The 40987-nt window shown below is 50.6% G+C and carries 31 protein-coding genes; 9 read left to right on the forward strand and 22 right to left on the reverse strand.

Annotation, left to right across the window (positions count from 1 at the left end):
- Positions 1–241: 241 nt before the first annotated feature.
- The 8 genes from RIC19_RS22535 to RIC19_RS22570 all read right to left on the reverse strand — a co-directional run bounded on the left by RIC19_RS22535 (position 242) and on the right by RIC19_RS22570 (position 10844).
- Entirely contained in the window at positions 242–1279 is a 1038-nt protein-coding gene (locus RIC19_RS22535; RefSeq protein ID WP_350180636.1) for a hypothetical protein, read from the reverse strand.
- 64 nt (positions 1280–1343) lie between these two features.
- Positions 1344–3236, reverse strand: a complete 1893-nt coding sequence (locus RIC19_RS22540; protein ID WP_350180637.1) for an ATP-dependent helicase — start codon at positions 3234–3236, stop codon at positions 1344–1346.
- Between the two features lies 1 nt (position 3237).
- Entirely contained in the window at positions 3238–5154 is a 1917-nt protein-coding gene (locus RIC19_RS22545; protein WP_350180638.1) for an ATP-dependent nuclease, read from the reverse strand.
- 422 nt (positions 5155–5576) lie between these two features.
- Positions 5577–6479, reverse strand: coding sequence for an AAA family ATPase (locus RIC19_RS22550; RefSeq protein WP_350180669.1), 903 nt, complete (start codon positions 6477–6479; stop codon positions 5577–5579).
- Between the two features lie 98 nt (positions 6480–6577).
- Positions 6578–7432 carry an FAD binding domain-containing protein gene (locus tag RIC19_RS22555; RefSeq protein ID WP_350180639.1) on the reverse strand — a complete coding sequence of 285 codons (855 nt, stop codon included), beginning with the start codon at positions 7430–7432 and terminating at the stop codon, positions 6578–6580.
- Positions 7433–7465: 33 nt separating this feature from the next.
- Positions 7466–9835 carry a xanthine dehydrogenase family protein molybdopterin-binding subunit gene (locus tag RIC19_RS22560; RefSeq protein ID WP_350180640.1) on the reverse strand — a complete coding sequence of 790 codons (2370 nt, stop codon included), beginning with the start codon at positions 9833–9835 and terminating at the stop codon, positions 7466–7468.
- Positions 9832–10323, reverse strand: a complete 492-nt coding sequence (locus tag RIC19_RS22565) for a (2Fe-2S)-binding protein (RefSeq protein WP_350180641.1) — start codon at positions 10321–10323, stop codon at positions 9832–9834. The genes RIC19_RS22560 and RIC19_RS22565 overlap by 4 nt, the downstream gene beginning before the upstream one ends.
- A gap of 62 nt (positions 10324–10385) precedes the next feature.
- A complete protein-coding gene (locus tag RIC19_RS22570) occupies positions 10386–10844 on the reverse strand; it encodes an SRPBCC family protein (protein ID WP_350180642.1) in 459 nt (152 codons plus the stop codon).
- A gap of 200 nt (positions 10845–11044) precedes the next feature.
- Here RIC19_RS22570 and RIC19_RS22575 point away from each other — a divergent pair, with 200 nt between their 5' ends.
- A complete protein-coding gene (locus RIC19_RS22575) occupies positions 11045–12154 on the forward strand; it encodes an XdhC family protein (RefSeq protein WP_350180643.1) in 1110 nt (369 codons plus the stop codon).
- A gap of 46 nt (positions 12155–12200) precedes the next feature.
- Here RIC19_RS22575 and RIC19_RS22580 read toward each other — a convergent pair whose 3' ends face one another.
- The 3 genes from RIC19_RS22580 to RIC19_RS22590 form a co-directional block, all read right to left on the reverse strand.
- On the reverse strand, positions 12201–14762 hold the full coding sequence (locus tag RIC19_RS22580) for a TonB-dependent receptor domain-containing protein (RefSeq protein WP_350180644.1): 2562 nt from the start codon (positions 14760–14762) through the stop codon (positions 12201–12203).
- 34 nt (positions 14763–14796) lie between these two features.
- A complete protein-coding gene (locus RIC19_RS22585; RefSeq protein WP_350180645.1) occupies positions 14797–15180 on the reverse strand; it encodes a hypothetical protein in 384 nt (127 codons plus the stop codon).
- 97 nt (positions 15181–15277) lie between these two features.
- A complete protein-coding gene (locus RIC19_RS22590) occupies positions 15278–17827 on the reverse strand; it encodes a T9SS type A sorting domain-containing protein (protein WP_350180646.1) in 2550 nt (849 codons plus the stop codon).
- Positions 17828–18223: 396 nt separating this feature from the next.
- On the opposite strand from RIC19_RS22590, the gene RIC19_RS22595 reads away from it, so the two are divergent.
- On the forward strand, positions 18224–18505 hold the full coding sequence (locus RIC19_RS22595) for a Uma2 family endonuclease (RefSeq protein WP_350180647.1): 282 nt from the start codon (positions 18224–18226) through the stop codon (positions 18503–18505).
- Between the two features lie 13 nt (positions 18506–18518).
- Here the strand turns inward: RIC19_RS22595 and RIC19_RS22600 are convergent, their stop codons facing one another.
- The gene (locus RIC19_RS22600) at positions 18519–19196 is read right to left on the reverse strand and encodes a Uma2 family endonuclease (RefSeq protein ID WP_350180649.1); all 678 of its coding nucleotides are present in this window, start codon (positions 19194–19196) and stop codon (positions 18519–18521) included.
- 44 nt (positions 19197–19240) lie between these two features.
- Here RIC19_RS22600 and RIC19_RS22605 point away from each other — a divergent pair, with 44 nt between their 5' ends.
- Positions 19241–20059, forward strand: coding sequence for a hypothetical protein (locus RIC19_RS22605; protein ID WP_350180650.1), 819 nt, complete (start codon positions 19241–19243; stop codon positions 20057–20059).
- A gap of 47 nt (positions 20060–20106) precedes the next feature.
- The gene (locus RIC19_RS22610; protein WP_350180651.1) at positions 20107–20727 is read left to right on the forward strand and encodes an SRPBCC family protein; all 621 of its coding nucleotides are present in this window, start codon (positions 20107–20109) and stop codon (positions 20725–20727) included.
- Positions 20728–20740: 13 nt separating this feature from the next.
- Here RIC19_RS22610 and RIC19_RS22615 read toward each other — a convergent pair whose 3' ends face one another.
- The 5 genes from RIC19_RS22615 to RIC19_RS22635 form a co-directional block, all read right to left on the reverse strand.
- Positions 20741–21601 (reverse strand): DUF695 domain-containing protein, encoded by an 861-nt coding sequence (locus RIC19_RS22615; protein WP_350180652.1) that lies wholly within the window; start codon positions 21599–21601, stop codon positions 20741–20743.
- 180 nt (positions 21602–21781) lie between these two features.
- Positions 21782–22453: an MBL fold metallo-hydrolase gene (locus RIC19_RS22620; RefSeq protein WP_350180653.1), complete on the reverse strand. Its 672-nt coding sequence runs from the start codon at positions 22451–22453 to the stop codon at positions 21782–21784.
- Between the two features lie 200 nt (positions 22454–22653).
- A complete protein-coding gene (modA, locus tag RIC19_RS22625) occupies positions 22654–23475 on the reverse strand; it encodes a molybdate ABC transporter substrate-binding protein (protein ID WP_350180654.1) in 822 nt (273 codons plus the stop codon).
- Between the two features lie 309 nt (positions 23476–23784).
- Positions 23785–25332 (reverse strand): hydroxymethylglutaryl-CoA synthase family protein, encoded by a 1548-nt coding sequence (locus RIC19_RS22630; RefSeq protein ID WP_350180655.1) that lies wholly within the window; start codon positions 25330–25332, stop codon positions 23785–23787.
- A gap of 224 nt (positions 25333–25556) precedes the next feature.
- Complete coding sequence (locus tag RIC19_RS22635) at positions 25557–25799, reverse strand: 4a-hydroxytetrahydrobiopterin dehydratase (RefSeq protein ID WP_350180656.1); 243 nt, start codon at positions 25797–25799, stop codon at positions 25557–25559.
- Between the two features lie 332 nt (positions 25800–26131).
- Between RIC19_RS22635 and RIC19_RS22640 the strand changes: the two genes are divergently transcribed.
- Entirely contained in the window at positions 26132–26758 is a 627-nt protein-coding gene (locus RIC19_RS22640) for a hypothetical protein (protein WP_350180657.1), read from the forward strand.
- A gap of 64 nt (positions 26759–26822) precedes the next feature.
- On the opposite strand, the gene RIC19_RS22645 is transcribed toward RIC19_RS22640, so the two are convergent.
- On the reverse strand, positions 26823–28064 hold the full coding sequence (locus RIC19_RS22645; RefSeq protein ID WP_350180658.1) for a DEAD/DEAH box helicase: 1242 nt from the start codon (positions 28062–28064) through the stop codon (positions 26823–26825).
- A 412-nt stretch (positions 28065–28476) separates the two neighbouring features.
- Here RIC19_RS22645 and RIC19_RS22650 point away from each other — a divergent pair, with 412 nt between their 5' ends.
- Together RIC19_RS22650 and RIC19_RS22655 are read left to right on the forward strand one after the other, a co-directional pair.
- Positions 28477–28965, forward strand: coding sequence for a hypothetical protein (locus tag RIC19_RS22650; RefSeq protein ID WP_350180659.1), 489 nt, complete (start codon positions 28477–28479; stop codon positions 28963–28965).
- A 2-nt stretch (positions 28966–28967) separates the two neighbouring features.
- The gene (locus RIC19_RS22655) at positions 28968–30101 is read left to right on the forward strand and encodes a glycosyltransferase (RefSeq protein WP_350180660.1); all 1134 of its coding nucleotides are present in this window, start codon (positions 28968–28970) and stop codon (positions 30099–30101) included.
- Between the two features lie 86 nt (positions 30102–30187).
- Here the strand turns inward: RIC19_RS22655 and RIC19_RS22660 are convergent, their stop codons facing one another.
- Complete coding sequence (locus tag RIC19_RS22660; RefSeq protein WP_350180662.1) at positions 30188–34222, reverse strand: tetratricopeptide repeat protein; 4035 nt, start codon at positions 34220–34222, stop codon at positions 30188–30190.
- A gap of 293 nt (positions 34223–34515) precedes the next feature.
- On the opposite strand from RIC19_RS22660, the gene RIC19_RS22665 reads away from it, so the two are divergent.
- Positions 34516–35331, forward strand: a complete 816-nt coding sequence (locus tag RIC19_RS22665) for a universal stress protein (protein WP_350180664.1) — start codon at positions 34516–34518, stop codon at positions 35329–35331.
- Position 35332: 1 nt separating this feature from the next.
- Here the strand turns inward: RIC19_RS22665 and RIC19_RS22670 are convergent, their stop codons facing one another.
- Together RIC19_RS22670 and RIC19_RS22675 are read right to left on the reverse strand one after the other, a co-directional pair.
- Positions 35333–36472, reverse strand: a complete 1140-nt coding sequence (locus RIC19_RS22670) for a ComEA family DNA-binding protein (RefSeq protein WP_350180665.1) — start codon at positions 36470–36472, stop codon at positions 35333–35335.
- Positions 36469–38583, reverse strand: coding sequence for a ComEC/Rec2 family competence protein (locus tag RIC19_RS22675; RefSeq protein ID WP_350180666.1), 2115 nt, complete (start codon positions 38581–38583; stop codon positions 36469–36471). The genes RIC19_RS22670 and RIC19_RS22675 overlap by 4 nt, the downstream gene beginning before the upstream one ends.
- A 536-nt stretch (positions 38584–39119) precedes the next feature.
- Between RIC19_RS22675 and RIC19_RS22680 the strand changes: the two genes are divergently transcribed.
- Positions 39120–39881 carry an NUDIX hydrolase gene (locus RIC19_RS22680; protein ID WP_350180667.1) on the forward strand — a complete coding sequence of 254 codons (762 nt, stop codon included), beginning with the start codon at positions 39120–39122 and terminating at the stop codon, positions 39879–39881.
- A 12-nt stretch (positions 39882–39893) separates the two neighbouring features.
- On the opposite strand, the gene RIC19_RS22685 is transcribed toward RIC19_RS22680, so the two are convergent.
- On the reverse strand, positions 39894–40682 hold the full coding sequence (locus tag RIC19_RS22685; RefSeq protein ID WP_350180668.1) for a hypothetical protein: 789 nt from the start codon (positions 40680–40682) through the stop codon (positions 39894–39896).
- Between the last annotated feature and the right edge of the window lie 305 nt (positions 40683–40987).

Raw genomic sequence — 40987 nt, forward strand, 5'->3', positions numbered from 1 at the left:
CCGCGCTGTAGTTGCGCAGCTCCATCCAGTCTTGTAGTTGCTGCAAATACTCCCGGTGCGTACTCATCTTCTTTGTTTTTGGTGTTTTCAATGACCCAAAACTAAAGAAAAAACAGACTTAATATATTGAAATACAGTAGATTATGAGTGAAAAATGGGCTGGTTTTGTTCAACGGGAACGTGCAGCCGCAGTACGCAGCGCAGCGGAGTATTGTCGGCTGCACTGTGTTGTCTGTAGTTCTTAATCAAATGGGAATAATATCCTTGAAGACTTTGCCCTCGTAAATGTTTTATCATCATATTTATCAGCTATCAATTTCACCTTTTTGTAAAGAGCTTTATCCTTAAAATGGCTATAAACCATTAAAATGAACACAAAAAGTGTTAGCGATGCTAATAATCCACCACCAATTAATCCCCAATACGAAAGGTCTTTTTTAACCGTCTTCAACTTTCCTGTAAGCCCAATTTCATTTGATGCATCTATTCTTCTTATTACTTCACTTTCCTCATCATCCAATAGTTTAATTTCATTTTTATTCTGAGCTTCTATTGATGAATAAATTTCTGTTGTATCCATTTTAACTTCATATGCAACATTGTAGTTTGGATAAATAAATTGACCAGCAGACAAATAAAGCCCTAAACATACAAATCCCAATAAGTAAATAACTAAAAAGGCAAATTCAAATCTGCTTGCAGGCTTTGTAGGTAAATCTTCCTTTTCTACCGATTTCAAATTGGTTATCCTGTGACTAAATTTAATTCTTCTTGTTAAGTGTCTTGTAATATCAAGAATAACAGTATCTTTACTTTTGTCCGTATTTGGTTGAGGCTTGTATTCTATTACAGAGTCAAATGTGAAGTATTCATTTTCTTTGAGTATATCCCAATTAAATGTCGCCTCACTTTCGTTATAGTCAAGGATAATATTTACATCTTTAGATTGGTCAATGATTATGACTTTTTTCCACTCAAAATTTTCGGGTAATGTAACTTTTAATGGTTGGTGAATAATTGATTTATCAATGTCTGTATTACCTGAATTAAAAAAAGTTCCTTTGTATATCAGTAAATTCTCATCTATCTTTTTTCCCTTATATTTTATTTCAACTTCTGCCAAATCCTTAACAACTGTTTTAAATAAAGAGATGCATCCGTTTTCAAAAAACAGAAGGTTAGTAATTGCTTTATGATTTGCCGTATACTTGATACCCCAATAACCAACTAAAACTGTGGCTATTACTCCAAGTATCATATATATTAAATTTATATCCATATTTTTTTAATTACAGACAACGGCCCGGCTAGCCGCAGTACGCAGCGCAGCGGAGTATTGTCGGCTAGCCATTGTTCTGCGAATAATTTTTTATAAACCTTGAAGGAGTTTGTTTTTTAACATCTCCCCAGGGCATTAGTCGTTCAATAGGATATGTCATATGAATACACTTCTTTGCTCGTGTAACTGCTACATAAGCAGTATTCCTTTCTTCTTCAATTTCCCTATTTGTCTTTGCTCTATAACTGGGTAAAACTCCTTCGTTAAGCCCCATCAATATTACTACTTCAAACTCTAGTCCCTTTGAAGCATGAATTGTTGACAATGTCACACCATTTCCATTATCATTACTACTGTTTAATGCCAAGTAATGTCTGAAATTAGATACATTATGCTGTTTAGGGTTAGTAGCTTTCTGGAAATTTGTCCATTTAGTAGCTATTTGGTCTAAATCATAATCAATTTTAAGTTGTTCAGGTCCTGACAATTCAGAACTTAAAAAACTCTTTTTCATATCGGTTATGACGACATGCAGTCTATTAGGATGTTCAATTATAGTTTTCCAACTTAGTACAAGTTGATTAAGTGCAAATTCTTTATAGGCGTTATTTTTACAAAACTGGTTTATATTTAATAGTAAATCACGCCTATCTAGATCAACATCAAACTTAGTATAAATATCCTTGCAAATCTGTCTAAGGTGAACAACATCAGAAGGGTTTACAATTAATCTTAACCCTAAATCAAAAAGGTTAATGTACTTGGACTCGTACTTGAAATTTGAATTTCCTTGACGTAAATGGTAATTAGCCGCTAACTCATCGTCGCTATCTAACACATTTTGTAAGTGCTTAAAAATATATCTATTTCTAGCAATTACAGCTATATCTGAATAGGATATTGGAATTGTGACTTCTTTCTCTGAGTAAATCCCCCTAGAAATGTACTCTTTAATAATTGAAACGATAGATTTAGCTTCTTCACTTTCGTTATTAGCAATAACGATTTCAACCTTTCCCTTGAAAAAATTATTCCCAATTTCTACATTATTTTTAATATGCTTAGCTAAAGACAAAACCGAATCCGAAGATCTGTAATTTTTTTGTATTTCTAATTTAACTGCTGCGAAATCCTTTATAAAATACTCTTGCATATATTTTATCGAAGAACCATTAAATGAATATATTGCTTGATTTGGATCTCCTACCATAACTATGTTGTTGTGAGAATTACCACACAATGCTTTCAAAATTTGATATTGAGAATAGTTTAGGTCTTGTGCTTCGTCAACTAATATATATTTGTATCTTCTTCTATACAAGGATGATATCCTCGGCCGTTCAGTTAGGATTCTATAAGCGTACAAAAGAATATCGTCATAATCCATCGCTGACTGGTTAAACATACGATCATTATATTCACGATAAAGTCTTTTCCTTTTGTCAGACCAATTCAGAGTTCCTAAATCAGATTCTGTAATAAGGTTTCTTTTAGCCTCTGATATAACTTTTAAAAACCCGTCAATTCTTCTCTGTTGTTCTTTCGGTTCAAGACCAACATAATCTTCAGTAAAAATGTCGTTAGTTAAAAAAATATTTTCGAGTACTTTCCTTTTATCGTTATCATCGAATATATGTGGGATTTCTGTAAATCCTAATTCTATCTTTTGCTTTATTAAAATTTGACCTAGACAAAATTCATGGAAAGTTCCTATAAATGCTCTTTCTCTAATTTTAGGAACATTGTGCAGCCTTTCTTTCATTTCTTCAGCGGCCTTATTTGTAAATGTTAAGCAAAGAACTGAAAAGAACTTGTCATCTATATCTGTCAATAATCTTCGAACTCGTTCTGTCAAAATCCGAGTCTTCCCACTTCCTGCTGCTGCTTGCACAAGTAAAGCACCCTCAAAATTATTGTATGAAACTATGTTTGACTGCTCCTTAGAAAGATTTTCCATATTATTCAATTACGATTTTAGCCCTAACCTCTGCGAAGAGTTCAACGACTTTAGTAGGTAATCTACACTTATTATTATCATCTCTACTCGTCAAAATCTCAGTTGCAATATATGGAGCAAATTCAGTCTTACTACTATGAAGGCAATCTAATAAAGCTTGATCTATTGAAGAAGCATCAATCGTACCGTCATCTTTTAGGTAAACTTTGACTTCACCTCCTTTTCTTTTCTGACCGTGCTGCTCATTACAATAAGCATCAGGAAAATAATTTGAACCTCTACACTTGTTTATTCCTGATATAAGAACTTCTTGAAAAGAATCTTTAATGAGATATTCTTCAAAATCATATGTATCCAAAACGAAAATACGGTTTTCATACTCGTCGTACTCATTTGAAACTTGAGCTACAACTTCTTGCTCCGTGTTTTCATCACCATCACTAAGAATGAAAAAAGGAATATCAAGATACTTCGCCAACTTCAAAAAAGATCCATAATTAGACTTCCCACCGACACCAACTAAAGAAATTCCAAAATCAAATGCATCTTGACCATCAAAATATTCCTTAAATAACAAAGGAATTGCTTGTTCTTCAGTCTCACCTTCAAACAGTATGAGCATCTTTGCGAATAATATTTCCCCACGAGAATTTATAATTTCTCTTTCAATTTTTCGTTTGTCTTCTTTGGTTAGTTTACCTCTCTTAGAGTTTTTTAATCGTTCGATAATTGGTCTATTCTTCCTGTTTATTTCAGTCCCACCAATATCTTCGATTTCTTTCAATAATTCTCCAATGCGCAATTCTTCTGGCTCTGTAAACTCAAACTTACTAACTCTGCAACAATCTTCAGGTTTATGTAAATGTCTCAGTTGCTCTAATTTTGCCTGTGCAACTACGTAAGGTGAATGAGTGCTCACAATTTTTTGACCACCTACTTCACTCAACTGCTTGTAAAGGGTTCTTTGAGCATTAGGATGTAGATGAGCTTCGGGCTCTTCAAGTGCTAAAATTGGAAAATATGCTTCACCTTGTGATCTTTTGCTTCCTATCTCCCAAGAAGTGAACGCTTTAAAAGATAATAGAGATGCCCAACTTCTCGTACCCATACCATGGTACTCTAGACTAAATTTATCAGATTTCCCATCTTGATAATTTACTTTCATACCCTTATGCAAATCTCTAACATTAGTTGAGAAAGGGCTTATAGACACTCCTCCATCTTCATTTCCAGAAGTGCTATTCAATTTAGCTAAGCGCGTTTGAAGATGTTTTAAAACCTCCGATTTGTCGATTGCCGTTTCGTTTAATTTTTTAATCTCTTCGATTATCTTATTAGCACTGGCTTCGTCAAAGCTATCATTTACTTGCGATGCCAATTTTCCAAAATAACTGTGTCTCAATTTAACATCGTGGCTTAAGTCCCTTTGTGCATCTATATAATAAAGGCTTATAGCTTCACCTATTGTGACACCTAATATATCATCTTCGTTTTCAGTGACATTATTCCAATCAGAAATAGTATACATTGAACTCTTATACCTATCACCTCTACCTGAAAATCTGACTTTATACCGAACAGCAAAAAAATCACCTTCTTCGTCAACCTTTATCTCATTTCCAAAAACGCTCAGCCATTCTGCATCGAATTCTGCTTTACGGATATCTTTTTCATTAACGGGGATAACTCTGACATCTATATTAAAATAATTTTCTGGTTGATTACCTTCTGAATCTATAAACAAGTCATCTCGAGTAGGTTGAAATTTATTAGCGCCAAAAACCAAGTTTATACTTCTTAGAAAAGTTGTTTTTCCAGAATTATTCATCCCGACCAAAACTGTCAATCTTTCTAAATCAATTTCAAAATTTTTCAAAGATCTGAAATTTTGAACTCGAACTTTATCAATTAGAATCATTATTAATATTTGATTTCGCAGAACTAGGATATATACGAACATCCCCCCCATTTCATACATCTACCCACACACCCCCCTCCACAAATTAATAACCTGATAATCAACCTATTACAGCCTATCATCCGTTTACAAACGATTATAACCGTTTGTAAACGGGTAATAACTACTCAGAGCGTCAAAGTCAGGCACCTCTCGGGCTATAAAATCAGAACCACGCCGTACTATTCCGGATTAGCCGACTGATGTACGGAGCCCAATTGGTTTTCAAACTCCCGTAAGATAAAACATTGTCGTTTTAAAAACAAATCAAGATTTCGACCTCCTGCCCAGGCCATAGCTGCCTTTGAAAATCACGGAGTGGCAACGCAAAGATTGCTCCAACCGTCCGCTGAACACCATCCCAACAAGCTCTACCCCCCTCCTCACAAATCCTCCAACTTCGAAATCGCCCCTACCTTCTCAAACAGCTCCGAAAGCGAATCCTGAGCATGCCGGATATCCTGCCAGTCCTTCAGGACAATGCCCAGGGTAGACTCCACGATGCGCTTATCGAGGTGGTCGATATGTAGGGCGGAAAGCGCCATCGCCCAATCGAGCGTTTCAGCGATGCCGGGTATTTTCTCCAGGCGCATTTGGCGGACCTCCTGCATGAAGGCGCAGATTTGGCGGCTCAGGTCGCTATCTATGCCCGGCACTTTGTTGCGAACAATCTGTAGTTCTTTTTCAAATTCGGGGTAGGAAATGTAAAGGTAGAGGCAACGGCGGCGCAGGGCCTCAGACAGCTCCCGCACCCGGTTGCTTGTGACAATTACCTGCGGGATGTGGCTGGCTTTGATCGTACCGATTTCCGGTATGCTGATCTGCCAGTCGGAGAGGACTTCGAGCAGGAAGCTCTCGAACTCTTCATCGGCCCGGTCAATTTCATCGATCAGCAAAACCGGGGCTTTGTGGTGGGTGATGGCTTGCAGCAGGGGGCGCTTGAGCAGAAAGCGTTCGCTGAAGATATCGCGTTCTTTTTCCTCCAGGGTTTTGCCGCTTTGCTCGTCCATTTTTAAGTGGAGGAGCTGCTGCTGATAGTTCCATTCGTAGATGGCGTGGGTGGCATCAAGCCCTTCGTAGCACTGCAGGCGGATGAGGTCGGTGTCGAGCGCGCGGCTCATCACTTTGGCAATCTCCGTTTTGCCTACTCCGGCCGGCCCTTCGATGAGCAGGGGTTTGCGGAGTTCCTTGGCCAGGAATACGGACATGACGATGGACGGTTCCGTAATGTAACCCTGCTCGTAAAGCATTTGCTGAATGCGCTGTAAGCCCTCGTTTTTGATCATAACGGCGTGGAAAGGTTCGGTTAAACAGTACTGCCGGGCGGCATCACCACCCGGCAGTCTCCAATCATTCAAGTTTCATACACTACTTTGAAAAGTGGCTATTGCGTAGCGGCCATCAATGCCCGTTTGGCATAGACTTTCGCCAAATGTAAACGGTACGCTTCAGAAGCGAAGTGGTCGGCCATGACCATCGCATCCGCTCCGGTGCCTTCTACAGCTGCATCGATATTCGCCTCTGTGGGCGCTTTACCCAAAAGGGCTTTTTCAATATTGCCGGCAGCAAAAGCGGCATCGGCCAGGCCATTGATGCCCACCTTCACGCGCTCTATTTTTCCGCCTTTGACCGTTACGGAAGCGGCAGCACCGACAATCGCAAAGCGGGAAGCTGGCTGCATAAATTTCTGATAGGCACTGCGCGTGCCCTCGGGTGGAAGAGGGATACTGATCGCTGTCAGCAGCTCATTTTCCCGTAAATCAGTCATATAAAATCCGGTAAAGAAGTCTTCAGCGGGCACGCTGCGTGCTCCATCCGGCCCTTTGAGGTGGATGGAAGCCCCGACTGCAATCATGACCCCGGGCCAGTCGGCTGCAGGGTCGGCATGAGCGAGGCTGCCACCGATTGTGCCCATATTACGTACCTGTTGATCGCCGATAAGGTCAGCGGCTTCCGGCAGCATGCTGTAGGTTTGGTGGGCTAGCTCGGACGTAGCCACATCGTGGTGGGTCGCACCAGCACCGATGACCAGGTTGTTGCCATCTTTTTTGATGTAGCGCAACTCCTGAATTTTGCGGATATCGATGAGTACGCCGGGCGCATTGAGCCGCAGCTTCATGGCAGGGATGAGGCTGTGCCCCCCTGCCAGCAATTTGGCGTCCATGCCGTGCTGCACCATCAGAGTGATGGCGTCGTCGACGGACTCGGCGCGGATGTAATCAAATTTATTGGTTACCATGGTTGTTATTGAGTTTGAAATTCTGACAATAGGTTAGCTCTGCATATGCCGCCATACGCGCTCGGGCGTTAGGGGCATCTCCAGGTCTTTTTTGATCCCGAAAGGTTTCAGAGCGTCCATTACAGCGTTTACGACGGCCGGTGTGGAACCGATGCAGCCCGCTTCCCCTGCGCCTTTCACACCCAGTGGATTATGGGGGCAGGGCGTCACGGTACGGTCGATTTCGAAGCTCGGCAGGTCATCGGCCCGCGGCATGGTGTAGTCCATATAGGAACCGTTGATGAGCTGTGCGTCTTCATCGTACATCGCGCCTTCGAAGAGGGCTTGACCGATACCCTGTGCCAGTCCTCCGTGGATTTGACCATCCACAATCATGGGGTTGATGACGTTGCCCACGTCATCTACCGCAATGAAGCGCTTGAGCTTGGTCTGCCCGGTATCTTTGTCGACTTCCACAATCGCCACGTGGGCGCCATAGGGATAGGTAAAGTTGGCGGGGTCGTAAAAGCTCGAGAAGTCCAAACCAGGCTCTACCCCTTCCGGATAATCGTGGGGGACGTAGGCCGTCAGGGCCACATCTCCAAAGCCAACGCTTTTATCGGTACCCTTCACCGTCCACTTTCCTTCTGCAAACTCCAGGTCTTCCTCGGAGGCTTCCAGTTTATGGGCGGCAATTTTAGCGCCTTTCTCGATGATCTTATCCAGGCTCTTCACGATAGCACTGCCACCTACTGCCAGGCTACGCGACCCGTAAGTGCCCATACCGAAGGCTACAGAGTCAGAATCGCCGTGTATGATCTCTACATCGTCGAGTGGAATACCCAGGCGGTCGGCTACCACTTGTGCAAAGGTCGTTTCGTGCCCCTGCCCGTGGGAGTGTGCCCCGGTGAATACGCTGACTTTACCGGTCGGTTGGACGCGTACCTGTCCGACTTCGTACAAGCCGGCACGAGCGCCCAGCGCGCCCACTACCGCAGATGGTGCAATACCGCAGGCTTCGATATAGGTAGAGAACCCGATGCCCAATAGCTTGCCCTCCTTGCGGGCTTCGGCCTGCTCCTTGCGGAACTTCTCATAGCCTACCATCTCCAGGGCACGTTTGAGCACAGCATGGTAATCACCGCTGTCGTACTGCAGGGCCACCTGGGTCTGATACCCCGGCTGCTCCACCCCATCAAAGGGCGGGATGAAATTTTTGAAACGCAGTTCGGCCGGGTCCATATCCATTTCCAGGGCCGCGGTGTCCATCAGTCGTTCTAAGAGATAAGTCGCTTCCGGTCGGCCCGCACCACGGTAAGCATCCACCATGACGGTATTCGTGAAGACGCCCGTGACATCCACATTGATCTTAGGCGTAACGTACAGGCCTTGCATCAGCGTACCGTGCAGCCATGTGGGCACACAGGGGGCGAAAGTGGACAGGTAAGCACCAAGGTTGGCGTGGGTCTTGACCCGTAGTGCCAGCACATTACCTTCTTTATCGAAACCCATTTCGGCTTTGGAAATATGGTCACGGCCGTGCGCATCCGTCATGAAGGCTTCACTGCGGTCGGAAGTCCACTTTACCGGGCGCTTCAGGCGTTCGGAGCACCAGATCATGAGTGCCTCCTCAGCATAATGGAAGATTTTGCTGCCAAAGCCACCGCCTACATCCGGGGCAACCACGCGTACGCGGTGCTCAGGGATGCCCAGCACGAAAGCGCAGAGCAGGAGCCGTGTCAGGTGTGGATTTTGGGAAGTCGTGTACAGGGTATATTTTCCGGTCGCTTCTTCGTACTGCCCGATAGCAGAACGGGTCTCCATCGCATTCGGGATCACCCGCTGATTGGTAAACTCCAGGGTCGTTACGTGATGCGCCTGCCCCATGGCTTTGTCGACCTCCTCTTTGGGGTTGCCCAGTTCCCAGTCGAAGCAGATATTATCCGGGGCTTCATCGTGGACAAGCGGGGCGCCCGCTTCGGTTGCCTTTTTGGCATTTGCCACAGCGGGCAATTCTTCCCAGTCGACGTCAATTTCATCGGCAGCGTCCCGGGCTTCCTCTTTGCTTTCGGCAATCACCACGGCCACGCCGTCGCCCATGTAACGGGCTTTGTCGGCCACGAGCAGCGGGTGGGGCGGTTCCTTCATGGTGTCGCCGTTTTTGAAGTTCACCTGCCAGCCGGTAGGGATGCCATTTATACCGGATTCGGCGATATCCTTTCCGGTATAAATCTTGACGACACCGTCCATTTTTTCGGCCCGGCTCGTGTCTAGGTTGTTGATTTTGGCGTGCGCGTAGGGGCTGCGTACGATGTAAGCGTACAACATGCCCGGCAGCACGATATCATCAGTGTAGCGGCCCTTGCCCGTGAGGAAACGTTTGTCCTCAACGCGCTTGACGGCCTTGCCTATATAATTGGTCATGATGCGACAGCTTTTTTCGGTTCGTTAATTTTTTTGGCAGCGTACTGAATGGAGCGTACGATGTTATGGTAGCCGGTGCAGCGGCAGAAGTTGCCCTCCAGCCCTTCGCGGATTTCCTGCTCGGAAGGGTTGGGGTTGCGCTCCAGCAAGTCTACGGCAGACATGATCATGCCAGGCGTACAAAAGCCGCATTGCAGGCCATGCTCTTCGCGGAAGCCTTCCTGTAGGGGGTGCATTTCTCCATTTTGCGAAAGCCCTTCGATAGTGGTGACTTCGGAGCCATCGGCCTGAACGGCAAGCATAGTGCAGGATTTGACGGCGTTACCGTCTACGAGAATAGTACAGGCTCCACAGTTGCTGGTATCGCAACCTACGTGGGTGCCGGTCAGTTGCAGCGTATCACGTAGGAATTGCACCAGCAGTGTGCGTGCATCTACTTCCTTAGTGACAGACTGCCCGTTGACCGTCATGGTGATTTTAGTCGGCATAGGGTATTCAGAATTTTTGATCAATTGGAAATATATCCGGTAGTTCAGAGCTTTTCGCGTCATCAGGCGGGCTGATGCGCCGGGTTCTCCAGCTCTTCCTCCAGTGCTTTAAAAAACTGTTTGCTTAAGGTATTGGCTACGCCGGAGAGGACGCGCTGCCCGGTGCGGGCGAGCAAGCCGGAAAGGCGGGCCTTGCCATCAAAAGAAAGCGTAGTCGTATCCGCACCGGTCTCCTCCAGGTCAATTTTCACGTCTGCGGCTACGTTACCGATTTTGCTGTTTTGCTGAATCTTAAGAACGAAGCTTTCCGGCTCCTGTTTTTCGGCGACTTCCAGGTTGCCGGAGAAAGAACCACTAACCGGGCCCATTTTGACATTGGCGATCGCCTTGTAAGTATCCTGCCCGGTTTCTTCGAGCTCAGAGACCCCCGGTGTGATCCGCGCAAGCGTGTCCGCGTCCATTAGCATTTGGAAAATTTGGTGAGCTGGCGCATTGAAGTGGTGTGATCCTTTAAGATGCATGGGTGTGTTTGTCGTTTATCGTTTATCGGTTTATCCTTTTACAAGCGATCTAAAGTTATGAATTTAAGTGCTATTTTGGTAAATAATTAAGAATAAAAATTGGTTTTTTGTGGGCTCAATCAAATATTGACAAGAAAAACCAAAGCATACTAGTTATTTGTTAGTATTTGTGAATCAAAAAAAGCTGTCGAAACCCTGCTATGAAAGAAATCAAGTCAATTATCAAAACCTATGACGAACTGGGCCGCAACCAAAAACTGGCTCTCGCTACTGTAGTGCGGGTGGAAGGCTCTTCCTACCGCCGGGCCGGAGCCCGAATGTTGGTGATGGAAGATGGCAACTGGATTGGAGGCATCAGCGGAGGCTGCCTGGAAGGGGATGCTTTACGCAAAGCCCAACTGGCCATGTTTCAGGACAAACCCTCCCTGGTCACCTATGATACCACCGATGATGACGCGCAGTCGATTGGTGTGGGCCTGGGCTGCAATGGGATCATTGATGTGCTCATCGCCCCGCTCAAAGACGAGCCCGATAATGCCCTGGAGGTGCTGCGGCAGTGCACAGATGAGCGGCAGCCAAATATTCTTATTACCATCTCACATAATGAAGAGGGGCCGGAGGAATTACACCCCGGGCGGATGTTCCGGTACAAAAGCGCAGAGCAGTTCAAAGCCATTTTGCCGCAAGGCGCACCCCTAATTACCCTGCAAACGGATGTGGAGGCGGCGCTGGAAAAGCAAAAGTCCATCACCGGGCACTATGAGCTGAATGGCGGCGGCTCGTTCAGCGCCTTCATCGAATTTCTGACGCCCACTATACGCCTGCTGCTCTTCGGTGGCAACTACGATGTCTTCCCAATGGCGCAACTGGCGAAAGACCTGGGCCGCCACGTGACGGTCTATGCCAATCCGCACAAGCTAAGCCGCTCCATCTTCCAGCAGGCAGATGAGGTCAAAGCCAAAGACGATCCGGTGGAAGTAGACGCATACACGGCCTGCATCCTCATGGCGCACGATTATAAAACCGACCTGAACAACCTTCGGCGCCTCCTGCAAACCGAGGTGCCCTACATCGGTATGCTCGGCCCCCGCAAGCGCACCGACAAAATGCTGGATGAACTGGCAGAGGAGGGCATCACGCTTTCCGAACGCGATCAGGAACGCCTCCACAGCCCGGTGGGTTTGGATATCGGTGCACTGTCGCCGGAAGAGATTGCGCTGTCCGTTCTGGCAGAGATCAGGGCGTACTTTAGCGGCCGGCAGGGTGGCTTTCTCAAGCATCGGCCAGGGACCATACATGAGCGAATGTGAGGAAACCCCGGGTACTTCAAAAAGCAGTACCCAGGGTATCTTTTCGTTACGGAATCTTATACCGCATGCCGGCATACAGGTTGCGCCCAAAGATGGGGCCCCATACCATAGAGGCGTCGAAGTAAGTGCCGAAGGGGTCATCGCTGCCCAGTATAGGGTTATCCTGCCGGAAATTGAGGAGGTTCTCACCGCCCAGGTAGAGCTCGAACAACCCGTCTTTCCAAGACTTTGTGACCTGCCCGCTCAGCAGGAAAAAGTCGGGGGATGCGGCCTCCAGCCGGTATTCTTCCGGATTAGCCGTAGTGCTGGGCAGGCGTTTTTGCCCCTGCCAGTTGAGGGTGGCATCGAATGCCCAGCCGCTCTCCGTTTCGTAGGCGGTGTTGAGAAAGGCGCGGTGCCGGGCGATTAGTGGTTTTTGTAACTGCTCACTGCGGTAGTCTACCCGCACATCATTGAAACGGTAGGCCAGGCGGACGTCAAATCGGGTGAATATCTCATAGTCCAGCTGTGCCTGCAGGCTGTTGGAGAAGGAGTTCCCATCCAGATTGTAAAAGAATAACGCCTGTGGATCGGCATCAAAGTCGGCCACAATCTGCTGTTGAAAGCGGGTGTGGTAAACATCAAGGCTCAGCAAGGCCTGCCGCCCGCCCCAGATGAACTCCTGAGCGTAGTTGAGCCCGAAGTTCCAGGCGATTTCCTGGTCCAGCCCGTAGGGCCGGTCTGAGCCATCGCCTTCGATAATGAAGGCGCGGTTGGAAGCCATGCCGCCAATCTGCTCAATCAGGATGTTGGCGGTACGCTGCCCACGGCCGGCAGTAGCCCGCAGGACTGCCGTTTCGCTGAAGTTGTACTTGAGGTGAAGGCGGGGCGTCACGAAAGCGCCAAAAAGATTGTGGTAGTCCGCCCGTAAGCCGGCGACCAGCGTAAAATCCTCCCGTCCGGTCCAGGTGTACTCCCCGAATACGCCGGGCACCGATTCGATACGATCAAACATCTGCCCTTCAAAGACCTCATCGTAGTGGTCCCACTGCCAGCTTGCCCCCGTTTTGATTTGGTGGCGGGTATCGGTGATGATGGTTTTGTAAATCCAGTTGGCGTAGAAGCTTTCCTGATCGCCATCGTAGGACCGGTTGCCGAAGGTGGATTCCTGATGGTGGATATTGCCGGAAAGCTGCAGCCCCATACTCGCGTAGGGGCGGTTGGGGAATACCTTTCCCACCTTTACCCAGGCTTCAGCACGGCGGGCATCGTGGGTGGAGCCCCAAAGGTCGGTATCCTCGGACGGTCCCCGCTCGAAGTCGAACTGCCCACCGGTTGATTCCAGGAGGGTCCCTTTGATGCCGAACTGCCCCATCCAGCCGTTTTTGCCCATGAAGCGCCAGCGGTGTACGCCGATCAGGGCTTCCGAGAGCGGATTGTCCAGAAAGCCATCCCCGTTTTGGTCGAAGCGCCCCTTTTGGTGCTTACCGTGGAGCAGCAGCCCGGTGTGTGCATTTTCGCTCAGCGAGTGGCGCAGGCTGAGGTTACCCTCAAAACGCTGCATGGCGTTGGCAAACAGGTTGAGGTAGAGGCGTTCGCCCTCCTCCGGCTTATGGAGCTCTACGTTGATCTGCCCGGCAATGGCTTCGTACCCGTTCACAACAGAACCGGTACCCATATTCAGCATGATGCCATCAATCCAGGCACCGGGGGTATACTCCATACCGTGCATGGAGGCTAGCCCGCGCACATCCGGCATATTCTCCCGGGTGATTTGCACATAAGGGCTGGCCAGACCGAGCATTTGAATTTGCCGGGTGCCCGTGACGGCATCCGTAAAGCCTACGTCCACCGAAGGGGTGGTCTCAAAGCTCTCGCTGAGGTTACAGCAGGCGGCTTTCGCCAATTCGTCTTCACCAATGCGCTGCACTTTGACCGGCTCGATAAAGGACACCTCGGTAGAGCGGCGGCGGCGGGTAACTTCTACCGTATTCAAATTCACAGCATCGGCAAGTACCAGTTGAACCGTGCCTTCCTGATTAATGGTAACGGTATCCGTAGCAAAGCCCACGTAGCTGACGACCACCTGTTCGTATTCCTCCGCGCCTTCGAGCTCAAAGAATCCATCGGCATTGGTAACTGCTCCTTCCGGGCTGCCCAGCCAGCGCACATTAGCGCCAACAAGGGGGATGCGTTTTTGGCCTTTGCCCCGCTCGTAAACGTACCCGTGGAGATGGTCGTGATGTTCTTCTTCTTTTAATTTTCCGCCTTCATGCTGTGCCACGATGGCCGCATCCCGGTATTTGCAGCAGCCGTGGAGGGCCTCGTAGGCATCATCCGTCGCTTTGATGCGGCGGGTGTCATGGCCTACACTGGCGATTTGCTGATGCAATTGATTTTCATCCAGCGGCTCAGGGCTTTTGGTGATGGTAAGGGTGCGGGAGTCGATCTCCCATTCGGCGAAAGCCACACCGGGTACCTGGTAGACCGCATCTTCAATACGGTCTTTGCACATGCCGCAGATGCCGTCTACCCAAAGCTGAAGGGTGTCACCGGCCTGTGCATGCAGATGGATAGAAGTGAGGACGAACAGGGCGGTGCCCAGCAGTCCTGCAGAAAGCTTATTCATAAGTATTTTCAGTCTTGACAGTTAGTTAATTCAGTTATCCCATGTCAAGACCAAAGGGCGGCGGTTGCCAGATGAGTTGAGGGAATTCGCGCCCGGATTCGGGCAGGTAGGCAAGCTCGGCGCGTGCAATGGGGGACCATTCGACGGCGCGGTGCTCAGGGAGGATTTGTAAAAAGACCGTACCACAGCACTGACAGGAACAGAAGGCGCTGCACCCGTCTGCACCGTGCTCATCACCGCATCCATCGGAGTCTTCCTTAGGCGGGGCTTCCGCTGCACAGCAGTGATGAGTGTTACTATTCGCCACTACCATCGGACAAGCTTCCCGGGTTTCTTCCGGCACGTGCCCGTCCTGACAAGGCTGCAGGGCAGACCAGGTCACGAATATGGCGAGTAGTATGGCGAATGTGCTTTTCACAGGCGCAAAGGTATGGATAATTGGGGTGGGAGGCAAGTGCCGACCTGCACAGCGACAACAGTATGGGATGCAGGATCCTGGCCTGAGCTGCCCTTGCTTACCATTTCACCAGCTTTTGCACGCCTGCTTTACCTCCTGCAATTAATTGAATCAGGTAAATCCCTGCCGGAAGCCCGTCAAGATTAAGCGTTGCTTCGCGGGGGGCACTTCCATCGGGAACCCTATACTGCCGGAGCAGTCTGCCTTGAAGGTCCAGCATATTGACCATAGCCTGTTCAGTGCCTCCGCCTTTGAAGGCCAGTGTCACCTTCCCGTTAAGCGCCGGGTTGGGGAATAGGAGAAAGTCAATTGCTGTATCTGTTTTTTCAGAGGTCCCTGTGGGAGAGCTGTTATTTATATAGAGTTTGGAGATGGGCTTACCGGACTTATTCAGGCCGGCAACCATGACATCAAGGTCTCCATCGCCATCAATGTCTGCTGCTTTGGCAACGCCGTAATTTACATCTTCAAAAGGTGGGTACGGATATTCTTCAAAATTCCCCATTCCATCATTGAGGTACAAATCTGTCGTTGGGTTGGGCGGTAGTCCATAGGTGCCGGTAAGCAACAGGTCTTCATCGCCATCATTATCTACATCAGCAAAAACCACTGACCCGGATTTAACCCCTTTGAAAGGGGTGTCCTGGACTTCTGTGAAGTGGCCTGTGCCGTCGTTCCTGTATAATTTGGATATGCCAAATGGATAGTCAGCATTCGTCCCTGCTATGAGTAGGTCCTGATCCCCATCGTTATCGATATCTGAGAAATCCATAGCACTTTGGTATACGGGCTCAAATGGAGTGTTGTCTGGAAGGGTGAAATGACCTGCTCCGTCGTTTTTATACAATTTTGATATTCGGCCATCAATAGCTAAGGAAGTCCGCCCTGAAATCAAGAGGTCCTGATCTCCGTCATTGTCAATATCGAAAAATTGTGCGTCACCTCTATCCACCCCTTCGAAAGGGATATCTGTTAGTTCAGTGTAGCTCCCACCGCCATCGTTCCTATAGAATATTGTAACGGGTAAGTACAAGCTATTTTCCCCGGTGATAAGCATATCCTCATCCCCGTCTCCATCTACGTCCGAGCTGGTTACTGTAGACCAGTTCAAGCCGGGAAAATGGGTGCCTGACAGCTCCTCAAAGTTCCCGGATCCATCGTTGAGGTACATTTTTGCCACTGAGAGCTGACCACTGCTATTACCAATCAGGAAGACATCCTGATCGCCATCCATATCGAAATCGGATACCTTCAAATCACCATTGCAGATGCCAGGTAAAGGCATATCCGCCTGCAGTGAAAAATGGCCGGTGCCATCGTTTAAGTAGATTCCTGCCACGGAGGCTCCCTCACACCCTGTCAGTATCAAATCTTTATCTCCATCGCCGTCAAAATCTGCAAACTCCATAGCATTAGAGCCTGCCTGCTCAAATAAGGAGGACGGGATTTTGGTCAATTGGCCTGTACCATCATTCGTGAATAGATCCGAAAAGGGTTCCAGGTCTCCAGTTTCACTACCGTTGCCACCTATGAATACATCAATGGTGCTGTCTCCCGTGATATCTGCAGTGGCTAGTATATCAGCTCCCTTGCCTATGGCAGGCATCTCGGTGAAGCCTTCGTTTTCTTCGTAAAGGAATAATGTGGTGACGGATTCTGATGCCCCGTTGATCCCTCCAATCAAGAGGTCGAGGTCTCCATCGCCATCTGCGTCAAAGAAAGTCGCTGCATAAGCACGCCAGTCTTCAAAGGGTGAGTTCTGAAGTACTTCAAACTGCCCGCTCCCGGTATTGGTGTACAATCTGGATTCTTTATCTCCTGCGGAATTAGTACCGGAGATCAAAAAATCCACATCTCCATCGTTGTCCAGATCTGAAAAAGCCAACCGGCTGTACAAAATGCCTGGAAAAAGGACCATCGAATCCTCATTAAACTGACCGGTACCATCATTGGTAAACAAGGCACTTCCCTGGCTATTGCTGATCAGCACGTCGAGATTGTCATCGTTGTCAATGTCGCATAGCGCCACAGCCCAGCTTTCCATACTTTCAAAGGAGGTGCTTAGCGGGCTGAAAACACCGTTCCCGTCGTTTTGATAAACCTGATTAGAATAGTTGTTCAAGGTGTCTTTTCCGGAAACCAGGAGGTCCTGATCCCCATCCTGATCTATATCCCCGAAAAATACAGAACTGCCGGAAACCCCTTTGAATGTATTTTCTGCCGACTTGGAAAAGCCGCCCATTCCATCATTGATATACAGCTCGGAAACCCTTGAAGCGCCTCCGGCCTGTCCGGATATAAAAATATCCTGATCATCATCCCCATCCACGTCGGCATGCGCAATGCTGCCCCAAATTACATCCGTGAAGGGGATCTCCGTATCCTCAGTCAATTGGCCTGTACCATCATTGATATAGAGTTGGGTTTCCGTTAATAAGCCATTGAAGAGTAAATCCATATGCCCATCATTATCCACATCGAGAAACAGGGCCTGCCCTTCAGTGACGCCGTCAATCGTTTTGGGAGGCAAAACTTCTGTGAAAGGTTGAGCAAAAGCAAGATGAGGAACAAGAAAGGAACAGAGCAGGGATAGGTATAGATGACGCATAGTTGATGGTTTTCTGTGGCTTTGCGTAGCTGCACAAAACCTTTGGTGACGTAGGTTTTGATACTCAAAATAGCAATAATGCAAGCTTTTGGCAATTATTGCTCCCGTTATGTCAGCCAAATGCGCAAATGATGTATTACAAAAGAGCGATTGAGGGCAGGGCGGCTTCCAGTACCGCGTTGTAGACACATCTGCACCGTTCTCACAACCTGAGGCAGCGATTACCTGGGAAGCCTTCCAGCGGGAGTACCTCAGCCGGGAAGATGGGTATACCCACGAATGGCTGAATGGTACGGTAGAACGAACCCCCAGTGCTGCGCAGCTCTACATCCTCAACAACCTGCTTAATTTTTTTATGCGCCTCAAGTTCCAAGGGCAGATGTCCAAATCAATGCTTTGGCAGAAGGGGAATATGAGGTCCCCGCCTTTGTGATTGAGGTCATCTCGAACCACGATGAGATGAACACAGTAGTCGGAAAAATGCAGGATTACCGGGCGGCTGGCGTTCAAATCGTTTGGCATATTCTGCCCAATCACGGGGAAGTGCATGTCTACAAAGGGCAGGCACTGGAGGTGATGAAAGTTTGTAAGGGAAATGATATCTGCAGTGCAGCGCCGGCACTCCCTGATTTTGAGCTACCGGCTACTGAAATCTTCCAGCGGGAGAGCGCCGGGTAACCTCCTGAACCATCTACTTAGGTGTTGCAGTTAGTAAGCGCTCCACTTCCGTCTGGGCCTTCCGCTCATCAAAAAAGGCAGGAATGGGTAGGCTTAGACCTGGCAGGGCTTGCACTTCTACGTCCCCGTTATTCGATTTTTTGTGAAGCTGGTAGGTCGTATCGCCTTGGGGCAACAGGTACTGCTCTAAAGTCCGTTCCCGGGGATCGACGATCCAGTACTCAGGTATAGCATGATAAGCATAGTCTTGAAACTTGACACCCCGGTCACGCCCCTCTGTTTTTGGGGAGAGCACTTCCACCACCAGCCGTGGAGCCGGGAACAAGCTGGTCTCTTCGTTGAATTCAGCGACTTGTGCGGTATCAAAGTAGCAAATATCTGGTTCGTAGTCATTGCGGGTGAGGCGGATCATGGCTTTCTCGAAAAATACTTCCCCTAATCCGTTTTTTATCACAAAAGTCTTAATCATCGAATAAATGTTACCACTGATGAGACCATGATGCCTTTTTACAGGAGATTGTACCACGATCTCTCCATTAATGAACTCCACTTTGCTTTCTTCTGCTGAAAGAGAATCATAAAAAGCCTGCCGCTTTTCTTGTTCCTTGCGTAAACGTTGCTGAAGTTCGGAAGCAATGATTGGGGCTTCCGGGCTTTGCATGAGTTCATCCACAATATTCAATTCGACCATATGGTTAATAGTTTACCTTATCAAGATAAGCAAATATTTTAACGTTGAATGTTTTCAAAACGTTCCTGCGCCGGGCCGCCCTTTTTCTCATCCTTACCGTACTCACCCAGGTCGGAGGGGTACTCTATCTGCTTTATCAGCTCATCCGGTGGCAGATTAGCCAGCGGGTGCCTGATAAGTGGCATGCTCTTGGGTACCGATTACTCGCCTTCGCGGCGGTCTACACTGCTGGCAGCCTGCTGCTTGTGCCACCCCTTGCCCGATTGAACGGGCGCGTGCCTTTGCCGGTCTTTTCCGAAGCGGCCCTCAAGCCAGCCAACTACTTTTTTGTGATAGCTAACCGGCATTATGTCAAATCCGCACTGCTCGAAGCCACATTGGATGTCGCCAATCAAATGAATACTTCCGTCACCCTATTTTATTTGGATGCCAACTTCCCGTTTTTCGATGGTTTCCCGCTACTGCCCCACCGCAGCCACGATAACGGCGGTAAATTGGACCTGGCATTTATTTATGAAAACCCGGCAACGGGCAAACTCCTGCGGGGCAGCCCTTCCTGGCTCGGCTACGGCTACCTGGAAGCACCAAAAGCAGGGGAGTATGATCAGCCAGCGAATTGTGAGGGTCGGGGTTATTGGCAGTACAGTTTATTATCCCGATTTGCGCAGCAAGACAAGAGTCTTGATTTTTCCGCTTCACTAAACCGGCAGCTGCTCCTTCGCCTGGCCCAGCATCCTGCAATAGGCAAAATCTTCCTCGAGCCTCATTTGAAAACCAGGCTGAGGCTGCAAGGGCAAGGAAAAATCCGTTTCCACGGCTGCGCTGCGGTCCGCCACGATGACCACATCCACATTCAATTGTGAATTAGGCCGTAAAAAGCGTACCTTAATTTTTTAATCCAATCTATTCTATGCCTTTCCTACTCCTCTTTTTCAGCTGTAGCCTTGCCTGGGCCACGCCTGCCGTTGTCCCAGCTTCCTCCTTCGAGCTCGTTGATGAAGAAAGCGGCATCCAACTCTATGAACGCTGGCACAAAACCGCCGAAGGTAATGCCTACCGGGAGCTCAAAACCGTACTGAAAGTAAAAGCAGGCGCCTCTGCCCTCCTGCGTACCCTGCGCGAAGAGCAACAAGCCGGAAAATGGATGCGTCGGGTGGATGAAGTCCGGTCCTTTCCCGGTCAGCATGAGCGCCACTGGTACGCTTACGTGCACTACGGTCTGCCCTGGCCGGCCCGCGACCATGACTGTACCATCGCTTACCGGCAGGTAGCGGGCACGGTTGGGCTAACCACCATCCGCTTCGAGTCGGTGGTCCTGAAAAACTACCCGGTAAAAGACGGCATTGAGCGCATCACGGGCCTGTCTGGCCGGTGGGAATTCCAGGAGCTGGGCAATGGCCAAACGGAAGTCCATTACTTTATACAAACCACCAAAGCCTCCTCTATCCCGCGCTTCATCACAGACCCCATCGTAAGGTCGAATATGATGCGGACGATGGAAGGTTTCCGGGAAGTGGCGGAGCAACTTTGATCCCAACAAGTTCTTATTTTTGGGGCTTCACCACAATGGTTTCCCACCCATCGTAGGCACCGCCCAGTTCTTCTGCCAGCTCGGTGAGCCCCCAGGTCAGATCATGGATGTATGGGGAATGAATGCTATCCTGCCGCATAAAATGGATACCATAGGGCATACCCGCCTGATCCAGAGTATCATAACCGATAGGCTCGAAGCGATAGCGCTCCAGTGAGTCCCGGAAAACACTCCGGGCTTTGGTGGACTTGAAGTACGCCCAGTGCTCAATTGGGCGGGGCTGCGACAGGGGGTCTCCCGCTTCCTGCAGGCGGATCAGCACGCCATCGTTATTGATTTCTGCCTGCTCCTGCTCCCTGGGGAAGAGTTGCGTACTGTAGGTTGCCCAGGTTTCGTCAGGGGCAATCTTCGCCTCTACCTCTCGTTTGGTGTAGGCGGTTACAACTTCCTGCGCCAATGCATCTGCCTCGGGCTCGGCGCGGAGGTAGAAATACAGCCGTTTTTCTCCGGGCACGACCATACTCCCTGCAAAGACCCCAAAATTACCCCGCTCCAGCTTTTGCAAGAGCTGACCCTGCAACTCATTAGCCATCTTTGTTTCGGCTTCGGTTGGGAATCCGGTGGGCAGCGTCTCCTCCGCTTTGACAATCACCTCCAGCAGCCGTGGGTGGGTCTCCAGCGGGGCTTGCTCCGACCAGCCCTGATCGACCGTGATCACCTGCGGGCCGTTTGCCTGCTGCCGCAAAAATACAGACCAGCGTTCTTCGTGCGCGGGCAGAGGAGGCGCCTCGCTCTTTTGTTGTTGCGGGCCCACATCGCCACAACTCCATACGAGCAGCACCAGTCCCAGCAGTAACCTATTCAAATATCTCATATCTTTATTTTATAGCGTGTTGAAACTTTAGTAATCGGTCTGCTTATACTTCGTCCCGAAAATCCTTCCCGCAAACTGCGGGACAGGCTATCCAACTCAGGCTATACTCCGGTTTTCGTACCTCGTCTAACCCAAAAAACTGCTAGCTTTCAACTAGAAGACCAAAGTCCCAGCACGCTCTTAGTCTACCGTAAAGGTAAGCCCATCGTAGCCAAGTGCTACATTTTCGGGCAGTTTTTGGGAAACCTCCTGATGCAGGCCCATCCGGTGGCTCATGTGGATCAGGTACGCCTGCCGGGGCGATAGCTGTTCGATCAGGGCGAGGGCCTGTTTCAGATTGAGGTGGGAATGATGCTCGCTGTGGTGGAGTGCACTCAAAACCAGGGTGTCGAGGTTTTTGACCTTTGCAAACTCCTCCGGCGCAATGGTCCTGACATCCGTCAGGTAAGCGAAGCCACCCAACCGGAAGCCCAGCACCGGCATACGCCCATGCATTAGCTCTACCGGCCTGACCACCTGCCCTTCCACTTCAAACGGGCTCGCCTTGGAAATCCGCCGCAGCTGTACCTGTGGTGCGCCCGGGTAGCGGTTTTGTGTTTCAAAAATGTAGGCGAAGCGCTGCTTCAGCTCCGCTTCAACAGCGACAGTGCAGAATACGGGCATATCCATATCATTGCGGAAATTGAAGGGCCGCACGTCGTCTAATCCAATGATGTGGTCATTGTGCTGATGGGTGATCAGAATAGCGTCCAGCCGGCTGATACCCGCCCGAAGCATCTGCGCCCGGAAGTCCGGACCGCAGTCGACGGCAATATGCTTATCGCCAACCTGTATGAGAGCAGCCGTCCGCAAACGTTTGTCTTTGGGGTCGGCAGACTGGCACACGTCACAATCACACCCAATGACCGGTACGCCCTGTGATGTGCCTGTGCCCAGTAAGGTAATACGCTTTTCGATAGTCCCTGTTTTTTATTAGCGCTTAATGCGTCGGGGATCATTACAGGGTTAAAATGGCTCTTTCCTTCCCACTGCACTGACCCGGCGCATCAAGTCTACTGAGTTGATGCCTGCTCAGGTAAATTATAGCCATATTTTTCAAAGATAGCTCTCGCCGCTTCCGAAAACAAAAAGGTAAAGAAAGTCAGGCTTTCTTTAGAGTGGTGCGTACTGCCGTACCGGGTGATGACGACGCCCTGCTCAATGGGGGAGTAGCTATCTCCGGGCAGCTCCAACCAATAGCCTTTGCCTTTCATTTCGGGAGAAAGGACCACCGATTTTGCTGTTAGGCCTACATCTACCGCTTTAGAGATGATGTATTGATTGGTCTGTGCAATGCTTTCGCCGTAGACCAGCTTGGGCTCCACTTCATCCAGCACCCCGTAGTGCTCAAAGTAGCGGATGGCCTGTTCACCGTAGGGCGCATTCCTTGGGTTGGCAATAGCCACTTTGACCACATCATCGCCGAGTAGGTATTCCGGCGATACCTCCAGGTTGGTTTTAGACAGGCTCCAGGCTACCAGTGTTCCGTAGGCATAGACCTTGACGCCGCCTGCCGCCTCATTTTGTTCAATCAAATAGTTGGGGTACTTCATATTGGCGGAGACGAGCAGGTCGTAAGGGGCACCCTCAAGAATTTGAGCAGTTAGCTTTCCCGAGGAACTCACGACCGTTTCGGCTTTAATCTGGGTTTGGTCTTCAAATTCCTGGACTAACTCTTCCATCGCAAACTGCAAATTAGCAGCAGTCGCGACGGTAATTTTCACAGGCGGTTCCGACTGAGTTTCACCTTTGGCGGATTCGCCTGCGGGGCTGCCACAGGCACTGAGCAGAGCGGCAACGCCCCAACAGAGAAAATACTTTATGCACTTCATCATAGTTGTGTTTGTCCGTATCAAATAACATTAGAGCTTATGGGGATTTTACTTCTGGCGGCGTTCGCTCCAAAAGCAAAATCCCCATAAGCTCTTACAGTCTGAGCGTTGCTCCACCCGCCCGGGAATGGCGCATGCCCAAACCGCACGGTCTCCCTGGGCTTTGGACGCAGAAAACAATTAGGCCCGATCGGCTCCAACCGCCACCGGCCCATTAGCTGAACCTGCCTGGAAGAGCGTACGCCCTCCATCGGCAACAGCAGAATCGGCTGTTGCCCGAAAAGGCAGAAGCCCCTCAACCCTGCCCGGCGTTTACGCCTGCGTTGCTATTGAGACCGATGCCTTTACGGCAGGTTGCCAGCCGTAAGACCGGGCTCCTTCCTGAACACCAGGCTCCCGGACAACTCCTTTGAGGAAAAATGTGCCTTCCGGCTGCTGTACGCTTTCCGTTTTTTGCCCCCGGTGCAGCGCCTCGTAAGTAGCGTAGTCGAGTGCCTGCCGCTGCTCCAGCCTTGTGCCCAGCTCAAAGTGCCCGGCCACAGTTTTCCAATGCTCGCTTACTGTAGCCGCGAACACCTTAGACTTAGAGCCGCTGCCGTAGGCGAAAAATCCGATTTTTTTGCCCGTCAGCGATTGATTTTCCTGCAGGTCGGCTTCGAGTGTACTCATCAGGCCCAGAAATAGTGAAGACGTGTAGAGGTTGCCTACCAGTGAAGACGCCCGCTCTCCTTTTTCAATCTTTTCCGCCACAAATTTCCGGTACCGGTCTGTCTTCGTCACTGCGCGCAGGTAGCCGGCCACTGCTTTTTGGTAGGCCGCTGTCGAATCAAAAGCCCCTGCTTCCGGCCAGGACTGGCCAATCAAGCTGGCGGTGCGTTCCCAGTCGCCTCTTTTCAGGCTTTCCTCCCGGAAGATTTCCGAAAACATGCGACGAGCCTGATAGGCGTAAGGCAAGTGGAAAACCAGGCGGTGCCAGTCGTCTGTTACCGGTTCTTTTTCCGGTAAGCCTGCGTGCCGTGCATAGTGGCGCATCGCCTCGCCAATACGCTCCTGATAGCAATCATTGGAATAAGGGCCATCGAACACCGGGGTGTCGCGGTGCACTTCCACATAGGCATCGGGGTGGTGCAACACGGAATTGACCTGTGCGGGCTCCAGCTTTTCCAGCAATGCTTCTGCATCAATACCGGAGACTCCGGCCAGCTGAAGCACCTCTTCTATGATTTGCTTTTTGGAAAACCGGCGCACCGGTTTGAAGAAATCGTGCACCGGGCGGGAGGCAACGCCCCAGGGCTCCTCAAGTGACAGCAGGCGAGGCTGCCGCTTAACCAGGACCGCGATCGCACCAGCGCCCTGCGTGTATTCCCCTCCTGAGTTCAGCTCGTACCGGGCTACATCAGACCCAACCACAATACCGATACGGTCTTCTCCGCTTTTTACCCAGTCCAGAGTATTCTGCAGGGCATCCACTGCGCCTATGCAGGCGAAGGTCATGTCTACTACATCGCAGTTGAGCAATGCATCTTTGCCGTGCGTAGGCTCGAAGTACTGATTGAGCATATCGAGGACGTAGGTAGCCATTGGCTTGGAGCCATCCAGCGCGCTCTCGGTGCCCATATAAATGCGGCCGATTTGCCGGGGCTGCAGCTCATTGCGCTGAAGCAGCTCAAGCACCGCATTAGCTGCCATAGTGGCCACATCTTCATGCGCATCGGGTACGGACATAGCCGCCAGGCCCAGCCCTTTATTCAGCTTTGCATACTCCAGGTTCCTGGCATTGGCCAAGTCTTCAATAGGCAGGTACAGATTGGGGATGTAGGCTGCCATATCGTCAATGCCTACCGTATTCATTCCATGCATAATCCCTTGATTTTAATGGTTTTGATGCCCGGTAAGCAGAAAGTATGCTGCTTCAACACCGGTGTGGCATCAGGTCTGATGGTTTGATTGGCTTTTTTGGCTAGGAAAAGTAAGGTTTCAGACTGGAAGACTAAAGTCCCAACACACTCTTAAACCCAAATAAAACAAGGGTTCAAACAAAAAGGGATCATTTTGGTTTGGAGCGGCCCTGTTTTTTGAATGGCTTACTTAAAGCGTTCATAAATTCCGTCGATAGCTTTTGCCAGGTCCCGGTCTTTGTCCGTCACCTTATTCCCCGCATCGTGGGTGCTCAGGGCGAAGTCTACGGTGTTGTACACATTGTGCCAGTCGGGGTGGTGCTGCAGCTTTTCAGCCTGGAAGGCCACTTCGGTCATAAAGCTGAAAGCTTGGGTGAAATCTTTGAACTTAAACGTCGCTTTGAGCTGATCATTTTCTTCTTTCCACATGATATACTAGATTTTATATGTACCCATTCAAGCCTGTTTGCCGTCAAATGTTCAGCATAAAAGCAGAAATCTGGCAACCCGCTTCTATCTGTTGCCGGAAGCATTTTCAAGGCGCTGTGCCAAACGGCTGCCAAACCTGAAGTTCGCAGTGTACTTATATTTTGCCAGGACCGGGGGCGGGGCATTAAAATCTTCGCCGAATCTGCGGTTTTTTGCGGAAAAAATGCGACTTTAAGCTTCTAAAACTAATCTACATTGACAGGACGTTGATAAAATAAACCGTCATCGCCGCCCATTAATAACATATTGTACTTTTAAAAAACCATTGAGATATGAGAATGCTATTCCTAACCGCGATACTGCTACTTGCCTTTGGCACAACGGCAACCGTGCAGGCGCAAGAGTTATCCAAGGACGAGAAAAAAGAGTGGAAGAACAAAGCTAAAGAGTACAAGCGTAACCCTGCTGCTTTGAAGACACTGTCCGAAAGCGTGGACCGCTACAAGCGGGAAGCCAATGAGTACGCTGCCCAGATTAACGAAATGGAAGCTGAAAAAGCAAACCGCCGCGCCCGCGTAGCGCAGCTTGAGCGCGAGAATGCGCAACTACAGGACAAACTGGCCGCCACGCTCAACGAGATGGATCAGCTGAGCATGGTACCGCCTACTCAGCCTCAGATGGGCAATACTACTATGCAGGGGCTGATTTTCCGTGTTCAAATCGGCGCTTTCAAGAAGCTCAACATCCCTTCTACCCTGGATGGAGACGACGACAACATGGACCTGGAAATGGTGGATGGGCTGCAGAAAATTATTATCGGGAAATACCCGGATATTGAAAGCGCGGACGCGCTGCGCAATCACATGCAGAAACTCGGCATCAAGGATGCCTGGGTCGTGGCTTATCAGGATGGAGTACGCGTTCCCGTGGAAAGTGTAGTGCCAGGGTACGGCCAATAAGATCAGGATCAGTGGGCTGTTGTCTTTTTGGTAAAGCCAAAATCAGCAGCCCACTCACTCCGTATTACCTTCTCTTTCCTTTATTGCTCTTACCCCGGCCGCCGCCTTTCCTGAAATTCCGTCCTTTGCCCCCACCGCCACGGCCTCCTTTGCGAGGTTGCGGTTTTGCATCCTTAAGCTCTTCGGGAAGCGGCAGGCGCTGTACTTTACGTTCTATCAGGTCCTCGATACGCTTAAAGCGGTGTATATCTTCCCCGTTGATGTACGTGAACGCCATGCCCGAAGCCTCTGCCCGTGCGGTACGGCCAATACGGTGCACATAGTCCTCCGCATCGCCAGGCACATCAAAGTTGATGACGGCATCAATCCCTTTGATATCGATCCCCCGGGAGAGGACATCTGTGGCCACAATCACGGGCTTATTGCCACTTTTGAAGGCATGCAGCTGTTGTTCCCGCTCTTCCTGGGTAAGGTCAGAATGAATTGCACCTGCATCTATGCCTTTGCGCTGTAGAGACTGTGCCAACTCCTTGACCGTCTTTTTGCGGCCGGCGAAGATGATCACCCGTTCCAATCGTTTGTTGGTTTCCAGGACTTTCTCCGTCAGGGCTATCTTGGCGTGGTCTGCCACTTCATAAGCCAGCTGAAGAATATTCTCTGCGGGCTTGGAGATGGCAATATTGATTTCTTTGGTGGGCCCGCTCAGGATTTGTTGCGCAAACTTGCGGATTTGACTGGGCATCGTTGCTGAGAACAGCAGGTTTTGCCGCTCCAGTGGCAGTTTGTGAACAATATTCATGATAGCCGGCGCGAAGCCCATATCCAGCATCCGGTCGGCCTCATCCAGAATCAGGTACTTCAGACCGCTAAAGTCTACGTAACCCATATCGATGTGGGAGGTGAACCGCCCGGGCGTTGCCACAATAATGCTGGCACCGCGTTTCAGGGCTCTCTTTTCCTGCTCCATCGCGTGGCCGTCCCTGCCACCGTAGATGGCAATGGAACTAATGGGTGTAAAGTAGGAAAGGGCTTCCAGCTGCTGATCCACCTGCATCGCTAACTCCCGGGTAGGCTCAATGATCAGCGCCCGGACTTTATCGTCGGTCGACTCTTTGCTGAGTTCGTTCAGTACAGGCAATAGGAAGGCTGCTGTTTTTCCGGTACCTGTTTGTGCACAAGCCAGGACGTCCTGCCCTTCCATAATGGGAGGGATAGCCTGTTCCTGAACCGGGGTTGCATCTTTAAAGCCCATTGCGTCAAGACCTTCCAGCAAGGAAGGTTCAAAACCAAATTCGTTAAATTTCAAAGTATCTGTATTATTTTGTATCGCTTACGAGCATGTTGGCGCTCTGCTTTTGAAGCCGAAATGCCCTACATCGGGTGCTCATGAAGCCATTTTTGAGCTTCGTACCGCGTACCGCAAAGTGCGGTAGCTGCGCTACGGAGGAAAAAAGGCTGAAGTACGCTCTTAATACGCAAATTTGCGCTAAAAACAATTAAAATCAGCCATTTCTTACGTAATAACTGACACAAAGGTACTTCTAATGCCATAAATCCAGCGCAATTACTTTCATTCGCTGCTATTTACCTGCACCATTGCTTTGTACCTTTTCGTCGACAACTGCTCCATATCGGTCTATTGAGCTGTTATTTTAAACAACAAATAGTTGACCTACTAGGTTCTTAACGTAAATTACGCAGAGTAAGACGATTTCACCATGCAATACCATAAATCTTTTCAGACTTCCAATAATAACCCCTTCAGCTCCCTCATTGGTGTGGTGCTGGGCATTCTTTTTTTGCTGGGCCTCTTCTTCGTTGCCCGCTTCATATTCACCATTCTGTATTACCTCTCGCCGGTTATGCTGATCGCGGCCCTGGTGCTCGACTACAAAACGGTGACCGGCTATGGAAAATGGCTGATAGACAAAGTGAAGACCAACCCCTTGCTGGGTATCGGCGGTATTTTGCTGACGGTCCTGGCGTTCCCGCTGGTCTGTTTGTTCCTCCTGAGCAAGGCGCTGTTCAAGAAGAAAGTCCGGGAGGTCGAACAGGAAGTCGAGCGGCAGCAGGAAGGTGAATACACTGAATTTGAAGAACTCGATAGTGAGCCCATGGACCTCAAACGGCTGCAGGAGCAGGCCCGCGAACGGCAAGAGCCACAGCGCCGCAACGATTACGATGATTTTTTCGATAGCCAATCCTGAATATGGCTGGCCTAATCGTCAGTTGTGCTTGCTTTGCCCTGGGGTTAGCCTATTTTTTATTGATCCACTGGGTGTTGCGGCATTGGAATGCCCTGCCGGTATTCGAGGCTGTTACCGACCTCCCTTCACCAAGTACGACCGTGCTCGTAGCGGCCCGGAATGAAGCCGCTAATATCAGTCTGTGCCTGAGGGCGCTCTCCCGGCAATCGTACCCCGCCGGCCGGCTGCAAATCGTTGTTATTGATGACCACTCTACAGATGCCACTGCGGCTATCGTAGCACAACACCCCTTCCCCAACCTTACCCTCCTTCGCCTGCCCGATGGCCGGTATGGCAAAAAGGCAGCCCTGGAACTTGGAGCAGCCACTACTCAGAGTGCTATCATCCTCACTACCGATGCGGACTGCCAGCCACCGACAGATTGGGTTTGGCATCAGGTGCAACACTTGCAATCAGGCCAGCTCAATGCCTCCACCGGCCCCGTTGTGCTGACCGGTACTGACAGTGCACTTTTTCGCTTTCAGGCACTCGATATGGCGGGTATGATGGTGCTGACCGCTGTAGGGCTGCGCACCAATACCTGGACCCTCGGCAACGGCGCCAACCTAGCTTATTACCGGGCGGCATTTGAAGAAGTGGGCGGTTACACGGGTAACCGGGCGACTGCTTCGGGAGACGATATTTTCTTGATCGCAAAGATCAATACCCTTCACCCGTACCAGGTCCAGTTCCTGAAAAACGCCAACGCCGCAGTGCCCACCCCGGCGGCCCCTGGTTGGCGGGCGTTCTTCAGGCAGCGCCTGCGGTGGGGCACCAAAAATGCGGCAGCACCTGCCAGTGCGGGCACTACGCTGGCTTTAGGCATTGCCTTCCTGCTAAGCTGGTCCATTGTACTCTCGCCTCTGCTCTTTTTTTGGGTAGGTAAGGTGGCCCTGCTTTTGTTTGTGTTGTTGCTGGCTCTTAAATCCTGGGCAGACTACCACCTGCTGAAAACGGCCAGCCGCTTTTTCGGACAGCCCCGGCTGTTGAAATCTTTTGCCGTATCAGAATTATTGCACATCGCCTACATCGCCCTGACCGGCATAGCCTCTTTGTTAATTAGGCAGTATAGATGGAAAGGCAGGACTGTGCGGTAAGCTAGTAAGTCTGGAAAAGGTTGAGGTTGAGCACCTGTGCGATGGAATACCCACCCGGAATGGTAACTGACTTCGCCCTTTACCCTTCAACCTCCCTTGTTACTCAGCTCTTCCAGACGGGTCTTAAAGAGGTACTTCGGGGTAGAGGCATACAACTCTTCGTACCGTTGCTGTGCTGTTTTTCTATACTGCTCCACTGTAGGGAGCAACAGGAAGAGCTGGTAGTAGATAGCAGCTTCCTGTTCCAGGTCATCCACTTCCTGCAACAAGTTTTCCAGCGATTGCAGCGCGGCAGCTTTTGCGCCATGCGCATGTTGCTGTTTGGCCCGCAGTATCCGGGTTTCAAAGATCAGGTCCGGGTTGCCCAGGGCTTCTGCTATGGATTGGGCTTCGTCTGCTACGGGTTTGAGTTCCTCCAGGCGATTAAGCGCCAGAAGAACCAGGCCTTTCTCAGACAGGCTCGATCCGAGTACCAGGCGGTTATTGATCATCCGGGTGACTTCAATAGCCCGGTTGTAGTAATGCAGGGAACGGTCGTAGGCTTTCGTAAAGTAAAAAACATCCCCCAGGGTATTCAGCGCTTTCGCAATACCTTTCTGGTAGCCCAGCTCTTCGCTGAGCATGAGGTTCTTTTGCAGGTACTCAATCGCCCGCTGAAAATGCCCTTCAATACTGTACAGTTCACCGATCAGGCCCAGCGCAATAGCGGTACCCTGTTTGTCTCCCAGCTCTTCGCACAGTTCCAGGTCATGCTGGAAGTTCTCCATCGCCCGCAGGTAGTCGCCTTTACGCTCGTACACACTGCCGATGCAGCCGATCGCGATTGAGGTCAGTTGCTTGTTGCCCAGCTCTTCGCTGAGGGCCAGCCCCTTTTGGTAGCTTTCCAGAGCTTCGTCGTAGTCTCCTTTTTCGAAGTATACGATACCCAGGTTGGTAAACAGGTTGGCCATACCCTGCTTATCGTTATACTGCTCGCTTATTTTCAGCTGCGCCAGCTGCCACCGGATGCCCTCATCGTAATTGCCCTGATTCATGTGGGTAAGGCCGAGGTTAGCTGCTACCTGTGCGCTGCCGGTAGGGTCGGAGCCCTCCTTATCCGTGCTGAGGCTTTGCTCAAAGTAGCCTTTGGCCTCGTCGTATTTGCCTTGCCGGAAATAAAATTCGCCCAGGCTGCCGTAGGCCTTTGCTTTGCCGACTTCATCTTCAATGGATTCGAATAAGCCTGCCGCTACCTGAAGGTGATTTTGTGCACGGCTATAGTCGCCCTTGAGCATCAGGAGCCTGCCGAGATTGTTGTTGGCCTGCCCCAAAAGAAGGACATCCCGGGTTTTTTTGGCCAGGCCTAGTGCTTCCTCGTACGTCTTTTCGCACTCTTCCCAATTCCCAATCAGCTCCAAAACCTTGCCTTTATTGAGGTAGGTCTGAATCTGGTCGGCATTATCTTTCTGCTTGCCGAGCTTGTTGAGCAGCTTTTCGTAATAATCCAGCGCCTGCTGATTTTGGTAATTGCTGCGGGCATAGTCTGCTGCCTTTTGCAAGTACTCGCAGGTCTTGTTAAAGACATTGGCCTGTTCGTAGTGGAACGCCAGGTCGGCGTAGCGCTCTTCCAGGTTGTCCGCATACAAATCTTCGATAGCTTCTCCAATGAGGCCGTGCAGCTGCTCCAGGCGGGTGCGGAGCTGCATACCGTATACGGCTTCCCGCAACAGCGAGTGGCGGAAGATGTAGCGCAGCTCGTTCATAGCGTGCCAGATTTGCCCCTTCTCGGCCCGCTTGATCTGATCGCGGAGCACCGTAGAGGCAGCCCCGTTCTTTTCGGCAAAGCCATCCTGCTTGCGCATAACTGCCGTCAAAATAGGAACATCAAACTCCCGCCCAATCACAGCAGCAGCTTTGACCGTCTCCTTGACCAGTTCGCTGAGGCGGTCAATCCTAGCCGTGAGTATGGCATTGATAGAGCTGGACAGCTCAACGTCTTTATCGTGTATGGTCCACATACCTTTTTCCTGCACCAGCAGTTCGCGCTCGGCAAAGTATTCCAGCATTTGCTCCAGATAGAAAGGGTTGCTATTGGAAGTGCGCAATAGGGTTTCCAGAAAATCCGGGTGTATGGAACCGCCCACCCGCAATTCTGCAAACGCCTTCACGGCATCGGGGCTGAGGGTATTCAGGTCAACCTCAATGTGGGCCAGCTTGTACTGCTCCAGCAGGGAGAGTTCCAGTAGTTTGGGCTTGGAGCCATCGTCCAGATAACGGGAGGTAATGATGACCGCAATGGGGTAGCGGCTAAGCTGCCGGACGAACTCAGAGAGTAGCTCCCGGCTGTTCTCGTCCATCCAGTGCCCGTCTTCTACTTCTACGACTACCGGTTGTATCAGAGACTCCGCGATGAAGAGGTTGATGATGGAAGACAGGGTGTTTTGGTACCGCCCTTTAGCATCGAGGACATCCCAAATGGAGTCTTGGTAATTCAGCCCGATGAGGGCAGCCAGCACAGATTTGGTACGCAACAGCTCCCGGCGTACAGTTTTAGCTTCCGGCCGGTTGAGCGTTTCCAGGTCTTCCAGGAGTTGATTGTAGCGCTCCTCGAAGTGCTGGAAATTGGCCAGGGAGGTACTCTCCGGGTACTGCTCGAAGTAATTTTTCAGAAAAGTGATGAAAGGGTTGAAAGGCTTACGCAGAATCTGGTCAGCCTGGCAGGTATGCCATTGAACGAGCCCTTCTTCAAACAGAAGTTTTTTGAGTTCGTGCATGAGCCTGCTCTTGCCCACGCCTGCTTCTCCAAATACGTAAGCGACCCCTGCTGCCTGTTCTTCAAAAACAGGCTGCATGAAGGCTAAAAGGCTACTCAGTTCCTGACTCCTGCCGACCATCTGACTGGAATAGGCTGGGCGGGATTCGTAGTTGCGGCCGATCAGCTTATAAGTGGGCACATTACCTTTGATGCCTTTGTAGCGGATATCGCCCCGGTGCTGAAAGTTGAAATGATGGTTTTTCTGAATTTCGCTGTCCACGAGGACATCTCCCCATTTAGCGTGGGTCATCAACCGGGCAGCCAGGTTGACGCGGTTGCCGACTGCAGCGTACTGGCAGCGTTCCCGACCACCAACGATACCGGTATATGCAGTGCCAATTGTGATGCCCGCCCGATACTCCAGCCCGCTGTCCATTTGCAGTTGCCGCAGGTTCTCCCGAACACTGAAGATAAACTCCAGGGCCCGGTCATTGCTGTTTTCAAAAGAGACCGGGGCTCCAAAAAAGCCCACCATCACGCCTCCTTTGTCCCCGAAATCAACTTCTTTGAAATAGCCCGAGAAGTTGTGCATCTCTTCAATGACAATCGTAGCAAACTCATCTAAGGCTTCGTGGCTTTCTACGCCCTGGAAGGATAAAAAGATGGAAATAACGGTCCGGAACTCCCCTTCCTGCTGATAATCAGCTACCGATTTGGGCAGAAACTGCCGGGCTATGGCTTTATCCAATACGGTTTGTTCCACTGCTTCGGGCAACAAACGTTCGGCTTCGGGCAGTAAGCCCCAAACCTTATAAAACCCTTCTTCGATCTTTTTTAGGTAAAATCCTTCCTGCTTGAGCTGATGCCCCAGCTCTTCGTCTACCACAATATCCTGGTCCTCGGCTTTAACCTGGCACTCTGCGCACTGATCGATGGGCACCCCGCGGAAGTAAAAGGATTTATGGTCGGTTTTGCCTACAACCCCCCATTCTACCGTCCCAAAAGAAAGGCCGAACTTGATCCCAATCGTAAAGTTACTGAAACGGAACTCCCGCTTACTAAACAGGTGCCGGGCCAGCATAGCCACCCGTATGATGTCCTGCCCGCGTTCATTCGACCGTTCGGCAGGGAAAATAGCCGTGAAAGCATCGCCGGCAAAGTAGGGAATGAAGCCTCCCTTGCTGTAAACCAGATGCACGAGCGGCTCGAAGATGTCGTTGAGGACATTCGTCAATTGCTCAGCGCCCCGGCTCCCCTGCTGCATCAATGCCTCAGTAAGTGGCGTAAAGCCTGATAGGTCCACGAAAAGGGTATAGGCTTGCAACTGCCCCTGGGCTTGCCCTTCCTTAAACCGGTCTTGGATGAAATGTGGAATTAGGTTTTTCACAGATCGTTTGTCCTCGTTCTGTTATCAGTGTGGCAAATTACAAATTTTCCGGTTGGCGCACTAATTTGCATACGGACGGAAGCCCGATAATCCGGATCTAAGGGTGGTAACTTTGCAGAAAATACCTGGTCTGGACGGGAGATATGGGTTGTTCAATAGATTCTCAGATTGGTTTCGCGGGGTATAACGCTTAGGTTTTTAACTAAAGTATGTTTGACCAGATTAATTCGCAGCCCTTCTGAAGAAGTCCGGGGCTTTTTTTTATTTTCCATTCCTAAAAAATGGTTATTGCTATGCACCGATTGCTCGTCGCTACTGATTTTTCTCCCGCTGCCCGGAATGCTTTCGAGTACGCCCTGCACTTGGCGGCACACCTTCAGGCGGAAGTCCACCTGGTCTTTATCAACAAAACGGCGCAAGCAGAAACCACACTTCCCGAGCGGTACCATCGGGCACTTATAGCGCAGGACAATCGAGATCATGAAAAGAAGCTGCAACGCTGGGCTACGCATTACCCCGATCAGAAGGCCGGAACCGCTGCAAACACTCCCCTCCATTATCACGTATACGATGGCAACGTAGCGCCCGCTATCATCCGGGCGGCAAAGGAGGTGGAGGCTGATGTCATCGTGCTCGGTGGCCGGAATAAACACAACATCAGGGAACATTTATTTGGCAGCGTCACGACCCACCTCACCGGGCAAAGCCCCTGCCCCTTGCTCATCATTCCGGAAAAGGCAACTTACCAGCCCTTACAATCCATCGCTTTCGCTATTGACATTACCCTGGACGAACAGCGTGTACTGAAGCAGCTCCGGGAAATGGCCATCCCTCTGGGCGCAGAAGTACAGCCTTTTTTCGTCAATATGCTCCCGGAAGAACAAGATAAAATCAAGCTGGAACAGCTGGATGACGATGGGCAGCGCATCGATATGGTACGCGACCAGGAAGTGACAAGCGGCATTGCCTACTACCTGGAGCACCACCCGGTACAAATGCTGGCGATGTACATCCCCAAACGGGCTTTTCATGAGCACCTGCTGCATGGGCACCTGCTCCGGTACATGGCATGGCACACGCCCCTGCCCCTGCTCCTGGTGCGGGAATAACCTAATCAAAGGACCAGTAGGGCACCATCTTTTCCAATACCTCCGGCGGAATAGCCCGGATTTTGGCCACGTCCTCTACAGACTCAAAAGCGCCATGCTGCCCCCGGTAAGCGATGATGGCATTGGCGTGCTTCCAGCTCAGGTACGGATGCGCTTTTAAACCTGCAGCATCGAGCTGATTGATCCGCAAGCGCTTTACCGCTCCCCCGATCTGTAATCGGGGCCGGATTTGCTGAAAGGTGCTGTCTGGCAAACCGTAAGTCTCTCCCACCTGATCAACGGTGGCAAACCCACCCAGCTTATCGCGAAATCCACAAATCCGGCGGGCGTACGCAGGCCCAATACCAGGGATGGCCTGCCATTGCTCTGGCGTAGCCGTATTGATATCGATAGACGTTAGGGCTTTAGGGGCTTCCGGCTCGGTTGAGGGTGTTGACGCAGCGGCTGTAGACGAGGATTGCTCAGGCTTGGGCGAAGCCTGCCGGATTTTGACATAGGGCATTAAAGCCTCCGCCTGACCGGCCGGCAGCCCGTACACTTTTTGGAGGTCTTCGGGCTTCCTAAACTGCCCGCCTTTGTTGCGGTAATTGAGGAAGGTACGCACCGTACGCCCGGAGAGGCCCAGGAGCATCAGGCTGTCGCCGGAAAGGGTATTGGGGTCAAAGGAAAACCGCTGCGGCGGCGGTTTAGCTTTTGCAGCAGCCTGTTCCTGCCGGGCAGGAGCAGGGCGGTCCCTAATCCTTACATAAGGTGCGATGCGCTCATAGTCTTTGTCAGACAAGGTGTAGATATCCTGTAAATCAGCTACCGCCTCAAATGGCCTTACTTTTTCGCGGAAGCGCACGATCGTCGTGGCGGTCTTGCGGGAAAGCCCCAGCAACTGAAGGCTGTCGAGAGGCAAGGTGTTGGGGTCGAAGTGAAAAAGCTCCGGCTCCGGTGTGGCCGGCTGTTCATCCGCCTCCGGGGGGTAAAAAGCTGCGAGCTCCGTCTCAAAAGCCTCCAAATCGCCAGCAGGCGGAGTCACCCAGAGGGGGTACAACACAGGCAGGAGCGCGAGCAAAAGCACAAGGACGGCCAGTATCCAGGCACCATTGCGCTCGGCTTTGGTGTAGTAAAAGTAGTCTTTGAGCCAGTCTTTCATTCTGAGGTGTTTTTGAGAAAGGGTTGAACCCCGTTGGCGTTCAGCGTCACTGCTCCGCATGCTGCTGTATTGTAAAAAGGCAACCCAAGAGCCTGCGCCTGTTCTGACCAGGCTGCGGTGCGCCAGGGCGGATTGGAGCCATCGGCAATGAAGCAGCGGGTGTCCAGCTGCTCCAGAATAGTGTGCAGGTCTATGTCCGGTGCCTGACTAAGCACCACGGCATCCACCTGCAGGCGGCCTTCGCGGCCCAGTTGCCCGGCTTCTTCCAAGACCAACAGGCGTGTACCACCCAGTTGCCAGTAGCCATGCCGGCCCGCAACCTCCTTCGTACGCCCCGTTTGGCGGAGGTGGAAAACCGTATCCAACTGTGCCCGCCGGCGCCACCGGTGCCCTTCATTCGTGAAAGCCAGCGCCCCTTGTTCTAATGCCGGGCTGCTAATTTGCGTAATCCGCGGCCCCGTGAAGGCATCTACAGCGGTATGCTTGTAGACCTGATAGACGACCACTGCCCGCTGATGCAGGCTTTCCCACTTTTGCCAGGCATAGCTGCCCGCCACTAAAACAGCCAGCGATAAACTTGCTAGTACCCACCTGAATTGACGGGTCCGGTGTGCGAGGATAAGGCCTGCCAGGATTGCGTACAACGCCCACAGCCCGGCGACCCCTAGCCAGATACCTTCCAGCAGGCCGCCTGGCAGCTGCTGAATGACAAAGATGCCCGCATTGACCAGGTAGATGAGCCCGTATAGCGCTTTAGCCAGTAGGGCTCCCAAAACCGGAACACTATGAAAAGCCAACAGGAGGAGCGTCAGGGAAAGGATAAGGCCGGCAGCTGGCACCACAATAAGTCCCGAAAGCACGAAGTAGAGCGGAAACTGATGAAAGTAGTACAAACTGACAGGCAGTGTGCCCAACTGCGCCGCCAGAGAAACGGCCGAGAGCTGCCAGAGGTAGTCACCCAAACGGTTTTCGATATGCCACAGGCTGTAAATACGAGGCTGAAAGTAGACAATGCCGAGTACCGCCAGATAGGACAGCTGAAAACCTACGTGATAGAGCAAATGGGGATTGGACACCAGCAGCACTAGGGCTGATGCAGCCAGGGTGTTGTACACATTGGTGGTCCGCTTCAGGGCCAACCCAACCGCCAGAAAGCTAAACATCGTTGAAGCCCGCAAAACGGAAGGAGAGGCGCCTGTCAGTAGCGCAAATGACCATATCCCGATAATGATCAATATGGTTTTTGCCACTTTCCACCATTGCTGCCTCAGCGGTATGCGGCCCAGCAGCCCCATCAGGATCAGCTGTACCAGGCCGACGTGCAGCCCGGAGACCGCCAGGACATGCATAGCGCCCGTATTGGCGTAGGCGTTTTCGATCTCTTCTGTAAGGGCAGACTTATACCCCATCGTCAAGGCAGCGCCCACGGCGTATTCATTAGGCGTGGGCAGGTGTTTTTTCAGCAGGCGCAGCGCTGCTGTCCGAAGGTTGGCGGCCCGGCTCAGTAAGTTTGGCCGATGCTCCAGGAGCCTCCAGCTGCTGTCTGCAAAAACCTGATGATGGATATCGCGGGCCTCCAGGTACCGGCGGTAGTCAAACTGATCGGGGTTGAGCGGCGGGCCAACGGGGCGGACCTTGCCCCTGACCATGATGATATCGCCGGGAACAGGAGCGGCTTCGGGCAGGGGCCGGTGCAGATAGACCAATAGCCTGCCGGCGGCCGGTTGCGCCCGGCCAGAGGTCTCCGCCACTCCCGTAGCCCGCAAAGTGACCTTCAGGCGCTGCCCGGTGGGCACGGCATCTGTTACCCGGCCGGTCAGTACGGCGGGGGTATTCTCTTTCAGGTGGTATTGGAAATGGTGGTCATAGGTGCGCGAGTCGTGCAATACCGCTAAAGACCACCCCAAACCCAGGAAAACAATCATAACGAACAGCCCCGGTACCCACCTTTGCCGGAATACCCACTTTCGCCAAAGCGACCAACCCAATCCGGCCAGCCCAAGAAGCGCTGCCCCAAGCCCCGGCTCCCAACGCGGGATATACGCAGCTGCGCACACGCCCAAAATGATGGCCAGCAACAATCTCAACATGGGGGTTTCTCTCCAATTCATAGCGGGAGCAGAGCGTTTATAGAACTGAATTTATCAAATAAGGATCTGGTTTTGCTATCTAATGACTGAAGTAATGAGGTGGATCAGCCTCAACAAGCTAAAGCTTTTCTACTTTTGCCTGTGAACCATCCTCTATCTTTAAGAGCGTGTTGGGACTTTAGTAATCGGTCTCCAAACTACATTTTTTTGCTTATACTTCGTCCCGAAAATCCTTCCCGCAAACTGCGGGACAGGCTATTTAGCTAAGGCTAAACTCCGGTTTTCGTACCTCGTCTAACCAAAAAAGGGTTAGTTTCCGACTAGAAGACAAAAGTCCCAACACGCTCTAAACCGACTTGATGCCTCAAGTCTAATATAGGACAATTTTGAAAAACAAAGCTTAAAGTTTTGCGCAAGCCTCTTAAAGGCTAATTATCAACTGCGTAATCACGCCCTTTGGGTTAGGCCTGCTTTGTACGGAGCATCACTTGTTTAATTTGGTAAGCATTCAAATATTTGTTTATTTTCCACCTTGGATTTCAGAACGACCGGCAATAATGAACGAATTCAACGAGTATTTTAAGTCTGCTTTTACGGTGGATAATGTCATTTTTGGATTTGATGAAGGCGACCTTAAGGTGCTGCTCATCAAACGGGGAGAAGAGCCCTATCAGGGCAAGTGGGGCTTACCGGGTTACTTTGTGTACCCCAATGAGGACCTTGATACTGCTGCTAAGCGGGTCCTTGAAGAGCTGACCGGTTTGCGCAATGTGTTCCTTGAGCAGGTGAAGACTTTCGGTACCGTCAACCGCCACCCCTTTGGGCGGGTGATCACCGTTGCTTACTTTTCGCTCATTAAGATCAGCGATTATACTTTACAGCCTTCTTCCATTGCTCAGAAAGCCAAGTGGCACTCTGTTGCCGAGGTGAAGGGACTGGCTTTTGACCACAATGATATCCTGAATGCCTGCTTCAACCGCCTGAAGTGGTTGGTGCGCTCCCGTCCGGTGGGGTTTGAGCTGCTCCCACCCAAGTTTACGCTCACCGAGTTGCAGCACCTGTACGAGGCGATTTTGGAGACCAGCCTTGATAAACGGAACTTTCGTAAAAAAATACTGACGATGGACCTGCTCGTTGACCTCGAAGAGACGCAGGAAGGCGTAGCTCACAGACCGGCAAGGCTGTACCGGTTTGACCGCAGCCGGTATGAACAACTGCTGGCAGAAGGGTTCAGTTTTGAGCTAAAGGAAAGTAAGCGCAAGGAGCCCAATGCAGAAAAACAGTCCCCGCCTAAGAAGACAACACAGCAGATGGCTTAACCGCACCGTTCTTTACCACGACTCGCCGTAGGTATTGAAGATGGAAATATTCAGCTCTTCATGCTCCTCCCGATAGGTCTCTATCAGTGCTATCACGGCCGCTTTTTCATCTGCGCGCAGAGCGCGTTGAAAGCTGAAGGTAGTACCTGCTGCCGCTTCCGATTCAGGGAAAGTGATTTGCGCACCATCATTGCCAGATTCAAAGTAACCGTAATGCCCGTTCCGGAGCGTTTGCTCCTGAGTCAGCGCATTCAACTCGCTGATGAAGGACTCCGCAGCAGCCTTCAATTCTTCCGAACCTTTATAGTCTGCAAATCCCCAAACCGTAGGTGCCGGAATGCGGTACAGCCGCTCGCGCAGCGGGATAATGCCCCCGCCGGACTCTATTGAGATCTGGAAAAAGGAGTCGTACACGCTAAGTGAACCCTCTCCATTGAGGGTTTCCCGCAGCGCTAAAGAAAGAGGATAAACCCCGTTATTCAGGGTGCCTACTTCCACCACTGCCCGTGCCGGCTCCTCTGCCGGATCGCAATCGTCGGGCGCCAGAATTTCATTAATGTTCAGGGAAAGGACCTGACCAGCTTCCTGCTTAAAAGAAAAACTGATGCCTGCGCCTTCGCAACCTACTGACTCGATGGTCCGAAGCTTCCAGTTTAGGGACCGCTCCCCATTATCAAAAACCTCGCTGAGCTCCAGGTAAAACTCGTCCTCAATATCCGGTACGATTATCGTTCCGGAGTCTATGTTGCAACCGGCTATGGTTAGAGCTGCTAAAAAAAGGCCCAGGTAAATTTTTGTCATGTTCATTTTTGCTTTCCCGACGTCAAAGTATGGCATCAAATTTAGTTAGTAACGTGCTGTAATTCAAAATGCTGCCTGTAAACATAATAATCCTGATAGGGGAATACGGCTTATCGTTGCATCTAAGAGCGTGTTGGGACTTTAGTAATCGGCCTGCAAACTACACTTTTTTGCTTATACTTCGTCCCGGAAACCCTTCCCGCAAACTGCGGGACAGGCTATTTAGCTAAGGCTAAACTCCGGTTTTCGTGCCTCGTCTAACCAAAAAATTGTTAGTTTTCGACTAGAAGACAAAAGTCCCAACA

The organism is Phaeodactylibacter sp. (assembly GCF_040219495.1).
Lineage (GTDB): Bacteria > Bacteroidota > Bacteroidia > Chitinophagales > Saprospiraceae > Phaeodactylibacter.

Excerpts from the sequence above, each read along its gene's own strand:
- RIC19_RS22535 (WP_350180636.1), bottom strand. The coding sequence starts at position 1,279 with ATGGATATAAATTTAATATATATGATACTTGGAGTAATAGCCACAGTT.
- RIC19_RS22540 (WP_350180637.1), bottom strand. The coding sequence starts at position 3,236 with ATGGAAAATCTTTCTAAGGAGCAGTCAAACATAGTTTCATACAATAAT.
- RIC19_RS22545 (WP_350180638.1), bottom strand. The coding sequence starts at position 5,154 with ATGATTCTAATTGATAAAGTTCGAGTTCAAAATTTCAGATCTTTGAAA.
- RIC19_RS22550 (WP_350180669.1), bottom strand. The coding sequence starts at position 6,479 with ATGATCAAAAACGAGGGCTTACAGCGCATTCAGCAAATGCTTTACGAG.
- RIC19_RS22555 (WP_350180639.1), bottom strand. The coding sequence starts at position 7,432 with ATGGTAACCAATAAATTTGATTACATCCGCGCCGAGTCCGTCGACGAC.
- RIC19_RS22560 (WP_350180640.1), bottom strand. The coding sequence starts at position 9,835 with ATGACCAATTATATAGGCAAGGCCGTCAAGCGCGTTGAGGACAAACGT.
- RIC19_RS22565 (WP_350180641.1), bottom strand. The coding sequence starts at position 10,323 with ATGCCGACTAAAATCACCATGACGGTCAACGGGCAGTCTGTCACTAAG.
- RIC19_RS22570 (WP_350180642.1), bottom strand. The coding sequence starts at position 10,844 with ATGCATCTTAAAGGATCACACCACTTCAATGCGCCAGCTCACCAAATT.
- RIC19_RS22575 (WP_350180643.1), top strand. The coding sequence starts at position 11,045 with ATGAAAGAAATCAAGTCAATTATCAAAACCTATGACGAACTGGGCCGC.
- RIC19_RS22580 (WP_350180644.1), bottom strand. The coding sequence starts at position 14,762 with ATGAATAAGCTTTCTGCAGGACTGCTGGGCACCGCCCTGTTCGTCCTC.
- RIC19_RS22590 (WP_350180646.1), bottom strand. The coding sequence starts at position 17,827 with ATGCGTCATCTATACCTATCCCTGCTCTGTTCCTTTCTTGTTCCTCAT.
- RIC19_RS22600 (WP_350180649.1), bottom strand. The coding sequence starts at position 19,196 with ATGGTCGAATTGAATATTGTGGATGAACTCATGCAAAGCCCGGAAGCC.
- RIC19_RS22610 (WP_350180651.1), top strand. The coding sequence starts at position 20,107 with ATGCCTTTCCTACTCCTCTTTTTCAGCTGTAGCCTTGCCTGGGCCACG.
- RIC19_RS22615 (WP_350180652.1), bottom strand. The coding sequence starts at position 21,601 with ATGAGATATTTGAATAGGTTACTGCTGGGACTGGTGCTGCTCGTATGG.
- modA (WP_350180654.1), bottom strand. The coding sequence starts at position 23,475 with ATGATGAAGTGCATAAAGTATTTTCTCTGTTGGGGCGTTGCCGCTCTG.
- RIC19_RS22630 (WP_350180655.1), bottom strand. The coding sequence starts at position 25,332 with ATGCATGGAATGAATACGGTAGGCATTGACGATATGGCAGCCTACATC.
- RIC19_RS22635 (WP_350180656.1), bottom strand. The coding sequence starts at position 25,799 with ATGTGGAAAGAAGAAAATGATCAGCTCAAAGCGACGTTTAAGTTCAAA.
- RIC19_RS22640 (WP_350180657.1), top strand. The coding sequence starts at position 26,132 with ATGAGAATGCTATTCCTAACCGCGATACTGCTACTTGCCTTTGGCACA.
- RIC19_RS22650 (WP_350180659.1), top strand. The coding sequence starts at position 28,477 with ATGCAATACCATAAATCTTTTCAGACTTCCAATAATAACCCCTTCAGC.
- RIC19_RS22655 (WP_350180660.1), top strand. The coding sequence starts at position 28,968 with ATGGCTGGCCTAATCGTCAGTTGTGCTTGCTTTGCCCTGGGGTTAGCC.
- RIC19_RS22665 (WP_350180664.1), top strand. The coding sequence starts at position 34,516 with ATGCACCGATTGCTCGTCGCTACTGATTTTTCTCCCGCTGCCCGGAAT.
- RIC19_RS22670 (WP_350180665.1), bottom strand. The coding sequence starts at position 36,472 with ATGAAAGACTGGCTCAAAGACTACTTTTACTACACCAAAGCCGAGCGC.
- RIC19_RS22675 (WP_350180666.1), bottom strand. The coding sequence starts at position 38,583 with ATGAATTGGAGAGAAACCCCCATGTTGAGATTGTTGCTGGCCATCATT.
- RIC19_RS22680 (WP_350180667.1), top strand. The coding sequence starts at position 39,120 with ATGAACGAATTCAACGAGTATTTTAAGTCTGCTTTTACGGTGGATAAT.
- RIC19_RS22685 (WP_350180668.1), bottom strand. The coding sequence starts at position 40,682 with ATGACAAAAATTTACCTGGGCCTTTTTTTAGCAGCTCTAACCATAGCC.